Raw genomic sequence first — 57,671 nt, 5'->3', positions numbered from 1 at the left:
ACGAGCGTCTACTTCGCATGAGAAAGCTACTCGAAGCATATCGTCACAATCACAAAAAAATACGAATATGCCTTCACCTGTCCCACCACGAGGACAAGAATCATATCGTCCAAATTCGTATTCTTTTGAATCAAACAAAAGCAGCCGTAATTCGAGATTCGAACGTTCTCGCGCAGCAACACGCAGAAGGCGTCGTAGAACTTGGCGAGGCAGACATCCTATTATTTTTTGGGCACTTATCGTTATTTTTGTGCCAATTTTGTTAGGCGCAATTGCTTTTGCTTATCTGTATGCAACTACAGACATACCGGCACCAGACAAAGTTGCTATGGCAGATAAGACGAAAGTATATTATTCAGATGGCAAAACTGAATTAGGTTCTTTTGCTGAGCAAAATCGCGAAATTATCAATTGTTCAGTACTTCCTAAATATGTTGGTAAAGCAATAGTTGCTTCAGAAAATCGTTCCTTCTACCACGATGGCGGAATAGATTTTAAAGGAATTGGACGCGCACTACTTCATAACGTCACAAAGCACGGGCGTTGGGGCGGCTCAACTATTACGCAACAATATGCGGAAAGATATTATCTCGGTGAAACAAAAACTTATTTTGGAAAGCTAAAAGAAGCTATTTTAGCTTTGAAAATTGCGCAAACTCAAGATAAAGATACAGTACTTTGCAATTATATGAATACTATTTACTTGGGTAGAGGAGCATACGGAATTCAAGCCGCAGCTAAAGCATATTTCGGTATAGAAGCAAAAGATTTGTCACTTTCGCAAGCTGCACTTTTAGCAGGTATTATTCCAGCACCAAGTAGCTGGGATCCTGCAATTGGTCCAAAAGAAGCAGGCATTCGTTTTAAGCGCGTGTTACGCATTATGAAAGAAGATGGCTACATTACAGCTTCTCAAGCAGCGCAAGCAAAAATGCCTAAAACTATTACTCAGACGACTCAAAACATTTACGCAGGTCAACAAGGTTACTTATTGCATATGGTTCGCGATGAGTTAACTAGGAATGGTGCTTTTACGCAGGAAGATCTTGACAGCGGCGGATATCGCATTATTACTACTATCGATAAAGCTAAGCAAGATTTAATGTTCAAAGTTGCAAGTCCTTCTCAAGATGGACGAGGAATTGTGCCAGAAGGACTGCAAGTTGGCGGAATTTCAATAAACGCAAAAGATGGTTCAATCATTTCCGTTTACGCAGGAGACGATTATCTAAAGAAACAGCTTAATAACGCTACACAAGCGCTTTACGAGCCGGGCTCTACTATGAAGCCTTTTGCGCTTATGGGAGCAATTCAGGCTGGCACTAGCTTGGATACGATGTTCAATGGCAATTCTCCACGCAAGTTTGATGGTATCGATAAACCTGTTGGAAACTTTGCAAACATGAGCTACGGCACAATTAACTTATATAGTGCAACTGCAAATTCTGTGAACACAGTGTATATGGATTTGCAAAGTAAGCTTGGTGCTAAGAAAGTTGCTAATACTGCAGTTATGGCAGGTTTAAACCCTGAACGCGTCAATGGTGATAATCCGTTTACTGTTCTTGGAAATGATTCTGTTCATGTAAGCGAAATCGCGCGCGCATATGCAACATTTGCAAACCAAGGAAGACGCCCAGATTTGCATATTGTTGCCAGCGTAAAAAATCCTGACGGTAAAGAGTTCTACCGCGCACCAACAGCTGGAAAGCAAGTATTCTCACCAGCCGATGCCGCTCTAGCTACAAAAGCAATGATTGGCGTAGTGCAACATGGTACAGCAACCGAAGCTCGCTCTGTAGGTAGAGAAATCGCAGGAAAGTCTGGAACAGCAAACGACGAAACTGCTGGTAGCTTTGTAGGATTTACGCCAAATATTGTTACAGCATTTGCCATATGGAATCCAGATGCAAAAGGTAGCCCACAAGTAATTAAACCGTTCCACGGATATCTTGGAGGAAGCGACTACCCTGTGCACATGTTTACAAGATACATGCGCCAAGCGGTGATAGGAACCCCGAATACTAAATTCCCTGAAGCAAAAGACACAGGCAAAATTGGCGGACCTGATGGAAAATGGGGATTAGGCGAACAACGCGCATTCACACATGCAAAAACCGAGGATGAAGATAAAGATAAAAACAAGGACAAAGATAAGGACAAGGACAAAGGCAAAGACAAAGATAAAACTTTAGACCTTGATAGCCAGCTGTATGGTCATGACGATTCATCATCGGGCGGCGTTGGCAGCTACGACAATAATTCTGGCGGTCATAGTTACGACAATAACTATGACACAACTGGAGGAAACTAGTAAATTAACTGTAGCTATTTATAAACAAAACTGTAGCTAATTTACAAACAGATATGTGAATAGCTAGCTAAGTAAATAGCTAAATAGTTTGTTAATTAGTTTTGATAGCTTATTAATTAGTTTCGGCTCAAAACAATGTTCTCAAGCATTTTAGCAGTAATATTTTCATAACCGTTAAGTTCTGCATGATGCTTGCTTTCAGATATGTTTGCGCGCGAAAAACCTGTTTGCGCAATTACAGTTGCTCCGGAATTAATTGCAGCAGTAAGACCAGATAGAGAATCTTCTATGGCAATGCAATTAGCCATCTGCTTTGCAACTTCCTCATCCGTGCCCTCAATGCCAACCATTTTCCCTGCAGCAAGATAAGGCTCAGCACTAGGCTTCGGCTTAAATCCATCATCTCCACACACGTACCCAGCGAAAGCACCTTCTGGAGCATGATTCACAATATTTTCAACCAAACAACGCGGCGAATTGCTAACCAAAATTGAAGGAATGCCAGCATCCGTAAGACTTTTAAGCACGTCTAAAACTCCTGGGACCCAAGGCACGGATTCAGCTTCACGAGCAGCAACGTAATCAACCATGCCTTTGCCAATTTCTTCTACTGTAAGTTTTGTGCCACTTGGAATCATCTTATTGGCAACAGTGTCAAGAGATCCGCCAGAGCATTCCCAAGCTAAATCTTCATCCCAATATCCACCGTATTTTTTTACTAAATAAAATTCCGACTCATGCCAATACGGCTCTGAATCTATAAGAGTGCCATCCATATCCCAAAAAACTGCACGCAACACATGTTTTTCTTCACTAGAGTTAAGAGTATTTGCACACACATTCGTCGTCTGTTCAGCCATTCACAATCCTTCATATTGCATATATTTGCTTTAGCTTTTATAGTGCATATTTTTTCGCACTAATTCTGCATTACTTTTCGCACTATTAATTCTTCTCGCTAATTCTCGCTAACTAATTCTTCTCACTAATTCTCACTAACTAATTCTTCTCGCTAATTCTCGCTAATTCTCACTTAAGCACAATAAGTAGCCATGCCTACGTTACTATATGCTCCACGCTCTCCACAACACCACAGATTTTTCATCCGAAGACTTTTGATTTTTATAATTATTGTTATAACTTTCCGAAGAATACGACGAAGGTAGTGCTCGTCTCTCTGTAAGAATATCTCGCCTCCAGCGACGCGCATTGCGAGAACGCTGCATTTCCACAATGTCACCATCTGCATTTGCAGCAAAAATGTTACGCTCTGAAGACTCTGCAGAATCTAGCAAATGCCTCACTTGCCTTTTAAGCTGTCGATTTTCTTCTTGCAAATCAAGTATTTGCATGATGCCAGCAAGATTAATGCCTTCATTTTGGCTTAAATGCTGAGTTTGCACAATCCTGTCTATATCTCGCAAAGAATAGCGGCGAGCGCCACCTTCAGTTCTATGCGGCATTATTAAATGAAGCCGATCATACTGTCGTAAAGTTTGCGGATGCGTATTGGTTAGGCGTGCCACGTGGCTTACGGTAAATATTGGCAAATCAAGAACAAATCCTACTTCATCTGCCCCGTCAAGCGTTGCAGTACCACGCACTAAAGCAACTGCACACATTTCATACAGTGCTTTAGTTTCACGCGTTATTGGTGTCATAGCACGCCTTCCTTTGCCCTTTTAGTATGTTTAAAGCACTGTTACAAACAATTCAACAGTGTTTAACCTACTAAATTATTGTTAACTTAGTTTTGTCTTAATTTTTTAATTTCTTCAGCATAAGTTTCGCCAGCAGTTTTATCAAATTCTTTTGCAACGCGTCTAAGAGACATGCTTGAACGCTTTGGCAAATGAATTTGCACAACGCCAACAAAATCGCCATTCTTTCCTGGCACTCCAGCACCTTCTATACGAACTTCATCGCCGCTTGAAACACAAGCTGGAACTTTGAAAGTAACAGGATTACCGTCTACGTCGTTTACACTAACTTTTGCACCATGCACTGCTTCACTTAACGTTAGCGGCAATGTAGAAATCAAATCGTCGCCTCGCAAAGTAAATTTATCTGATGCTTCTACTTGAACATGCAAGTACAAGTCACCTGCAGCACCACCGAACTTGCCTGGCTTACCTTTTCCTTTCAAACGAATTTTCTGTCCGGTTTTTACACCAGCTGGAATATGCGTTTTAAAAGTTTTACCAGCCGCGCGTAACGATACTGTAGCGCCTTTAAAAGCTTGCTTAAATGTGAGCTTTATATCGGTTGTTATATCTTCGCCAACTTCAGGCACGTCAGCTTCCTGCGGTTGAGAATATCTCTCACCGCCAAAGCCACTAGTACCTTGGAATCCTGCTGAATCCTGAGAGCGCTGACCTCCACCAAACATTGAGAAAATGTCGCTCATATTTGGTCCAGCACCGTTGGATGTAAAGCGAATGCGCGAACCGTTTCCGCCCATACCACCCATGCCAGAGCCGCCGTTAAACATGGAGAAAATGTCCGAGAAGCTCGACGCATCGAAACCGCCAGCACCACCTGCTCCTCCAGCGAAACGAGCACCACCAGCACCAAATTGACGGATAGCATCGTAACGTTGGCGAGTTTGACTATCTTTTAATACGTCATAAGCTTCAGAAACATCCTTAAATTTTTCTTCAGCTTCTTTTGTTTTGTTTAAATCAGGGTGATATTTACGAGCAAGTTTGCGATACGCTTTGGTAATCGTTGCCTCATCTGCGTCTTTGGAGACACCGAGAACCTTATAAAAATCCTTAGCTAACCATTCATTTTCAGCCATTTGTGCCTCCTTTCTTCACAAGCACATTGGCTATTTCGCTTTTGACCAAATATAGGCTGCTCGTGCCAACTCTTATGAGTCAGCACGAGCAAGTTATGCAATAAAGTCACGAAAGAGTTTCTCGTTAGTCATTGCTGTGGTGAAGAAACGACCACACGAGCGGCGCGAATAACGCGATCTCCTATTCGATATCCTGCTTCAACTACAGCATCAACAGTTTCTTTTGTAGCGTCTGGATCTGGTCTGTGCAAAATTGCATCATGCTTGGTTGGGTCAAAATCTTCGCCCTTTTCACCAAACTTTTCCACACCAAACTTTTCAAAAGCCTTATCTATCTTAGTTGCAACAGCCTTGAATGAATCATCCATTTCGCTATGCTCGCGAATGCGGTCAATATCATCCAATGCTGGAAGCAATGCTGTCAGCACGTCAATAATTCCATGCTGTCTGAAACGATCCTGCTCTTTGGCAGAACGATTTCTGAAGTTTATAAACTCAGCACGCTCTCGCTGTAACGCTTCCAAGTACTCTGCGGCTTCTTTCTTAGCTTTACCTAAGGGAGTTAAACTGCCACTATCTGCGTCTTGGCTGTCTTTCGATTCTGAAGATTCAGTGGAATTCGCTGTATCCTCAGAATTTGCGGAATCCGCAGAAACGTTAGCATCAGCTTTCGCGTCAGCTTTCGTTTCTGCAGTATTTGCATCTTCAGTAGCTTTCGATGAAGATTGCGCAGACGATTTCGCAGAATCACCTGTAGCTTTTACATCCAGCGAGTCAGCATCTTCCATATCTTGCAAATATTCGTTGGCGTTAAAGTCGGACATTACTTGTTGTCCTTATCGTCCTTGTCGTCGTCCACCACTTCGGCGTCAACTACATCATCATCCTTAGCTGCAGAGCCAGCCTGAGCGCCAGCCTCGGCACCAGCAGCACCCTGAGCACCAGCAGCGCCCTGCTGAGCGTAAAGCTGCTGACCGATCTTCTGAGCAGAAGTCATCAACTCGCTTTGAGCAGACTTAATCTTCTCAATGTCATCGCCCTTCAAAGCTTCCTTCAAAGCATTAACCTTTTCGGTAACTTCCTTGGAGATTTCGTCGGAAAGCTTGTCTTTATTGTCGTTCACGAGCTTTTCAGTCTGATAAGCAAAAGCTTCTGCTTGGTTGCGAACTTCAGCTTCTTCCTTACGCTTCTTATCTTCAGCTTCGTGAGCTTCAGCTTCCTTAACCATGCGGTCGATTTCGTCCTTTGGCAAACCAGAACCACCGGTAATAGTCATTGACTGTTCCTTGCCAGTGCCCTTATCCTTAGCGGAAACGTGCACAATGCCGTTAGCATCAATATCGAAAGTGACTTCAATCTGAGGAACGCCACGAGGAGCTGGAGCAATACCAGTCAACTCAAAAGTACCAAGAGGCTTGTTATCGCGAGCAAACTCACGTTCACCCTGGTAAACCTGAATCAACACGGATGGCTGATTATCTTCAGCAGTGGAGAATACTTCCGAGCGCTTCGTTGGAATTGCAGTGTTGCGATCGATAAGCTTTGTCATAATTCCACCCTTGGTTTCAATACCCAAGGAAAGTGGAGTTACATCAATAAGCAGAACGTCTTTGCGGTCTCCCTTAATAACGCCCGACTGCACGGCTGCACCAACGGCAACAACTTCATCTGGGTTCACGGACTGGTTAGCTTCCTTACCGCCTGTAAGTTCCTTTACCAAATCCTTCACAGCTGGCATACGAGTAGAGCCACCAACAAGAACCACGTGATCGATCTGGCTTACGGAAATTCCAGCGTCAGAAAGCACGTTGTTAAATGGTGTACGGCAGCGACCGAGCAAGTCGGAAGTCATTTCCTCAAAGTGAGCACGAGTCAAAGTCTCATCCAAATGCACTGGAGTGCCGTCAGGAGTCATTGCCAAGTACTGCATAGAAATTGAGGTGGAAGTAGAAGAGCTAAGTTCCTTCTTTGCCTGCTCAGCAGCTTCCTTCAAGCGCTGCAAAGCAATCTTATCCTTGCTCAAATCAACGCCATACTTGTTCTTAACTTCGCCAACGAGCCAGTCGATAATCTTCTGATCCCAATCGTCGCCACCCAAGTGGTTATCGCCGTTAGTTGCTTGCACCTGAATTGTGGAGAATCCGTCGTCATCCTTACCAATTTCAAGCAAGGACACATCGAAAGTACCGCCACCCAAGTCGAATACCAAAATGCGCTCGTCTTCCTTGCCTTTTTCGAGGCCGTAAGCCAAAGCTGCAGCAGTTGGCTCGTTAATAATACGAAGCACGTTCAAGCCTGCAATCTTGCCAGCATCCTTAGTTGCCTGACGCTGAGCATCGTTGAAGTAAGCTGGGCATGTAATAACGGCATCGGTTACCGGCTCGCCCAAGTAAGCTTCAGCATCGCGCTTCAACTTCATCAAAACCTGTGCAGAAATCTCTTGTGGAGTCCACTTCTTGCCGTCGATATCAACAGTCCAATCAGTGCCCATATGACGCTTTACTGAGCTAATCGTGCGATCAACGTTTGTTACAGCCTGACGCTTAGCAACTTCACCAACCAAGATTTCACCAGACTTGCTGAATGCCACAACGGATGGTGTGGTACGTGCGCCTTCAGCGTTCACAATAACGGTTGGGCTACCACCTTCAAGAGTAGCGATGCAAGAATTAGTTGTTCCCAAATCAATACCTACTGCGCGTCCCATAATTTCTCCTTAACTAGGTATTGCACCTTTTGTGCAATTACGCTTTCCTTCAAGTTTTGTAGTTACGTGAGCTGAGCTTTATTTAGATTCCTTGTTGGAAACTAACTAAAGCATCAGCTTTTTTTACTTTCCAAAACTTGAGCCTACTACACTCAACTTGTAAAAGTCAACTTTTATTCCCAAAAATTACAAAAAACTTTATACAACCAGACTCAAGTTTTAAATAAAAGCATAGTTTTATTTACTGTTTTTGTTTGATGTGGCGCGAGTTTTGGGGGATTTCTCTCCTCGCGGGCGCGACGATCTGCTTTCGCGCAGCATTGCGCGCGCGAAAGCAACTCGGAGCGTGAGCTTGCTCAAGTTGAAAGCACGGTGTGCTTTCAACGCAAGCTCAGTAGCGAACGCGCTTTGCGCGTGAGCGTTCCTTCGTCGCTTTATTCTTAAACTTTTTTAACGATAAGCTCGCGTTTTATTACGCTCGCTTACGAAACTCGCGTTGGAAGTCCACTGGACTTCCAACTTTAGCGAGTTTCCGCATTGAAGTGCCTTCGCGCGCTACGCTTTAAGCGCTCCGGCAAGTCAATGCGCAGTCCTCTTTTATTGCTCGTAAAGAAATCCCCCAAACTCTGCGTGATAATTCGTTAATAACCGTGTCTATCGCAGAGATTTTTCGATTTTTCTTCTTCGCTTGGCGAATCAGCAGCCTGCGGCTCTGACGTTCGCCGCGCTCAGTGCAAAAAATCTCAAATCTCTACCACACGAATATCCATGCGACCGAATAACGCGCAATCAAGATGTAAATAAGGAGAAATTACGCAAGTTTCACGCGCTAAATTTAAAGTGGCGAAGTGAATTATTAAGCGCGTTGTAACGCGCCAAAACACCAATAAGCGGCGTACCAATACCGGTTATAAGTTTGATTGCTTCAGTTGCCATCATTGCGCCAACAATAGCTGCAGTCGCACCCAACACGGCCGATTTTGGCACTTTTTCTTTAGGAGGCGGGCAAGTATATAAGTCACGCAAACCAGGACCTTTTCCTGGCACGAAAACACTTACTTGACCCTCATAATAAAGCACCGAGCCATAAACTTCCGGCGTACCAGCACTCCAAGCAGCATCCGCAATCAAAAAGCGAGTAGCAAAATTATCACAACCGTCAATTATCAAGTCGTGACTTTCTACAAGCTGCTTTGCATTATCTTCATTAAATCTATCTACAAGGTTAATTTTTAAACCCGGAGATAACGCTTGCAGACGCTTAGCTGCAAGTTGCGCTTTAGATTTGCCACACTGATCGACAGTATATAAAGTCTGCCTTTGCAAATTAGAAAGCTCAACAACGTCGTCGTCACAAATCGTGATTTCGCCAACTCCTGCAGCAGCAAGTGAAAGCAAGCACGGTGAGCCAAGTCCGCCCGCGCCAACCATGCAGATTTTCGCATCGCGAAGTAACTGCTGATGCTCATTAGTAAAGCCCGGCAGGAGCAAGTGGCGGCTAGTGCGTTCCGCCTCAAGCTCCTGCAGGTTGTCGTAAATTTTATTAATCGTCATGTTGAATAATATGCCGAAAAATTACAGTACAAAATTTACAGTACAGAATCAGCCCAAGCGCGACCTTCAACAGGCGAAGAAGCGAGAGCATGTTCACGCTTAGGAATACGACCAGCATCGTGAGCAAGCTTTCCAGCGATTACAGCAGCAGCCATTGCACGACCCATCTTCACTGGGTCTGGGCAGCGAGTTACAGCGCTTGCAAGAAGCACACCAGAGCAGCCGATTTCGAAAGCTTTAACAACGTCGGAAGCAGTGCCAACACCAGCATCCAAAATCACAGGAACGCCAGCTTCCTTGCATTCTTGAACAATCAGTTCAATGTTTCGAGGATTCAAAATGCCAAGACCAGTTCCAATTGGAGCACCACCAGGCATAACAGCCTTCACACCAAGAGAAACCAAGCGACGAGCCACAATCGGGTCGTCATTCGTGTAGCAAAGAACGCTAAAGCCTTCTTCAATAAGCTTTTCTGCAGCAAGCAAAACTTCGCGAGTATCTGGAAGCAAAGTATCGTCGTCTGCAATCACTTCGAGCTTAATCCAGTCGGTTCCAAGAGATTCGCGAGCCATTTTTGCTGTAAGCACGGCGTCATGCGCAGTTTTGCAGCCTGCAGTATTTGGCAAAACGTTAATATTGTGACGCTGCAACATGCCGTAAATATCCACGCCAGTTTTTGCGTGACGACGCAAAGCAACCGTTGCTACTTCCGCACCAGAAGCCACAAGTGACTTCTCCATAATGTCAATGCTTGTCATGCCACCAGTGCCAAGCAAAAGCCTTGAATGCAAAGTCTTACCGCAAAGCTGCCAAGTATCGGCACTTTCTTCTGTATTATTTTCTGTCATTTTAAGCCTTTTATTTAAATTTTTTTTGAAACTATACTCAAATTATTTGAAATCAGCCGCCTTGAACTGCACTAAGAATCTCGATTTGATTCCCATCACATATGACGGCTGATTCCCATTGCGTGCGAGAAAGCACATCGTCGCCAATTGCGACCGCTATGCCGGGTCCTGCATCCGATCCATAACGTTGCGCAATAAGCTGAGCAACAGTCAATCCGTCTTGCACTTCAACAGTTTCACCATTGACTACGATTTGCATAATCTAACCTTTACTAACTAAAAGCTGAATTACTAAAAGTACTTTCTGCATCACATTTACGTCTATATTTGAACGCTTCACACAATTCACAGCGGAATCTAGCGAATTCACTGGAATTAGCAATTAGAAGCGAGCAGGATTGCAGCTCTCCAAGAAGCCCTTTTCCTTCTCAGTCAACTCTTGCTCAAGCACAAGCTTTGTAGTCAAAGAAGAACCCAAAGCGGTGAGCAAAATGCCGTGACGGAAGTAACCAGTGGAAATCGTGGTGTGCGTCTTAGGATCAATGCCAATGAACGGCAAATCGTCTGGAGTTCCTGGGCGGCCGCCAGCGGTAACCTCAGTAATCGAGCATTCCTGAATGCCAGGAAGCACGCTTGCAGCATCGCGAAGTAAGTCGAGTACGCCGCCAACCTTTGGAATATCGCGGTCGTCTTCACGAGAAGTAGCGCCGAGCACAAGCTCGCCTGTTTCCTTAGCGCGAGGCACCAAATAAACTGGGCGGTCATGCACAAATCCACGAACCACAGAGCTCAAAATTGGGCGCAAAGGCTCTGGAATAGTCATACGAATCATATCGCCCCACACAGCGCGAAGCTTAAGCTGCGGAAGCATATCCTTAGCACCCAAACCGGATGCCAAAACTGTGTCTGGACCCAAATCATCCGGAGTGCTTGCGCGACGCTCAATAACAACACCGCGCTTTTCGAGCGCATCAATCATTGCTGCAGTGAAAAGACGAGGATTGATTTGATGGTCGTCCGGCACGCTTACAGCGCCAGCAATAGTTGGCGAAAGAGCAGGCTCAATCTCACGAAGCTTACTCACAGAAATATGCTCAGCTCTACGGCCGTAACGATGCTGCAAGTTTAGCAACTCGTTTACGTGCTCGTTATCTGCAGCGTCACCACCGATTACATAAGAGCCGCACTCTAAGTAGCCGGTTGGCTTATCGGTGTACTTTGCAACCGAATCAACCAATTCCTTATACATAGTTGCAGACTCAAACATAAGAGGATACAACGCTTCTTGCTGATATTGCATTTCTGCGGTAGGAGCTAACATGCCGGCAGCATGGTGAGAAGCACCAGAGACTGGATCTGGATCAATTATGCTAACTTTTACGCCAGCTTCCGTAAGTCTCCACGCTGTTGCTAAACCAATAATACCTGCACCAATAATACGAATATTTCGCATATATACTCCTTCCCTACGGCGGCATTACCCGCATCAGGTTTACGGTCGGCTTTCGCCCTCTCAGCCTGTATAGAACAGGCTCCCGCGGATGTAATTCTTGACCTTCAAGAATTACAAATGCAGAACGTTGCAATATTGCTAACTTAGCAATACCCAAATGCTGCAGGTAGATGTAACGAAATTATGTGAATTTCATCACACTACCGTGCAGCATTCTAGCACTTCTGGCAAAAATTTGTTAACTGAACCGGTATGTCAAATCGCAAAACTAAGCATTTTCGTTACTGACGCAGTACGGTTTCTGCGTTAGTAACGCTCACTACCGTTTTTTCGTTTCTCCTGCAGTACGCGTTCTGCACTAGTAACGCACTTTGCCGATTTTTCGTTTCTCCTGCAGTGTGCATTCTGCACTAATAACGATGCGCGTAGTTACTGAGTTATTTTTGGTGTGGCGCGAGTGTGAAATTGAGATGGGTGTGAGGAGTGGGTGTTGATTGTCTCGCAGCGCTACGCTCCTATACCTTACTTGGACTTAGCGGTTGCGTAGTTGAGTTTAGTTTTTTAGTTACTTTCTTTCAAAAACAGTATTCGTCAACAAGATTATTACTATCGTTCCGCTTTTATATTGCTCGACCAAGCAATTCCTATCTCCCACTATTAGTAAAACCGCTAGTGTTTTTGGTGTGGTGGGTGCGTCTGGTGTGGCGCGTGCAGCAGCACGGACGCTAGTGTTCACTAAGCGACAAATACTCAGCGTCTGCAGAGCAATAATGCTAAAGTTCACTAATCAATAAGTAATCATTGTTAGCAGAAGCATAACTGCAAAGCTACAAAACCACTTTTCGCAGAAGCGCAACCGCAAAGCTTCATGAGCAGCGTTCGCAAAGCAATGATGCAAAGCTTCAGGAGGTTTGGGGAAATACTATCGTTAATTTACGCGACTGTAAAGTTTCTGCCGGATTAAAGCGCGCAAACGACCTTTTCTGTACACGACTGTAAAGTTTCTGCCGGATTAAAGCGCGCAAACGACCTTTTCTGTACACGACTGTAAAGTTTCTGCCGGATTAAAGCGCGCAAACGACCTTTTCTGTACACGACTGTAAAGTTTCTGCCGCTTTTTGGTGCGTAGGCGGCATAAACTGCGCACGACTGTAAAATTTCTGCCGCTAGCTGTTACTAGCGCAGTCAGCGCTCGCGCGGCAGCAAGAAAAAAAAATCCCTCGCGGATTATCGGAAGATAACCTGCGAGGGATTTTAGTTATGAGCGAGGCTACTCGTTGGAATGCTTGCGGCGGCGAGAAGCAACGCCAGCAGCACCAAGTCCGGAGAATACTGCAGCAAGACTTGCAAACAAGCCAGTTGCAGCACCCGTCTTAGCAAGAGCGCTAGCATTACCGGAAGCGCCAGAGGCATTACGCCACGCAGCCTTAGCAGCCTGAAGCTTCCTCAAAGCCTCATCAACCTGAGCCTGAGTTGCATTCTTATCAGCAAGCACACGCTTAGCCTCAGCCAAAGCCTGCCTGTAAGCTCTAGCTGCCGCAGTGTTTGCATTAGTGTCTACAGAATTATTAACTTCGACTTGCAAAGCAGACTTATCAACCAAAGCACTCTGAGAATCACTAGTATCAAAACCATCCCCAGCATCAGCATCGGTATCATAGCCGCTACCGCTACCAACACCACTGCCAGCGCCAAACGGGTGATTAAGCTTATACTTAGCAGCCTGAAGCTTCCTCAAAGCCTCATCAACCTGAGCCTGAGTTGCATTAGGATCGTTAAGCACGCTGTCAGCCTCAGCCAAAGCCTTCTTATAAGCCTCAATATCGTCGCGTTTGCCAATAATGAAGTACAAAGACTTACGGAACTTAGCATCATCATCAGCCTCAGTCTGAAGCTTAGACTTATCCGTCTTATTAGAATCAGTAAGCTTCTTCTTAGCATCCTGAAGCTTCTTCAAAGCCTCGTCAACCTGAGCCTGAGTTGCATCCTTGTCGCCAAGAATCTTGTTAGCCTCGTCGAGAGCCTTCTTGTAATCGTCAATAGCCTTCTTAGACTCGTCATCACCCTTAGCTTGAGCATTCTGATACTCAGGAGACTTAGTGAAGTCACCATCATTATCAGCTTCCTTACGCAAGTCATACTTGATTGTGCTGTAATCGTCTTCAATCTTCTTCTTAGCAGCTTGCAATGCATCTAGAGCATCGTAAAGCTCTTTCTGGGTTGGGACGTCAGTTGCACCATCCTTTGGCTTGCCAGTAGTGCGGTCGAACTTCTCAAGAAGCTTCTTAGCAGCCTTAAGCTTTTCGTTGTATTCTTCGAGCGCCTGCTTAGACGCATCATCACCCTTAGCAGTCGCGTTCTTGAACGCAGGAGTGTTCTCGAACACGTCATCACGCTTGTCTTTATCTCCGTCCTTAGACTTATCAACTTCTTGCTGAAGCTCAGTAGAACTGGTCTTGTAGTCAGCAGTAATCTTATCTTTTATGTCCTTCAGCTTCTTAAGAGCCTCGTCAACTTCTTGCTGGGTTGGGATTTCCTTTTCACCAGACTTTGGCGTACCGTTCTCATCGAACTTTCCAAGCAAAGTCCTAGCTTTACTCAACGCTTCCTTATAAGCGGTGACGTCAGCATTATCCTTGCAGTCTTTACCCTTCTTAGATTCAGCGTTCTTGAACTCTGTAGTATTCTCAAAGTCATCTTTACCAACGGTAGTTACACCGTCAGCAGTAGACTTCGCAGACTCATCCTTCAAATCCTTAGCATTAGTCGTAAAGGCGTCATTGATAGCTTTCTTTGCCTTTTGCAAGGCTTCCAAAGCTGTCTTAACATCAGCATTAGTTGGCTTTTTATCTGGATCAGCATTCGGATCTGGGTTCTTCACCTGATCGATAATCTTCTTCGCTGCTTCAAACTTATCGTTATAATCTTGAAGCTTCTTGGTGGCAGAAGTATCAGTCGTTGCAGCATCGCCAGTTTCAGACTGCTTCTTATACAGAGCATTCTTGTATGGAATCGACTCCTCGAATGGAGGTGTTACAAGCTTGCCGTCTTGAGTTTTGTCGCCAACCTCCTTTTCAAGAGGCTTTGCGTCGGTCTTGTACTCATCTTCCACTGCCTTGCGAGCGTCACTGAGCTTCTTAAGCGCAGCATCAACCTTAGCCTGAGTTGGAATATCAGTTGCGTTAGCCTTCGGCTTGCCATCTTTACCAAACTTGTTGAGCATAGTCGTAACTTCAGCTAGAGCATCCTTGTATGCCTTAAGCTTAGCATTGTCACTGCCGCCTTCAGCTTTCTTAGCTTCGGCGTTCTTGTACTCTGGGCTATTAGTAAATGCTCCACCGTCCTCTCCGAGCGTTGCTTCGTCTTGGAGAGCCGTTGCATCGGTCTTGTAGCCATCGGTAATAGCTTGCTTTGCCTTCTTCAACGTTTCGAGAGCATCATCAATCTGCTTCTGAGTTGGACGCTCACTGAGATTAGTAGCGTCTTTCTTAGCGAGTAAATCACGTGCAGCCTTCAAAGCCTTCTTATAGGCATCGACTTCGTCATTGTCTACCTTATTGCCGCTATCGTCATCCTTCTTCTTGGCGTCGGCATTCTTGAACTCTGGCGAGTCCTCAAACTGACCAGCCGTTGGAGCGGTTGCGCCATCTGCTTGAGACTTCTGGGCTTCCTCATCAAGCTTAGTGGTAACTGTCTTATAGTTATCCTCAAGCTTCTTGCGAGCTTCGTCAAGAGTCTTCAAAGCTTCATCAATCTGCTTCTGAGTTGGCTTAGCGTCGAGAGGCGTATCCTTGCCATCGTGCTTTGAGAGCAACTCCTGAGCCTCGGCCAATGCCTTGTCGTATGCTTTCTTAGCTTCGGCTGCCTTGTTGTTCTTGTCCGTATCAGGAACAAGCTTGCCGTCCTGCTCCTTCATGAAGTGAGGATCAGAAGCATTGCGATACGCATCAGAAGTAACAGTACCTTCGGTAGCAGCAGTCTCGCCTTGCTTCTCTGTACCATGCTTTCCAACACTCTTCTTCAGCGCTTCAACGTTAGTATCTTGAGCCTTAAGAGCGTCACGCTTCTCATCAAGCTTCTTAAGAGCCGCATCCACCTGCGCCTGGGTAGCGGTTGGATCCGTCAAGAGCTTCTTAGCCTCAGTAAGCGCCTCGTCGTAAGCCGTAGCTTTCTTCTTGACATCCTCGTATCCAGAAGTATCTTCCTGGCCGTTATCACCCAGCTTGTGTGGATCCTTGGTGTTCTTGTACGCCGGATCCTTCTGAGTATCAGTATCCTTATTAATGGATTCCTGCAGCTTATCGGTCTTAGTGGCGAACTTATTCAAATCTGCCACAGCTTTGTTAAGATCTGCAAGTAGCTTTGGCACATCCCTATTCAAAGGCTGACCCTTAGCGTGGGACTGGATGCCGTCAAGGTAGCTCGCACTATTTGTGTCTCCATCCTTGTCAGGCACTTTGTCAGTCGAGATTACTTGACTACCAGGCTTGCCATCGACCGTATCTTGAGGCATCTCATCATTGAAGGCTTTTTGCAAAGCATCAAGCGCATCATCGTATGCTTTCTTTGCCTTAGCTTCGTCAGAATTTGGATCAGTATTTGCAGACGCGTTTTGATACGCTGGGCTTGCCTTAATAGCCAAGCTGTGAAGCAGCGCCGCCGAAATCTTGCTGGTGTCAGTTGCGTACTTATCGATTGCCTTACGAGCTTCAATAAGCTGCTTCTTAACCTTATCAGCCTGATCTTGCGTTACCGTGCTATTTGGCTTCCTAATCTCCGTAATCAAGTCTTTTGCAGCGTGATAAGCGTCGTTGTAGGCTTTGAAGTCTTTTGCGGCTTGAGAATCTTTGCCCTTAGCTTGCGCTTCATCAAAGGCGTTGAAGTACGCAGGCATCAGGTAACCGCTTACATTATCTGCAATAGCTTCAGCTAAATCAGTTACTTTTGTCTGATACTTATCAGCATGAAGTGCTGCTTCAGCGTCTTCAAGATCTTTCTTAGCCTTTTCTACATCGGCCTTTGTAGCGTTCTTGTCACCAAGAACATCCTTGGCTTTCTGCAAAGCTTTATCGTAGTCCTCAACAGCCTTTTTAGCATCAGGGTCGGTGTCTTTCTTCGCGGCGGCGTTCTTATAGAACACGCTCTGCTTCGACTTATCGTCCGGCTTCGGATTATCGAAGCTCTTCTGCACCGCAGCATCAAGAGGAGCCTTGTCGGTTGCGTTCTTGTCGAGCGCTTCCTTAGCTTTCTTAAGATCCTCAATAGCTTTGTTTACATCTTTTTGAGAAGCGTTTGGATCCTTAGAAAGATCGTTTGCCTTCTTAACAGCGTCGTCATACGCCTTGCGCTCTGTATCGTTAGAGTTCTGGTAAGTTGGGTCAGCTTTAGTCACATCCTGTGTGCCCTGATCGTTCTTGCCAGTATTCACCTGACCATGCTCAGCAATAGCAGCGTTAAGCTTATCCTTGTTAGTGCTGTACTTATCAAGCTCCTTACGCGCAGCGTCGAGTTTCGCCTTGGCTTCGTCAACAGCCTTTTGCGTAGCGTTGGCATCCTTGTTTACTTTCTCAGCTTCTTCGAGAGCTTTATCGTAGGCTTCTTTAGCTTTCTTAGCATCCTCATTCTTGGTGGTATCTGCATTACCATTATCATCCTTGAAGTCAGGCTCAGTAACATTCTTATACTTATCAGTAGTTACCGTACCAGGAGTTGCAGCAGTATCACCTTCGGCAGCCTTACCATTGGCTTTAATCGACTTATTCAGCTCTTCCTTCTTGGTAGCATCACCATCAAGAGCTTCACGCGCCTTTTTAAGGTTAATTGTTGCGTTATCAACCTCAGCCTTAAGGTCTTCACTTAAATCAGCATCAGCTTTAGTTCCAACTTTTTTAAGAGTTTCTTTTGCAGCATCAAGCGCCTTATCATATGCATCTTTCTTATCAGCAGACGCGTTGTAATATGCTGGCTGCGTTGGAACATCCTTGCCTCCAACAGTTTCAGTCTTGTGCTCGCCAATCGAATTAGAAAGATCCTTCGTCTTATTCTTCGTTTGCGGCACAAATATAACGTTAATTGCCTTAGGCGTGTTGTTCAGATTCTTGTTATCTGGGAGCGAATATAAGTGCTGGTAGTATTCCATGCCATATGGAGCAACAAACAGACGCGCCCTATAAATCTTGCCACCCTTAGAAGCAAGTTTTACAGGCTGAGCTTCGTCATCCCACTTATATGTGTCAGTCTTTGCGAGCACATCACCCATATCCACATCGGTGCCTGTGATCTTAATGTCGCCTTTCCAATAGCCGCTGCTAATAACGCCAAGCGTAAGCGCGCCAGTTGGTTCGTCACCTTGCAACGCATAGTGCATGTGCGACTTGCGCGGCTTACCATCTGAGCCTTCATAGGCAAGCTTCTCACTGCCCTTAATCGTGCGCAAGCCAACGTTTGAATCTGTTGGCGTAGCTGTAAGCAGCTTTGTAACGTCGTCGGAATTGAACGCAATAGCCTTAGTTGGGTCGTAACGGTAGATAATAGTCTTCTTATCTTCACTCCAGGAGAGGCCTTCGTCGGAAGTGCGATTTTCAATCTTATTCTTAGATGCATCCCACGAAACGGTGTAATCCTTACGAATATTTGGAAGCTTTGTAAGCTTGCTTTCCTTTACATTAGAGGTAAACTCAGCAAATGCCTTATCAGTCTTAATCTTAACTGTAATCGTATTTTCCGCCATACCATTCGATATGCCCTGATTTACATGACCAACGGTAGTATCGCCCGTAATATATTCAAGCGAAATCTGACTCTTGTAATCTTTTTCACTCAGGCCAAGCTTTTCATTGTCTTTATTAGCTTCATAAATAGCTGTCTTGATTCGGTCAAGTTCGGCGCTTGAATATCCAAGCGGATTAGCCACAAAGACTGCATTGTCGCCAGTCGGAACAACAACATCACCTACATCAACTCTTGTAAGCACTAAGTCACTCAAAGGAATCTTTGGATCATCTTGCGTACTCAAGCCATCGAAGTCGATTGTTGCAGTGCCATTGTTATCAAACGTAACTTTGTCGGTAGATACGCCGTTAAGTTTTGCAAGATTCTTTTTGATTTGAGTCTTTTGATCCTCTGTCAACTTGCTAAAATCAACTGTATCCACAACCGGCTTCTCAATGCGAGTGCTATAGCGCACTACAGTAAGAGGTATTTCCGGAGACTTCATTCCCAAATCTGTTACCAGATACGTTTTAAGCTTTCGCTCGCCAAATGAGTAATCATCGTTACTATCCTTCTTATTGATTGCTTCAAACATACCTTCGTCATAAGAACCCATGCTTTGCGGAATTTTTGCGTCTACAGTATCTGGAGTGTTATTAACAGTGTTTTCATCAACGCGTAAACCAACACCTGTTGACTTACTTTGAGCAACAAGCTGCTCAGCTACACTGCTACCAGACTTATGTTCAGTAGGAAGATTTACTGCTTTGTGAAGTACTTCTCGTACTTTATCTGCCGACAATCTCTCGTCATACTTTAAGACGATTGATCCTGCTGTTTTTGGCGGAACAAGCGTTGCAACACGGAAGTTATTAGATGTTTGGTCATGCTGCAAATTAGTCTTATCGTAATACAAGAAGATTGAGCGGTTTGCGCAATAGCCTTGACCTGAAGATATGCGACCATCCCTGAATGGCTGCTTCATAATCAAGTCCACACTACCGTCAGGATTCGTCTTTAACTCGTAAATTCCAGAATAGCTTTGGTGCATGTCATCTACACGCTCAGAATCAAATTCAATGATTTTCTTGTAAGCTTCAGGATCATCAGTATTAATACTATCTTTTGAATCTGGAAGAATTACTACGCGTACAACCGGCTTACCATCCACACTCTTTGGCAAATGATACACAACTGTCTGCTTTTCAAGATTCTCGTCAAACGTGTTGCTTGGAGTTGCCCAACCATAAATGTTTGGCAGGTTTTTGGAAAAAGCTATCTCATTAGGACTGTGCTCTGCGCCAGCGCGATCTTGTCCCTGAGGTACTGTGCTTGCAGGAGTTTCTGCAGGTGCGCTACTAGTAGTGAAAGTAGTGTTATTAGCTACAGGAGCGCTATCCGTACTAGTCTTATCAGCTACAGAAACATTATCCGCAGTCTTATCAGATACAACCTTAGTATTCACAGCTTTCTGTTCAGTCTTAGTACCCTCAGTCTTAGTAGCACCAGTCTTAGTAGCATCAGTCTTAGCTACAGACAGAGTAGAAGCATTCGTTTTGTTAGCCAGTTTCTTTTCGAGATTAGTTTTGCCAGACTTATCCAATGTATTATTATCAGTCTGCTTCTTTGCTTCAGTCTTCTGCTCAGAATCTTTATTAGTGGAAATCTGCTCCTTATTCTCTTCCTTATCCTCAGCCTCAACACCAGTCTTCTTATTAGCTTCCACAGGAACTAGAGCCGAATTAGTCGCAGCACCATTCTCCGCAGCCATTGCAGGAGTTGCACCAAAAGCAAATGCCGCACCAGCCAACACACCAGCAGCTCCAACCGTAAATGCCGCCACCTTGCGAGCATCCACAGCCTTCGCAATCGCATTACTTACTGCAGCATCAAGCGTTACCTTACGTGCGTGCTTTCTAGATTTTGCTACCATGTTGTCCTTCTTCCACTTAGTTATCTAATAAAAAACAAATCCACATGCCCGCCGATGGACACGCAAAATGCAAATTCTTAATAACAATCATCTAAAATTTTCATAGCTCACATTTATAAAATCCAAGCTATCTTTGTTAGGTTATTATAACAATTTAAAATTTTTTTTAAAGATGAATAACACATGTTTAAATCAAAATGCTTAGAACACCCCCCCCCCCCAAGCCTTATTTTTCAGCGGTTTTAAGAATTAAAATTTATTTGTGAATATTTTGAATTAAGGCGTTTTTACAACCTTTCACTAATCTGTCTAAACATTTGTTACCATATAAATTCTAATTTTTGATAATACGAATTTACAGAAATAAAAATGCAAAAATACAGATTTGCAAAATCGCAACTCGCTCAAAAAACAAATCTGCTGAGAAAAGTACACAACTTCACCCAGCAGATTACAACTAGCTCAACAGAGCTAAAATCTATTGAGAAAAACATTACTCACTCAACCGAGCGCAGCAAAATCTCCTCAAGCGCGTGCTTTACCGAAACAGGCAGCGTGCAACGCCATTGCGCCCACTTAACTACAGATGGCTGATCAGTTGCGTAAGCGTTAAGCATATCAACATTGTTGCGATACTTTTCTGCTTCCGATTCGTTTTCGTATTCAAGAGTTGAGATTGCAGCAATAGCGCTTGCACTTCCGCCAGCCTCGCGCACTGCATCAAAAGCCATTTCCTTACCGCGGTACGGCACTTGCGCTTGAAGCAGGAATCTGTAAGCGTCGCCGACTTTAGGGTCGACAGCGATTTGCAATCCGCCGTCAACAATTACGCGAACTTCCGAACGAGCCGGCACGTCTTTTACAAAAACAGTTAAGCTCAAAGTCAACTCTTCGCCTTCGTAAGAAATTGCAAAATCGCTTGCGTTAAGCTCTCGGCTTCCTACAAAAACGCGCACTTTCGCAAAATCTGCGCAAGCAACTCCTCTAAATACAACGTTCCAGTTGCGTTTTTGCGGCACAGATTCTACGGCAGTTTCCGCACCTTCTACACCAGAAATAATGAATTGCGAAGAGCCATTTCCGTCTCGCCACACAAAATTCATACGTGTGTCGGCAGTGTTTCCAGCAGACGCTGCAGCAAAGTCACCGTTATCTTCTCGCATTACGAACTCGCCGTCAGCTCCAGGGAAGGCGAGCACGCGCAAACTACGAGGATTTTCAATGCTATTAACAGATTCCGCAGCCTCAGCACTACGCTCGCAATCTGCAACTTCCGGCAAAACTTGCAGAGGCACAATTGCTCCAGCACGCGCAAAAGCAGGCACGCGGTCAAGCGAGCGCCACGCTTCAAATCTGCGACCATTCCATCCGCGAGACACGTACCTGCGCCCGTCAAACAAATCGTACCAATCACCTTCCGGCAACCAAACTCCAGCACATCCGCGCAAAGCAGCAGCATCGTTAGGCGAAACAATCGGCGCTATTATAAGCTCACTTCCAAAACGGTATTCGTTAGGAATTTCGTAAGCCATGCCAACTTCCGGCGACTGCCAGTACATTGGCTCAATAATCGGTCTGCCATCAAAAGCCGCTCGATAATTCATCGTATAAACGTATGGCAAAAGTTCTGCACGCAAACGAAGCATTTTCACCATTGCTTCACGAGTTTCCTTAGGGAAATTCCACGGCTCTTTTCCAGCAAACGGCGAGCAAGTCGAGTGAAGACGATTAATAGGACTAAACGCACCGAAAGCATACCATCGCGCTTCCAACTCGTTATTGCGAACGCCAAGCATGTGTCCGCCAATATCGTGACTCCACCATCCGTAACCAATATTTGAAGCCGTAGAAGTGAAGTAAGTTTGGAACGCAAGCGAATCCCAAGTAGTGACGGTATCTCCCGAGAATCCAACTGGGTAGCGATGCGAACCAGGGCCAGCATAACGAGAGAATGTAAGCGGCCAGCGGCCGTCGCGCGCAGCATCTTCATAATGCATGTGGTTCAGCATCCAAAGCGGATCCAAGCCAGGCTCGCGCGTCACACCTCCCTGCTGCCAGTCAATCCACCAAAATCGCACGCCTTCATCTTCCATGCGATGGTGCATATTGAAGTAAGCTTCAACAAATTGCGGATTTGTTAAATCAAATTCCACAGCTTTACCGCTTGCAGGATCAATTCCCATATCTCGCGCAACTTGCGGATAATCTTTTTCAAACGCACGCACGCCGTCACGCGGATGCAAGTTCAAAGTTGGAGCCAAGCCAGAAGCGTTAAGTTTACGCAAAAAAGCGCGATGATCCGGGAAAAGCTCCTCATTCCACGTGTAACCAGTCCAACCGGAACCATATTTTGCATCAACATCCGTAACATGCCAATCCATGTCAATAACAGCTGCACTGAAAGGTATGCCTTCGCGCTTAAAACGATTATGCAATTGCAAATATTCGTCTTGATTGTAACTGTAGTATCTGCTCCACCAATTGCTTAGCGCAAAACGTGGAAGCAGCGGCTGAGCACCTGTGAGCTTATAAAAGTCTTGAATTGCTTGAATGTAGTGGTGTCCATAGCCGAAGAAATACAAGTCTTTATATCTGCCGTTTTGTTCGCTAACTTTTTGCGCACGCGACTTAACCCAAGCCCCATACGGGTTTGGTTTTCCATTTATTTCCTCATCCGGCGCAATTTCGCAAGTTACAGAATCGTCTAAAATAGACCATCCGTCGCGCGAAAGTATTCCTTTACCAAGTTTTACAGGTCCGTTCGCCTGATCCAAAGTTCTAAAAGTTCCAAGAAGATTTCCCGGGCAGTCGTCACCATAATGCCACGTATTAAATTGAGTACATGGCACTCCGCGCACAACAATACTTAAGCCTTCTTTGCTAAAAGCTTCGCAATTATAAGTAAGGTGGAGCTTTTCAGTTTCTACTTCCAGCCATCCGTTTGCGTTTTTATGCGCACTAAATTGCGGCTGAGCATCCGCGCTATTCTGAGCAAAATTGCGACAAATCACAGTTTGCGTAGGATTGTCAACAAACTCTCCATCGTCACTCCACTCAAGGCGCAACAGCGAATCTGTAATAACTGTAATTCGCCACTTTTCGCCTTTAATTACCTGACTATCCTGCGCCTTTGCATTTGAATCAGTTGCGTACTTATAAAAAATTCCCAACTTGGAAGAGTCCATACTATTGCACACCTCTGTTGTTACCTGCGACTTTGCTTATTAACAATTTTACGTATTATTTTATGTATTATTTTGTTTGCTTACAACTTATAACTTTAATGAATGTATACTGCAAACGCTGACGCAATGATCAACATTAGCGGATACCACGCATACATAACACAACGGAATGTCGTCGAGTTTTTAGGACCATCACCATAAGCGCTACGATAATGCAACACAGCCACACCAATACCAGGTGCAAGCATCGACATAGCACCGAACATTCCTGCAGTCATCTCCATAGTAATTTCGCGCTTTTTTAATAATTCAAAAAGAAGTACGAAAATAAGCAAAGTTACACCGCCGAAGAAAATTCCATGCTGCACAAAAACTTTTCCGATCAAATTCCAAAGAAGACCCGCAATAATAAGCACGGTAATAGCAAAACCTTTACTAAATCCGCTTAAACGCTCCCTAATTGTATCTATACCCGAAAGTACGAATAGTGCGATAACCATTGCAAATACAGGATTTTGCGAACGCATGTCGAACAAACATTTTGAATTCACCAAATCGTATGGAACTTCGCAAATTACTGCCAAAATCAGCAATCTTAACATGTAAAGATTCAAATTATGAGTGTTATGGTATCCGCGCACTAGTATCCACGCATACCATGGCACTGCAGTCCAGCTTATAAATTCGCAAACTAATATGATTGTCAATGCAAACATATTATTGGTTACTGCTCCGCCAAACATTCGCGCAATTACTGTGTTGCTAAATGCACCTAGCATAAGCATAAAAGCGCCGAGCATTTTGAGTTTATTGAGCGTGATTCCAGTTTTTATGTTACGGTCAGCACGAATTGGTTTGCCGTTTGCGTCAAGCATTTCCTTATTTGTGTTATCACTATCACGCATTATTGCTTTACCGCTATTAATACTCATTACACGTCCTTGTTTATTTGCGCATACCTAGTTTATATAAACTTTATCCGCAGTTGCGTATCTACTTGACTTGTACACTACAATTTACATTCCAAACACTGCAAAACTTTGAGTACCAAGTGTTAAGCAATCACCATTAACTGATATTTCTCCGATTTTAAGTAATGGATTGTAAGCAGATTCTTGCGTAAGATTCGCTAATGCTTCTAATGAAACTGTTTCGCTATTTACGCCTGGGTTCATAACAACAATGCTTCGTTCTACAGCTGATTCTCCTGCGTCACCTTTTGCGCAACGTTCGTAAGCAAAGCCGCGGCCGTCAACCGGAGCATACAAAACTCTCCAAGACGCGTCAGCTTGCAAAGATTTGCGATTATGACGAAGCTCAATAAGCGAGCGCACCCATGAAAGGAAGGAATTTTCGCAATTAATTTGCGCAGAAACAGTTGGAATTTCACCACTTTCTACCGCTTGTTTGCGAGAGTTTGCGCAAGTTCTTCCATCTGCTCGAACTTCAACAGGCAAGTATAATTTAGATTTTGCAGCCGTTGAGAAGCCAAAATTCTTTGCATCATCCCATTGCATTGGCGTACGCGTGCCAGTACGGGCGTAACCGCCTTCTTTTGTTGGAATATCGCGATATTTCATGCCAATTTCGTCGCCGTAATATACGAATGGCACGCCTGGCATAGTGAGTATCATGCCGAAAGCAACGCGACGCTCACGATCGTCAAGACGCGGAGCAAGACGCGGCGTATCGTGATTGCAAGTGATGAAACTAAAGTAGCCTTGCGAGCAGGTTGACTCATATTGTGGGCAATAATCGTCTAAAAATGGGCAAATACTGCCGCCGCCGCGCGCATTAAAGTAGCTGTGATCATGCTCAGGATTGCTATCTAAAGCGTTATCAACATCACGAGCTAAACGTGCGTATCCATTAGGATTTCCATCCCAGCGCCAATTCAAATAGAAGTCCATGTCAAATCCGGCAGCAAGAGCCTGACGCGGCCTACCCCATTCAGAAACAAAAGCAGCCTGCGGATACTCTTCTTTTACAGCACCCAGCATTTCCTGCCATGCGCGAATCGTATTGTCTTTGCCAATAGTTCCTTCGCCATTGTTCTCATCGTTTTTTACAAGCGAATCAGCCATATCAACTCGGAATCCATCTGCACCGAGCGAAAGCCAAAAGCGCATAATATCAACCATTGCAGCGCGAGTTTCTGCCGCTTCTTTGGAATCAGGAGCGGATTGCCAAGCTCGATCCCTATGCGCAAAACCGTAGTTTAAAGCCGGTTGGCATTTGAAGAAGTTTAGAATATAAGTGGCATCACGCTCAGTTTCACCGCCAATAAACGGCATAGAATAGCCGCTAAACGCACTGTCTGTCCAAATGTATCGCTTGCTAAACTCGTTTTCTTCCGCTTTCGAGCTTTTCTTAAACCACTCGTGTTCTTCACTCGTGTGACCCGGCACTAAGTCAAGCAATATGCGGATTCCTCGATTATGAGCTTCATTAAAAAGTTGCTTTAAATCTTCGTTTGTTCCATAACGCGCAGCTACTTTTTTGTAGTCGCGCACGTCATAGCCCGCATCTTTAAAAGGCGAGTCATAGCAAGGATTAAGCCAGATTGCGTTGCAGCCAAGCGATTTTACATAGTCTAACTTTTCAATAATCCCCTGAATATCGCCTATTCCATCGCCATTGGAATCACAAAAACTTTGCGGATAGATTTCGTAAAAAACCGCGTCTTTAAGCCATTGTGCGTGATTATATAATCCCATTATTTCACCCTTCTCGCGTTGTGCTACTTAGTTTACACGCATCCACTTGAAAAATTTATAAAGCAAAATATGCAAACTAGCCCGCCACTCATTTGCAAACGACGTGATATCCGTGTATACTACACAGTGCTTACGAACGGATTTGTGAGACTTGTGACGCTGCTCTACGCAGCAATCGCGATGTTGCGCCACAACGGAATCCGTTACTACGCCACCAAATGATATGCCAGTTTTTGGCATGATATAGGAGGTCAAGGATGACGAATATTAAGAAGATGCTGGGTGCAGGTCTTGCAGTTGCTACTTTGTTTGGATTTGCAGCTTGCGGTTCAAGCACTAACAATAATTCTGATGGCAAGGCAGCTCCAGTAAAGCTTACTGTATGGTCTGCTTCTGAAGATCAGAAAGCCGGCGGCTGGATTGACACCATGGAGAAGGAATTCAAGAAGGATCACCCAGAAGTTAGCTTCAAGAATTCTGTAGTTGCTCCTCCAGATGCTGCAACAACTGTAAAGCAGGATCCTAAAGCAGCTGCTGATGTTTATCTCTTCCCTAACGATCAGATTGGTGAGTTAGTAAAAGCTGGTGCTATTGGCGAATTAGGCGATGACGCTGTGAAGCAGGTCAAGGAGCAGAATGAGGACGCTTTGGTTAAGTCCGTCACTGCTCAGGATGGCAAGATGTACGGCGTTCCTTATACCAGCAACACTTGGTTCATGTACTACAACAAGTCCAAGTTCTCTGCTGATGACGTTAAGTCCCTCGACAAGATGCTTGAGAAGGGCAAGGTTGCATTCGATATTGGCGGCGGCTGGTACCTCGCCGGTTTCTACCTCGATGGCAACCTGAAGTTCTTCGGTGATAATGGTCGCGATGCAAAGGCTGGTATTAAGCTCGGCGATAAGGCAGCTGCTGTTACCAAGTACATTGCAAAGTTCATTCAGAATAAGAACTTTGTCATGGATGGCAATGGTGCAGGCTTAGCTGGCATCAAGGATGGCACTGTCGATGCTTACTTCTCCGGTTCTTGGGATGAAGCAGACGTAAAGAAGGCTTTAGGCGATAATTACGCTGCCGCAGCTCTTCCTAAGTTCAAGACTGAAGCTGGCGAATTGCAAATGAAGTCCTTCGTTGGTTCTAAGGCCGTTGGCTATAACCCGAATTCCAAGGCTCCAGAAATGGCTGCTAAGTTTGCTGCCTTCCTTGGATCTAAGGAATCCCAGAAGAAAGCTTATGAGCTTCAGAGCGTAATTCCTTCCGACAAGACTCTTGCAGATACCGTTAAAGATGATGCAGGTGCTACTGCTCAGATGGAAACCATTGCTAAGACTTCTGTCGTGCAGCCAAATATTCCTGAAATGAGTGCATACTGGGATCCGTCTAAGAACTTCGGCTCCGCTCTTGCAAACAAGGAAATTAATGAAAGCAATGCTGCAGCAAAGACTGCAGACTTCCAGAAGAGCTTCGATGAAGCTCTTAAGAAGTAAGCTTCCTTACAGTATCGATTATCTGAAAAACGTAAGTAGTGCTACACAACTTACGTAAAAATAAAACGCCCCGCTCCCCACACTATTGTGAATAGGGGCGGGGCGTTTTATTTCTCCTCAAAACGCACTCATTGTTTATAGGAAAGGCATGTCATGATTGGCACAGCATCCATGAAACGATTAAAGCGTCGGAATACACCGAATTCTGAGCGCTTTGCACCGTCACCATACTCATTGCAGAAAGCAGCAAAAGGTGCTGACATTTACTCTTGGTTCTCTATTATCATTTTCGGCTTCGGTAATTTAGCACGCCGACAGTTCACTAAAGGCGTTATTTTCTTAGTAACTGAAATAGCTGTAATCTACTTCTTAGCTACTACTGGCGTCGAATATTTACCAAAGATCACGACTTTAGGCACTCTTAAAGCAACAAAGATTAAAATCAGAGGTTTTTGGCATTATACAGAGGGTGACAGCTCTGTGGAGATTCTTCTTTACTGCGTTATGTCTCTTGCTGCTATTTGCTTACTAATTTTCTTAGCTACTCTGTCTTTACGTAGTGCTTATAAAGCGCAAGATACTGTCGCAAAAGGTAAGAAGCCTGCTAATTTCTACGAAGATTTAAAGTCTTTACTTGATCAGAATGCTCATGTTGGTTTTATGACCATACCAACCATTGGAATTGTTCTCTTTACAATTTTGCCATTAATCTTCATGATCTCTATGGCATTCACAAATTACGATAGCAAGCATGTTCCACTGTTTAGCTGGGTAGGATTACAGAATTTCTTCGATATTGGCAATTCGAATAGCTTAATTAATGCTAAAGTTTTCATAGACGTGTTAGTTTGGACTTTAGTGTGGGCTTTCTTTGCAACATTCTTGAACTTCTTCTTCGGAATGTTCATGGCTATGATTATCAATAGACGCACCACCCGCTTCAAGGGCTTATGGCGCACTTGCTTCTCCCTAACTGTTGCAGTTCCACAGTTTGTTTCATTACTCGTTATGCATAGTATGCTTCAACGTGAAGGCGCTATTAATCGTTTACTCTTAGCTTCGGGATGGATTCATTCTCCATTACCATTCTTCCAAGATGCAACCTGGGCGCGAGTAACGGTGATTCTCATCAATCTTTGGGTTGGTATCCCGTATACTATCATGCAGATTACAGGCATTTTGCAAAACGTTCCTGCAGAACTTTACGAAGCAGCAGAGCTCGATGGTGCAAGTTGGTGGCAGCGTTTCATGAACGTCACAATGCCATATATCTTCTTCGTAATGACACCTTACTTAATTACAACTTTCACAGGCAACGTAAACAACTTCAACGTTATTTACCTCTTGTCAGGAGGCGATCCGTCATCACTCACATCTTCAGCAGGTAAGACTGATTTGCTTATTACATGGCTCTACAAGCTGACTGTAGACAAGAGCGACTACAGCATGGGCGCTGTGATTGGCATTATGACATTCATTGTTCTTGCTGTCGTAGCACTGATTACGTATCGCAACTCTGGATCTTACAAGAATGAGGAGGGATTCCGGTGAGTAATAAAGATAAAGTTACGAAATCTGCGCCTGAACAAAAAGATCAGTCAGTGCATAGCACGCGTAGCGTTCCAATGTGGCGCGATCAACGAGTTCGTCGTCGCGTCGGAGATTTTGCAGCGCACTTGTTCCTGATTCTCATGTCTATTGTTTGGCTCACGCCAATCGCTTGGATATTCTTAGAAAGTTTCAACAAGAACACTGCTCCATATCAGACTACGTTCTTCCCTACCGAGTACTCGTTTAATAACTATATTCAGTTGTTCACTCAGCGCGAAACATTTGATTTCCCACGCATGTTCTTAAACACTTTGATTGTGTCTATCTTCGTGTGCATTATCTCACTGTTCTTCGTACTCGTAGTGGCATTCTGCATGTCTCGTCTGCGCTTCCGCGGACGTAAGACATTCATGAATATTGCTTTGATTTTGGGTATGTTCCCATCCATCATGGCTGTTATCGCTATTTACTTCATTTTGAAAGCATTTGGCTTAACAAACGGTAGCGTAATACTCATCTCCTTAATTATCGTGTACTCTGCTGGTAGCGGTATGGGCTTCTACGTTATGAAGGGCTATATGGATACTATTCCAAAGTCTTTGGATGAAGCTGCATACTTGGACGGCTGCACAACTTGGCAGGTTTTCTATAAGATTATTCTTCCAATCTGCAAGCCTATGATTGTGTTCCAGGCTATTACTAGCTTCTTGGGACCATGGGTTGACTTCGTTTTGGTTAAGACTATTGCTCGAACTGCAGATAACTACACTGTTGCTGTGGGCTTGTGGCAAATGCTTCAGAAAGAGTATATTAATCACTGGTTCGCACGATTCTCCGCAGGTGCTGTGTGCGTCTCCATACCAATCTCAATCCTGTTTATCGTTATGCAACGCTTCTACGAAGAGTCCATGTCTGGCTCCGTTAAGGGCTGATAATTTACAGGATATAAATCTACTGAAGGCTGAGACGCTTTCGAGCGTTTCAGCCTTCTTTTTCATCTAAACAATGCGAATATACAACTTAAAATAAAAATAACTTAACACACTCGCCGTTTGACTTAATACGATAATGGCTATCACATAAACCCTACCGTGTTTAGCCAAATAGTGCCGCAAAACATAAAAACTTGATAACAGAATAATAAGTAAATAATAAAATTTAAAAAACTGTATAATTACTAATACGATTAGATAATTTAGAAAATTTAGACGATTCGCAAAATAGCGAAAGAAGAAGGATACCATATATGACGACTCCATCTTCGGCAACATGGCCTGTATACGAAGGACCTCTTGGATTTACTCTAAACGCCAAATCTACAACATTTACTGTGTGGGCACCAACTGCGCAGAATGTAACGCTAAGACTTTTTGAAACTGGAAATAACAGTGAGCCAACTCAAACACATGAGTTGAAACCACTACATGATGGAGCTTGGCGAATTAATTTCCGCAAGCGTTTAGACGGCATATACTACGATTATCTCGTTACTTTCCAAGATGGCACAGTAAATCGTACAAGCGACCCTTGGGGCGTAGCAAGCGGCGTAAATGGAGAGCGCAGCCTTGTAATAGACGATGAGCGAGTATCTCCTGCCAATTGGCATAAAGATAAGTCTCCTAAATTTGTGCGCCATGCAATGGTTGTGTGGGAAACACATGTTGCAGATTTCAGCAGCAATCCTAATGGCGGTTTTAAGCCAGAACATAGAGGACAGTATCTCGCTTTTACTGATGAACATACATCTTTGCAAAATCCAGATTCTTCTGAATGCAACTTCCCTACTGGCTTGGATTATTTAAAGCAGCTTGGCATCACTCACGTACAGCTCGAACCTATTTACGATTTTGCAACAGTTGATGAATCTGCAATTGACAATGCTAGAAAAAATGGTACTTCTGCAGAAGAGCTAGATTCTTTGTATAACTGGGGTTATGATCCTCACGCTTACAACGTTCCTGAAGGCGCTTATTCTAGCAATCCTTACGATGGCACTGCGCGAATTCGCGAATGCAAGGCAATGATTGCGGCATTACATGCTAATGGACAACGTGTAATTATGGATGTTGTTTATAATCACATGTACAAGTCCGCAGAAAATGCTTTCGAATGCATGGCTCCTGGGTATTTCTGCAGACGAGACTCTGACGGATCTTTTGCTAACGGTTCTGGCTGTGGAAATGAAATGGCTTCTGAACATCCTATGTTCCGCAGGTTTATTATTGAATCTTTGCTGCATTGGGCACGCTGCTATCACATTGATGGCTTCCGTTTTGATCTTATGGGCTTGACTGATACTGAAACCTTAAATCAGGCACGAGCTGCATTAGATGAGCTTCCTGGCGGTAAAGATATTGTTATGTATGGAGAACCGTGGGGTGCTTCGGATCCTGCTGTTGATGAAAAAGTTCCAATGGGAGATAAAGACGGCAGAGGCACTCTTAACGAGCGCATAGGCTGGTTTAGTGATGAGTCTCGCGATTCTCTCAAAGGCAACGTCATGAACCATTTCGACCGTGGGTATGTAAATGGCAATGAGTTCTGGTGCTCGGATGCGGCTCGTCAAACTCTTAATGCATGGCGTGATACTCCTTCTGCAGGCAAAGAAGTTGGACAGATTGTTCAATATACTTCTGCTCACGACGATTTGACTTTGTGGGATAAGCTCTGCATTTCTATGCACGAGAATGCCAGCGATTTTGAGTTTGACGCTCAAGATGCAAAACAAGTTGCGGATATTTTGAACGCTAATATGTTTGCAGCTGGAATTGTTTTGTGCTCTGCAGGCACGCCGTTTATGCTTAGCGGAGAAGAGTTTGGACGTACTAAGCACGGTTGCGATAATTCTTATAATCGCGGTATACTAATGAACCAGCTTGACTGGGCGCGCGCTGAACGTTTCAATCCGCTTGTTCAATGGTATCGTGCACTTATAAAGCTTCGCGCTGAATATAGCTCATTGTATGACGGCAAACGCAAGCAACTTGAAACGTCTAACCATACTGTTTTGGCTACGCGCATTGGCAATAATTTAATTGTTTGCGCAAATCCTATGTATCATGAAGATGCAATTATTCAACTACCTGCTATTCATAGTGCAAAGGCTCAAGAGTGGCATTGCATACTTAATTCAAGTGATTATTTTGCTAAGTGGACTGGAGAACAGCCTGATACCGAAGTAAATATTACAACAGAAAAAAGCGCTGCTACCCTACACTTGCCTACCAGAACTTTTGTTGTGCTTAGCAACAAGTAATTGCGTTTTAGTAAGTAAAAAGAAATAACAAACTATCAGACAATTGCAACTAAACGTGAGTAATAACAACACTTGCGTTTAGTTGCAATTACTTATAAAACTAGCAAATATGTCGCAACGCTAATTTGCAAACGATGTCAGGTATTTATATAATTGACAGGCAGGGTGTATTCCAATCCAGAGATGTATTGATTTACACGCTATCGCCATAGTTGCACATTTGGCACGCTTACGACGATGTTAGAAATGTGCCAAATCACAAAGTAGAAGGAGAACCATGACAACAACAGCTACTGGCAAAGCTGATGCTGATAAGCCTATGGAAGAAAGCGCGGAACGTCTTGCACGTCCACTTATTAAGCTTGCTAAGGCGTGCGGCGTTGCCACTTTTTATATTGATCAGCAAGGAAGCTACACAGAAATTACAGATGAAGCATTAGTTGGAGTACTTGATGCATTAGGCATGCCTGCCGATACTCAAGACAATATTGCAATTTCATACGAGAAGGTTCAGCGCAAACGCTCTAGCGAATTATTGCCACCAACTGTCGTTTCGTTTAATGGCGCAAAAACTTGCGTACCAATTCACGCAGGAGATGCCCAAAAAGAGCAAATTCATATTTCTCTTACACTCGAAGATGGAACAGATTATGAAGGCTCGTTAGGCGATATTCAATCTGAAGACAATGGAGATTTGTTCATTGAACTTCCGGATGATTTGCCAATGGGCTATCACACTTTGCATGCTAAAGTAATCAGCGCGAATGGCGAGACGGCTCAACACGCTGATGTCACATTGATTGCCGCACCTGCGCGTATTCCATTGCCTGAAAGCGTTAAGCAAAAGCACCGTTGGGGATTCATGACGCAAATGTATTCTGTGCGTTCAAAAGATTCTTGGGGAATTGGCGATTATGGCGATTTGCGTCGCCTACTTAAGGATGCTGGAGAAATCGGCAAGGCTGATTTTATGCTGATTAATCCAATTCATGCGTGCGCTCCAGTAACACCTCTTGAGCCTTCACCGTACTTGCCTGAGTCTCGTAGGTTCTTGAATGTTACTTATATTCGTCCGCAAGATATTCCGGAATATGCTGAATTAAGTGGAGAGGATCTCGCTAAAGTAGAGCAATTGCATGAGTCTATTGCACCTCAAAACAACAATCCAAATCCTATAGATATCAACGCTGCATGGGATGCCAAGCTTCCTGCGTTGCGTATTATTTTCAAGCAGCCTCGTTCTGCAGAACGCGAGCGCGAGTTTAGTGAGTTTAAGCATCGTTCTGGTGAAGATCTTGATGCTTTTGCAACTTGGTGTGTTGCGTTTGAGGTTTGGGGCGCTCCTTGGGGCGAGAATTTGTGGTTTGATACTACCGGTAAAGGCACTCCGCAAATTGAACGACTTAAGCGCGAACACGCTGACTTGTTTGAGTTCCATCGTTGGCTTCAGTGGATTGCTGATGAGCAAGTTGCTGCAGCTCACGCTGAAGCTAAAGCTGCTGGTATGGCAATTGGTCTTATGCAAGACATGGCAGTTGGCGTACACGGTTACGGTGCTGACGTTTGGTGGAGTCCGGAACGATTTGCTAATGGCGTAAGCGTTGGCGCTCCTCCTGATTTCTACAACCAGCAAGGTCAGGATTGGGGTCAACCTCCATTCGATCCAAATTACTTGGATGAAACTGGCTATATTGCTTACCGAGACATGGTTCATAACGTGTTCTTGCACGCAGGAGCCGCTCGTATTGATCACGTTCTTGGTCTCTTCCGCTTGTGGTGGATTCCACAAGGGCAGGGTGCTAGAAACGGCGCCTATGTGTACTACAACGTAGACGCAATGCTCGCAGTTCTCACTATTGAAGCAACTCGCGCAGGCGGTGTTGTTATTGGCGAAGATTTGGGCACTGTGCCGAAGTATGTTTCTAAGGTTCTTGCATCTCATGGCGTGCTTGGCACTGTTGTTGAGTGGTTCACTCACGACGACGAAGCTGAAGCCGCTACTAAGAAGGCTGGAAAGAAGCAAATTATTTTCGCTAATCCGTCTACATATCGAGAGTATGCTCTTGCTTCCGTTACTACGCACGATATGCCACCTACAGCTGGTTATCTTGCCTTTGAGCATGTAAAGCTTCGCGAGCAGCTTCACCTGCTTACAGACTCCGTAGAAACGTTCCAGGAGGCTGCTCAAGCTGAACGCGATGCAATGATGAAGATGCTTCTTGAGAACGGCTGGATTAGCAAAGACGCTGCTGAGGATGTTGAAGGTCACGTACAAGAGATTGTGGAAGCTATGCATGCAATTATGCTCACTTCCCCATCTTTGCTTTTGCAAGTGGCTTTGGTTGATGCTGTCGGCGAGAAGCGTTCACAGAATCAGCCTGGAACTAGCACAGAGTATCCAAACTGGCGTATTCCACTTGCTGACACTGATGGTCGTGTAGTTCACACCGATGAAGTATTTAAGTCGCCAAGAGTGCTATCTATGACGGCAGTTATGCACGGCGAAAATACACGGAAGCATATATAATTTAATAGTTGGTTTACTGATGAACTGACTCTATTCCCCCTCGTAAGGAATATGATTTGCATAGCTGCAGATCAAAATATTCCTTGCAATGATGTCCTATGTGAGGCGAGCATTGTCACAGATGCTCGCCTCATTAATTATTTGCAGAAATTACTTCTTAATATATTTTGCAAAAACACGCTCCAACAAAGGCGTGTGAAGCATAATAAGCGATCCCCAACCAATAAATACCAACAAAGGTAAACCCTGCGGCAAATATACGATTGATGCAAATATTAACACAATAAACACTACGTCTAACAGTGCCATTAAAAGAGTTTCTTTCCAATAGGAAATACCAAAAATAAGAGAATTAACCACTGTTTTATCGATTGAATTTTTAAAACGCGCTTGTAACGCAAACACCCATTCGGCAACAATAATCCACAATATGCTCAGAATAAATTTAATAATTAAAAGTGGAGTAGACCACACGCAAAGCCATAGCCAAATAATAGCAAAAAGAATCGGGCCCATTACAGCCCAAATAATAGTAGATTCCAAAAAGTTGCTAGCAAACGCGCGAAAATAAGCTGTAGTAATATGTCCTTCACCTTGCTCTGTACGTCTTGCAGCATCATGACCAGCACAAAGAGAAGCACCGATAGTAATTAAAGGAATGCTTGTTAAAATCATCAATATTGTAAGCCACACGGCATCAGCAAATGTTTCCATGCTTTGCGCAAACTTTGAATCTGGGCTTCCAAACGAGAAAATCATTCTATACTATCTCCTGGTTTTATGACGCAATTCCTATGCTTTACTATCTACAGATACTCTAATAACGAACTCTACCACCTAATTACAAACTAGCGTAACTTAAAAAATAATGGCGGTGTGCACAAACGTAATAGTATGCGCACACCGCCGCTTTTACTGCCACTTGAATTTTGGAGGAGAATTAATTTATCCCTTTACTGCACCAGACATAACACCTTTAATAATGTACTTCTGGCAAATGAGATAGAAGATTATGATTGGAACAATTGCCATAACCAAGCAACCCATCATTGCGCCCATCTCAACAGATCCATAGCCGCCCTTCAAATACTGAACAGCTATAGAAATGGTCTTATACTTGTTGAGATCGAGCGTCAAGAATGGAAGCAGGAAGTCATTCCAAATCCACATTGCTTGCAAGATTGAAACCGAAATAATAGCAGGTCGCATAATCGGCACAATAATCTGGAAGAATATACGTGGCACAGAAGCACCATCAATCATTGCAGACTCTTCGAGTTCTTGTGGGATACCCTTAATCACACCAGTGAAAATAAACACTGCAAGTCCTGCGCCAAAGCCTAAGTAAATAATCCACAATCCCCATGGAGTATTCAACTTTAAAGTGTTCGTAATGTAAGCAAGGGTGTACATAACCATCTGGAATGGCACAATCATGTTGAACAGGAACAACACATAGAGCAGTTTCGCAAACCAATTGTTAACTCTAACAATCCACCATGCACACATTGACGTGCACAGAAGAATGAGGATCACAGAACCAACAGTTACAACAATAGTCCAGAGGAAACTCATTGGAAAATCAGTACGATTTGAACCTAATACGTAGTTAGACATTCCAACAAACGATTTTGAACTAAAAGTAAAAGGATTGCTTGCAATATCAACCTTAGACTTGAAAGAATTCAGTACCACTAAAACTATAGGGAAAATCCATAACAAGCTTATAAGAGTGAACAGCACAGTCCATAACGCAGGATGCTTTGTTTTCTCGTTCATGCCGCTACCTCCTTCGACCTAGTGAGCATATTCTGAACCATAGCAATAACAGCCACAACAATGAAGAACATGACTGCCTGAGCCTGACCAACGCCTTCACATCTTGGAGTAGTGAAAGTTCTATAAATGTTAAGAGCTAACATCTCTGTTTTCCTTGAAGGACCACCGTTAGTTAATGCGAAGTTCTGATCGAAAAGCTTGAAGCCGTTGGTAACTGTTAAGAATGTGCAAACAGTAATAGAAGGCATCATCAATGGAATAGTAATCTTGAATAAAGTCTGCCTTGGGTTTGCACCATCGACAGCAGCAGCTTCCATAACATCTCCAGGAAGAGCTTGCATTCCTGCGATATAAATAATCATCATATAGCCAATTTGCTGCCAGCAAACAACAATCACAAGACCCCAGAAACCGAATACTTCAGAGAACGTAATCGAACGATTGAAGTACCCAAGTATGCCATTTAACAAAAGCTGCCAAATATAGCTTAAAACAATGCCGCCAATAAGATTTGGCATGAAGAACACGGCTCTGAATATCGTCGTGCCCTTGAACTTCTTAGTAAGCATGTACGCAATTGCAAAAGCAATAACATTAATAATTATTGTTGTAATAACTGCAAAAAGCGTTGTGAACAAAAATGAATAAACAAGATGCGGATCTTTTAAAGCTCTATAGTAGTTACGAAAACCCACAAACTTGCCATCAGTTACAGTAGTGAATTTCCTAAAGCTCAAATACACACCCATAACAAATGGCACCAAGAAGCCAACAATAAACGCAGCAAACGTTGGCAGTGCAAATAACCACCACCACTTACGTATTGCTTTTCCGCTCATACTAATCATGACTCGTCACTTTCTCCTCCTTGAGTGGCGACATCCACGTAGACATCGCTGTCCCGAACCAATAATTTCATTCTACTACATGAATTATCTATGTCAAACGTTGTCATTTTGACATGTCGCTTCAAACAAATATCAAAATTTAGTTTTAAAAAAATTGCTTATTATCGTTGGCATTCCAGTAAAATTTGTTAAAATAGAAGTGTTTGCAAACGTTTGTTTGTTTCGAACTATAAAAGTTCGTACTAAGCAACTAAACACAAAGCTGTGCTACACGTTTGCTATACGCGAATAAAGGAGTTCACATGTCGGCAAATATTCAAGATGTAGCGAATAAAGCTCATGTGTCAGTTTCTACTGTGTCACGTTCATTTACACGACCAAACTTAGTATCTGCATCCACTCGCAATAAAGTATTGGCAATTGCCGAAAAAATGAATTTTTCTATTTCGAAATCTGCAGCAGCACTGAAATCAGGCAAAACCTTGCGCATCGCTTTACTTATTAGCGATCAAATTCGCCTATGGTTTTCTGCATCTATAATTCAAGGATTGAATCAAGTATTCCACACAGCTGGGTACGATTTGTCCATTTTCCAGATTTCCAGCAGCAAAGAACGTAGCGAATTTTTCACAATGCTCCCAACTAGACGTAATGCTGACGCTGTTATCGTGTGCTCCTTTGACGTAAATACAGACGAAATTGCACAACTTAAATCAACAGGAGTGCCAATTGTTGGCATAAACTGCTTATACCCTCAAAAATGCGACTTTGACGCGACTATCAATATTGACGACGACCAAGGTGCAAGACTTATGGCACGCCACTTAATCGGTTTAGGGCATCGCAATATTGCATATGTGCGCACAACTCGCGACGTTTCACTGCATTTCAGCGTATTGCAACGTTACCATTCTTTTATTGACGAATGTAAAAATAGCGGAATAACACCTACAGAAATTGTTGCACCTGCCAATTCTGACCGCATAAGCGCTATAGTTTCTATGCTTCTTGGAAGTTCAACTATGCCAACAGCAATTGCATGCCAAGAAGACGGGATTGCAATACCACTTATGTTTCAGCTTGCTCGCAGTGGGTATTCTACTCCAAAAGATGTGTCAATTATTGGTTTTGACGATAGTTTTTACGCGCACGAAACTGGCTTAACTACTATTAGACAGGACCCAGTCGATATTGCTTCTACTGCAGCAGACATAACGCTTTCTCTTATAAGTGCAGAGAAAGTTGAAGATCCACATCGCATTGTTCCAGCGCAACTTATTGTGCGCTCAAGTACAGCCGCATTATTAAACGACTAAGCCTTTTATAATTTTCTATAAGGTATCAAAATAACAAAGATACCAAAATAACAAAGATATCTAAATAACAAAATCCGCTAGGACTTAGCACTATCATGTGCCAGTATCCTAGCGGATTTGCTTACGTCACCTTTGCTTGCTTACGTCAGCAGGTGTAACGTCTATTTATTTATTAATGGATCAGTCGTCATCTTCGTGAGCCTGAGAATATTCCTTAGCCCAGCCGTCGACGAATGCGCTCTTAACCTTATCCCACTTGCCGGTGCCCTGAGCGTACTCAAGCAAAGCGGAGCCGAGGTCGTTCTTCCAGTTATCAGATGGCATTACGGTGAAGTTCCAGCTTACTGGAGTCTTACCGGACTTAGCATCTTCAACAGCTGCTTGAGTCAATGGGTTGTCGGACTTGATATCTGCGAAGCTCTTGAATGGAGTGGTGAAGCCCATCTTCTTGGACAAAGCATCCTTACCAGTATCGGAAGTAAGCAACCACTTCAAGAAGTCCTTAGTTGCCTTCTTGTTAGCGTCAGATGCCTTCTCGTTGATGCACCAATAGTTCTCAGAACCAGTTGCCAAACCTTGCTTCTCTTCGCCCTTAGCACCAATGTAAATTGGGAGCATGCCAAGGTCTTCAGCCTTCATACCAGCCTTGGAGAGGTCACCCCAAGCCCAAGTACCATTCTGATAGAACACAGCCTTGCCCTGCGAGAACTCAGCATTTGCATCTTCACCAGTCTTAGAACCAATCTTCGTTGCTGGTGTAGTGGAATCATTAATGTAAAGATCGAAAATCTTCTTGTAACCGTCAAGGAACGTACCCTTTACCTTTGCAGGCTGCTTGGTAACATGATCTTCCTTGAACTCATAGTACAAAGGAAGATTTGCAAGGTGGGTCTTGAAACGCCAATCAGAGCTGGAATCGAAACCTGCAGAAGTGAATGCGCCATCGACACCAAGATCTGACTTGTGCTTTTGAATATCATCTGCAACAGCCTTCAACTTATCGAAGGAGTTGATTTCTTCAGCAGACTTTACCTTAGCATCCTTAAGACCGGTGTACTTCTTGAGCAAAGCCTTGTTATAAATCAAGCCGTATGTTTCCATTGCATATGGAATACCAACAACCTTATCTCCATCCTTCAAAGCAATATCCTTGTTCTGAAGCTGGTTATAAAGCTCAGTATCCTTCAAATCAGCAGTGTAATCCTTCCAGCTTGCGTAACCAACTGGGCCGTTAATCTGGAAGAGTGTAGGAGCTTCGTCACCCTTGCTAATTTCGCTCTTCAAAGACTGCTCATAAGTTCCGGAAGCAGCAGTTTGAACCTTAACTTCAACACCAGTTTTCTTGGTGTATGCCTTAGCTACTTCTTTCCACTGATCTGCAGCTTCTGGCTTAAAGTTCAAGAAATAAACCTTACCTTTAGCAGAGCTGTCGCTTGAGGAGGATCCGCAAGCAGCAAGCGCGCCAAAAGCCATTGCTGAGCAAGCTACCAGTGCAATTGTTGATTTAATTGTACGATTCATCATCGAACCTTTCTCCTATGCCGACAATCCCATCATTGGACTGCCACACCTCTAGGTGTCCTTATCGACAATACTTATTATGCCTCAACTGTTGCAATATTGCAAACGATAGCATAAGTAAATTAACGCGTGTCGTCATAAAAAATATCACACACCAATATATCTAATAAAATTAGCACGTATTTTTGGCAATAATTAAAGGGATTACGCAACAATTTAGCAAACGATTGCGCAATCCCTTAAGGATTATAGTTTAAAACAAATTATTTAATTAGCAGCTAACTCTTACTGTGAGCAATCTTATATTCCTTAGCCCAGCCTTCAACGAACGCTTTCTTAAGAGTATCCCATGCTTGATTAGCGCCCATAGAAGTCATACCATCTTTTGTTGCCTGAGCGTATGTAAGCAGATCAGAGCCAACATCGTCTTTCCAACCGTTAGATGGCATGGTAACAAACACCCACTTAACAGGCTTCTTGCCTTCTTTATTTGCATATTCAACAGCAGCTTGATTAAGTGGATTATCTACTTTAATTTTAGAAAAGCCTTCGAACGGCGTAACAAATCCCATCTTCTCAGCTAAAGCCCTCTTACCATAGTCTGAAGTAAGCAGCCACTTCAGGAAGTCCTCAGTAGCCTTCTTGTTAGCGGGAGAAGCCTTCTCATTGATGCACCAATAGTTCTCAGAACCAGCAGCCAAACCATGATTTTTCTCATCAGGAACACCAATATAAATTGGTAGCATGCCAACGTCGTCAGGTTTTATACCATCCTTCGAAAGATCACCCCAAGCCCAAGTACCATTCTGATAGAACACAGCCTTGCCAAGAGCAAATTCATAAACAGCGTCCTCGCCAGTTTTAGTGCTTAACTGACTTACAGGAGTTGTGGAATCAGAAATATAAAGGTCAAAAATCTTCCTGAAATTATCAACATACTTGCCATTTATTGATTGTGGCTGACCTTCAACACCATCATCCTTGAATTGATAATACAAAGGCATATTTGCAAGGTGTGTCTTAAAACGCCAGTCTGAACTTAAATCAAATCCTGCGGATGCAAAAGCACCGTCAATCCCAAGCTCATCCTTGCGTTTTTGCAAATCGTCTGCAACTTCCTTCAACTTGTCAAAAGAGTTTATTTGTTCTTCAAAAGATCCGCCATCTTCTTCCGGCTTCAACTTTGAATTATGAAGATCCGCATATCTAGCAAGCAAAGCTTTGTTGTAAATCAAGCCATAATTTTCAGTAACATATGGCACGCCAACAACCTTATTGCCATCCTTAACAGCGTAATCCTTGTATTTGTCACTAAGATTCCTATAAAGAATGGAATTAGTTAGATCAGCAGTGTAATCCTTCCAGTTAGCGTAGCCAACAGGACCGTTAATCTGGAATAACGTAGGCATTGCATCTGGATTATTTTTATATTTCTCTACTTCAGTTTTAAGTCTAGCTTCGTACTGACCACCAGTTGGCGTAGTTATGCTTACCGTAACACCAGTCTCTCTTTTGTACTCTTCAATAACCTTTTCCCATTCGGCAGTAGCCTCAGGCTTGAAGTTGAAGAAAATAACCTTCCCACCAGCAGACCTATCGGTATTTGCGCCAAAAGACTTAGAAAAACCAAAAGCAGTAAACGCGCAAGCCGCCAAAACAGCGCAAACCACTAGCGCAATAATCGACTTAACTGAACGACTCATCATCGAACCTTTCCACATACTGCTAATCTCTTCCAAACTAACTAATTACCACTATTGAATACTGTTTAAACCACAGTAGTGAGCCAATATTACAGCAAACGCAAGACTCAAATATATAAATGTATCTGCAATAAAAATTGTGAAAATCACAATAAAATATCCGAAATTCTAATCCGTATTTCAGCAATTCCAATGCACAATTACATTGTCACCTTTGTAAACACCCAACACAGAATAATGCGCAGTATCGAGACGCAACAATCGCGCAAAATCTGGGCTTACTCCAAGCCAGCGCGCAGTTAATATACGTAATACGTGCGCATGCGCAACAACAAGCACATCCTTACCTAATTTCAATTTAGGCATTGCAATGTCAATAATCTTCTGAGTACGATCCGAAACCTCTTGCAAGCTTTCTCCAGAAGTCCTGTGCACATCCACTGCTTCTCCACTAGGAAGCACTTCTTTAGCGTCACTAACCATGTGAGAAGGGAGAACTTTAGGACCATGCTTCCACACATCCCACGCCTCAACGCCACTTAATGCCGCAATATCGCCTCTAGTGCGACCTTCAGCAGCACCATAATCCCACTCCAGCGCACTATCGCAAATTTCGTACGAAGCAAATCCAGCAAACTGAGCTGTTTGCTGCGCGCGACGAAGCGGACTTACAAGCACACAATCCTCATCAAAACCTTTTGTGAACGCACTCTGCAATCTAGCACCAGCCTCTTTTGCCTGCTCAACACCGACTTCAGTAAGAGGCAAATCCGTGCGCCCAGTATGCTGACCGGACACACTCCAAGCAGTTTGGCCGTGACGAAGTAACACCAAGCAACCCTGCTTCAAGCATTCTTTTTCGGATAATTCTTGAGTAGCGTTATTCTGCATAGCTTTCACATTCCTCTACAGCGCCACGTAACCCTTCCGTCGCGCCGGACGCCAAGCGGCACGAGTTTGTTTCACGTATATTTCTCAAAATGCATCTACACTGCTGCAAATCAAGATTACTGTTCTATGTTACCGCCAAAATTGGTATTTCGTTACCACTAACATAGAAAATATGACGCAATTATCATCGGCTAATACTAAAACTCAACGAAGCCATCGTGCGGCTCAAGCTACAGTGCAACGACTTAATGCAGCAAATCGTAAGATTGATGCACTTCGCGAGCGCCGATTAAAAAACCCAAATACTTTAGGAGATTCTTTACTAAAATCTGCACTTCCTTCTTTTGCAACGTTTATTGCAGGGCAAATTGCGCACTTAATATGGGAAAAACATGTTGATACTAGAACAATAAATTTAAGCTCCAATAATCGTTCTAACAATCTTTCTAAAGAAAAAATTGCGCAAAAGCAGAGTGTTAAGCAAGAAGAGTCGCTGATAATGTCTCTTGGATTTGCAGTATTTTCTGCGATTCTTACTACGATTGTTGGTCGCTTAGCAAGCCGCGGAACCTTGTCTTATATTGCACGAAGGCAAAGAAAACGGCAGTTTCGAAAAAATAAATTCTGATTTTGAACGAATTAACTAAAAATGCAGAAATAAGCGAAATAATCGAAATAATAAAAGTAAGCGAAATAATAAGAAGATAATAAGGAAATAGTAAGGGACAAAAGAAACGTGCAAAATTTACGTCATAACGAAACTATTGATACTTTACTGAACCACCGCTCAATTCGCGCTTTTAGCAGCGGAGCAATTGACGAAGATACAGTTGCCACTCTTGAAACCGTGGCTCAGCGCGCTGCTTGCAGCCAGTTTTTAAACGACTGGTCAGCAATTAAAATTACGGATAGCTCAATTAAGCAGAAGCTTTCCGAAATCGGTAATCAAACATATATTGCTACAGCTCCATTACTGTACGTTTTTATTATTGATCAGCACAGAAACGCTGCAATTGCGCGAAAAAATGGCATAGACGTAGATACCAGTAGCGATGAGTTTATGCTTAAAACCCGTTACCGCTTTACTCAAGCTCAAAATGACGTTATTTTGGCGCTTCATGCCATGGAAACTGCCGCGGAATCTTTAGGACTTGGTTGCGTAATTCTTGGTTCAATTTTGAACAGTAGAACTCAGCTTATTGATATTTTGAATTTGCCTGAATACACATACCCTGTGCTTGGTTTGGCAATTGGTAAGCCTGCGCAAAATCCGGAATTAAAGCCGCGAATGAGCGCTAACATGCAGATTTTTGAAAATACTTACCCTGCTGACGACGCTGAATTATTAGAAAATCTTGCTGATTTTGACGCTCGCGTGCATCAATATTACGATTTGCGAAACGCTAGCCGACCAGTTGACGCTTTTAGCGCGCAAATTGTTGCGTTGGCAACAGATAGTAGCGCAAAAAAGCATGAGACAGAAGATGTTGAGCAGGTTGCAAGACAAGGTTTTAATGTTGCGTAATTAGTTACGCCTTAACTTAGCGCCGCTTTAACTTAGCGCAGCATTAGTTTAGCGCCGTCTTGGCTTGTACCCGCGTTTTCTAGACCTAGGCTTTGTGCTTGCAGCCGGCGAGCGCATATCTGAATACATTCGATCCACCGGATTTTTATGCGTCAAATGCCAGCATCCGCAATATTCACAAGCGTAAACCCACAATTGCGCACCACGCTCTCTTAAACTCTGCTCCGCCGCCATAAGAGCCTGCCCTTTATTCTTGTACATGATTTTTTGGGTAGATTCGCAGCGCCTCGGAGTAAAGAAATACATAGCTTTTATGGTAGCAAACCGCTTAACACAGCTTCTGCGAGCTACGCGCAATGACGTAAATCACGCAATATTCCTAAACTTAAGCCACCAAACATATTCGCAAAAGTTCAATATAAATTCAAAATAATTTGTACCATTTGCAAAAATTCAAAATAAATTCAATTTTTACTTTGCAAAATGCAAATTTGCGCGTAAAATCATCACTAAAAATATAAATAGTTCAATTTAATACTTATATTTTGAACTTTATTATAAACTTGTTCAATTTATAAACGCTGATTTTACGAGAAAGACAGATTATGGCACAGAATTTTGCTGACGAGCTTAAGAAAGCTATGAAACGTAAGGGATACAAGCAGATTGACGTAATCGAGCTTGCAGCAAAAAACGGCCATAAACTTGGCAAAAGCCAGTTAAGTCAGTATTTAAGCGGCAAAACTGAGCCGCGCAAAGACGTGCGTAACATGCTTGCTGAAATTCTTGGAATCAGCGGCGACGGAATCAAAGGCGGTCATTCTTGCGCAAAAGTCGCGCAAAACTGCCAGTCTGAAGAAGAATCACAATTAAATCAGCCACAGCTTACGGAAGCTGAACTTTCCCAAACACTCAAACATAGAAACTTCAACAAATCCACCAAACTAGAACATGTGCTTTATGATGTTCGCGGCCCAGTTGTTGAAGAAGCAAACCGCATGGAAGCAAACGGAACGCATATTTTAAAGCTCAATATTGGAAATCCTGCGCCTTTTGGTTTCCGCGCTCCAGACGAAGTGATTTACGACATGCAGCAGCAGCTTATTGACTGCGAAGGCTACTCGGATAGTCGCGGACTTTTCTCTGCACGCAAAGCGATTATGCAATACGATCAGCTTAAGGGCATTCCAGGCGTGCAAATGGAAGATATTTACACTGGAAACGGCGTTTCCGAGCTGATTAACCTTTCTATGCAGGCACTGCTTGATTGCGGCGACGAGATTCTTATCCCAAGCCCGGACTATCCGTTGTGGACTGCGTGCGCTAGCCTGGCAGGAGGCACTCCTGTGCACTACATGTGTGACGAAAAGTCGCATTGGTACCCAGATATTGCCGATATTCGCTCTAAAATCACGCCTCGCACTAAAGCAATCGTGATTATTAACCCAAATAATCCTACGGGCGTGCTGTATAGTCGCGAAGTTTTGGAAGAGATTGTTAAGATTGCGCGCGAGTTTAATTTGATTATTTTTGCGGACGAGATTTACGACCGTCTTGTTATGGACGGCAAGAAGCATATTTCGATTGCTTCTCTTGCTCCAGACGTGTTCTGCGTAACTTTCAGCGGACTTTCTAAATCGCATATGATTGCCGGCTTCCGCATTGGTTGGATGAGTCTTTCTGGAGATAAATCCAAGGCTCGCGACTACATTATGGGACTTAACATGCTGTCTAATATGCGCTTGTGCTCGAATGTTCCTGCGCAGTCGATTATTCAAACTGCTTTGGGTGGATACCAAAGCGTTGAAAAGTATTTGGAGCCAGGCGGACGCGTGTATGAGCAGCGCGAGTATTGCTATAACGCGCTTCAGGAGATGGATGGCGTAAGCGTTGAGCGACCGGATGCCGCTTTCTACATGTTTGTAAAGCTCGATCCAAGTCGATACAACATTCACGATGACGAACAGTTTGCTCTTGATTTGCTACGCGATCAGAAGTTGCTGATTGTGCACGGCAAAGGCTTTAATTGGCAGACTCCAGGCTACTTCCGCGTAGTCTACTTGCCGCGCTTGCAAACGCTTCGCGACGCAATGAGCAAACTCTCCAGCTTCCTCTCCTACTATCGCCAGTAGCTGCAACTTCTACACTTTTTGCTGATTGTGCATAGTCTCAACCATATTGCATTAAGTTACTAAGCTTTAAGCGAACTTATTCGCTGCGGAGTAACTCCCGTAAGCTCTCAGCGACTACCTTTATAAGATTCCATTTGTAAAGGTTTTCCTAGACAAGATATTCCTTATACAAATTCAAGTATTATTATTACTTAAATAATGCTTTTATAAAGGAGCAGTATGGCAGCAAAGCATATTACTGTTGGCATTGTCGACGATGATTGTTTTTGTCTACACGGCCTAAAAACATATATTGAACAGGTTGTTCCGTCCTGCAATATTTGCTGGTTGTCAACATGTGCCGATCAAGCAATTCAGTTTTGTCAAAATCAATGCCCAGACGTGCTGCTAATTGACATGTATATGTCTGGGGTCTCGGGAATTAAAATATTATACGAATTGCGAAGAAGACATTCACTCCCAATAATAATTGCTATAACTTCATTTCCTATCAACGATTATGCATTAAAAGCATCGGCAGCAGGCGCACAAGGCATTGTTGGGAAAAACCACCCAGAAACTATTTGCGCCATGCTAAGCAGTATTATCCAGGGAGCGTTCAAGCCGCAAATAATAGGTGATCTTCATTTTGACGACACGATGACAGCATTTCAACGTTTGCAAAATAAACCAAAAAAGGGACGCCTTGCTTTAACGGATCATGAGACTGAAATTGTAAAGTTGTGCAGTAAAGGCATGACTAATGCGCAAATCGCTAAACGTTTATTTGTTGAAACTTGTACTGTGGAAACTATCCTTCGTCGCGTGTTCAAAAAGTTGAATGTGACGAATCGTTCACAACTTATTACCACATGGCTGCATGATGAATATTTAGGAAATGATACACAATGATTATTTTCTTAATGCGGCGTTTGCGAGAAAAGCTTATTGACAATAAAACATTTTTACTATTGGGATGTTTGTCGAGCGCAATGGATGCATATATTTACTCAAATAGCGACAATAGCACAATACAACTTGTCATAGTTTACATGATTCTTGCTGCTATGAATCTGTTCCTTTGCTTGCTCCCGCATTTTATGAGCATGTGCTATATTTTTGTGCACCTCAGCATTCTTGTTATTCCTAGTCTGAATCTTCCACCAGTAACTTTCGGGCTCATCATATCATTTGTTTTTATTTCATATTTATATCCGATTCAATTTACACTACCTTTATTCTTAGTACTAGATGCATTACACTACATTGCATACCGATACCTATCAACTTTGTCTTTCAAGTATCTTATTGCTTACCTTTTAATAAATATATTTTGCGTTTGCACTGGTATTATTTTGCGCATTTCTCACCAAAAAATGGTTCTTTATGAAAAAGACAAGCAAACAATTAATAATCTTAATTTGGCTGTGCGAATGCACGATAAATTAACTAATAAGATTGCAGATATTGCACTACAAAGTAAAATAGCATTACTTGACAAGTCTATTTCTAAAAAGCAACGAGAAGCTATTGAGGAAATAAATGATTTGGCAGATCAGGCTTTTGAAGAAGGTCATAATATTATCGACATTCTGCGTGGAAATACTGCTAAGCATGATGCTCGAAGCGAGTTCATTCAGCGCATTGAAAATACGCTACAAATGAACGACTCAATCAATAAATCATGTGGATTAAAAGGAAGATCCATATGCAATATATCTAGTAACGATATTCCTGAAGACATTAGCGATGAAATCATCTGTGAAGTTATTGAATTAATCGAAGAGCTATATTTGAACATGCGAAAATATGCTTCTTTAGTTTATTACATCAGAATTTCGATACGCGAAAAACAAATTGTTATAAAACAGTTTAATGTTCGATTTTTGGGCGAGAAAAGTAAAGATGCGATTCGCGCAGTATCTCAAAAAGGGCTTCTGCTTCATCGCGATACCCTAAAGCATTTAGGCGGTTCACTTTATTTTCGAGCCTTTGGTAAGTATTGGGAATGTAATGCAGTTATCCCTTTCAGAAATGAACATAACTGTATAGATAGTATGCTTTACTGATTCAGTTTAAAAGATTAATGAATCTTGAGTAGTTTTAATTAGTAATTATTTGTAAAGGTTTTCATATACAAGATATTGTTTACCTTTTAGCGCGCCATTAATTTATAAATCGTCAAGGTTTTATATACGCAATTATTTTCTTGTATTAGAAGGAGAAGAATATGAGTAATTTAGAAGATACAAAAGCACAAATTCCGTCCGTATTTTGGACAATAGCCAATGGCGTATTTCTTGCTAGCGGAATTGCGCTGATTGTAATGCGTAATGATTATCTATGGGGAGTGCCTCAAATTATCGCTGGATTATTTGGTCTTGCAACCATGTTCCTCATTAAAAAACCGTGGTGCGCGCAACTATATTTTATCGCATCTTCACTAGCTGTAATAGCAAATGGGCTTATGGAAATATTCGGCATAATCCACGGATCTGGATACGGTTATGTTCCGCTGATTATTGGTATAATTGTGCTCCTATTTATAGGTCTTGACAAGGATGAAAGTTCAAAAGCTCTTGGCATTGCCAAAAAATAAGTAAAAGCATTAGACTGCGAATTTTAACATAAAAACATATCACAGTTTTCAAAGGCCAAGCTGTAGCCACGCATCCTACGGCTTGGCTTTTGATTATTTATCTGTTAATGATTTATTTTGCATAGAGTTTATACGTTACTGAACAATTCATTTGCTTATAGCCTCAACTATATTGCATTAAGTTACTAAGCTTTAAGCGAACTTATTCGCTGCGGAGTAACTCCCGTAAGCTCTGCAACATCACGAACCGTCAATCCCTGATTCCTTAGTATGCGAACTGTTTCACGCATAAGCATAGATGCTTCTTCTTGAGTTTTTATAGCTGCAGATTTTGCATCTAGCATGCGCTGAAGCATAAGCTCATCTTGCTCACTAAGTTTCGGAGTTACTTTCACGCCATTGACTTTAATATTTAACGTTACAGCAGCATCTTTTACCATTGCTGCAATCTGATCAAGTCTACGTACTTGAGTAAATAATCCTGGTATTTCCGGCACTTCTATAGCCCACCAGCCATCGCATCTGCGAGCTATAGCTGTCACCATTTGCAAACAAGTCGTTGCATTATTATGCTCAGTGACACTCATTGATTAAGTCTTTTCTCCAACTCTTTTCGCTTCACACATATAAGTGTGTGACTATTTATCAATTCAGTAAATAGGCATTGCATATAAAATCAGCACAACAAAGCTATACAAATGCAATTACATCACAGGACAATTAGTTTGCACATCCTGTTGGAATCCTGATGGATCTCCCAGTTTTGCTTTGCGCATGTGCTCTTTGAAAAAGTTTCGCGTTGCATCATCACAACGGTCTGGACCCATAAACGGCATACTAGGCACTTTTTCAAGCTCATGCAAAGCTTTACTCGCCGCTTGCTCATCACTAGCATACGTGTCTAGCCATTGCCGTTCCCAAGCACACTGATAATAATTAGATGCTTGCGTATCGCCATATCCACTCTGGAACTGACTGTCTTTTTCTTCTCCAACCAAGTTTGCAGGAGCTTTATATTTTTCAGGCCAACTAAGCTTTGCCACAGATTCCTGATATTCCTTCTCTATATGAGCAAAATCAACAGTCTCTCTAGGCGAACTATTTTGCGAGCGCGAGCCATCCATACCACTCGCATTATTGTTGCCTACTCCTCCACAAGCATTGAACATAAGAATCGCACTAAGCACACCAATAATAAGAGTTGCTTTACCAATAGTATGATTATTCATTATTCCTTCTTTCTTATTTTTTGAAAATTAACGCAATGCTAATGCTGGCTGTAAACGCGATGCTTTTATTGCCGGCACTACACTTCCAGCAAGTGCCGTGATAAAAGCCGCAATAACAGCTCCAATAGCGGCTTCATATGGGTAAACTGGCGGACTAACTGGGTTTGATGCATCCCAAAAACTTGATGCTATAGACACAAGACCAAAAGAAACAGCGACGGCAGCAATCGAAACTATCAGCGCTAAAATAATCGCACTGCCTAACACGAGTGAAGCAATCGACCATCTAGTAGCACCCAAGGCTCTGCGTATAAGCAGTTCATGTGTGCGCTGCTCCAACGATGCTAAACCAATATTGATTAAACCTAACGCGGAAACAAAAAGCAATAATGCTGCTACGATAGCAAAACTTAATTGCAATACTGTTATAACATTCTCGTAATCATCACTATTATCATGTCTTCTAATTTCGTTTACTTGTCCACCGCAACAGTCATAAAGAGCGTCTGAAACATAAGATTTAATTGATTTTTGAGAACGATTTTCTTTATTTAACCAGTAGATTGAGCCTTGAGTTTCTTTTTCAGAATATTCCCAAAGAGTTGGAGCGTAACGTAACAAGCCTAGAATATTCACGTATGCTTTTGCTGAGTCTACGCCATCGTTCACAACTCCAACAATCCTTATAGGACTCATTTGTGTTGTTTTGCGAGAAGTAATAAATGCTACTTCACCAATCTTGTATCTTTTGCTAGCAGATTGGTTTACTACCATTTCTAATGCGTTGCTTTTAGCGCTATTACTAAACCATCTTCCACTTACAATAGGTAAGTTATAAACTTTGTTGTATCCTGCCGTAGTGTAAACAGCGTCAACATATTGAAGATTGCTAGTTTTATATTCTTCGCTTATTTTTACGCTCTTCAAAGCTGGCATAGAAGCGCTAAACAGTAGTCCAGTGTTTGGTTGTAGCATAACGTTAGCGTTACGATTTGCGGATTCAATGCGATTTAAGAATTTGTTAAATACTGAATATTTGTCAAAATTTTGTGCTGAAAAAGTAATCTCGTATGTTGGTCTACGACCGTTTAGCTGTTCGTTAGTTGCAATAAGATAGTCTTTACCAACCGTGCCAATAAGCACTGACGCAATAACGGCAATGATGCCGATAAACATTGAAAAACCTGTAAGGAAGGATCTCATAGGAGAAAGTCGCAAATCTTTAAGCAGCATGATCATAAAGAACACCGCCTTCCATAGTAAAAATGTGAGAGCAAGAACGAGCCACTTTCATATCATGAGTGACTAATAGTAATGTTGTTCCAGATTCTTGAACACGATCATGCAACACTTGAAGCACTTTTTCTCCCGTACTACTATCGAGCGCACCAGTTGGCTCATCGCAAATAAGTAATTCGGGATTAGTAACGAGCGCACGCGCTATCGCGACTCTCTGCTGTTCACCGCCTGATAGCTTTCCAGGGTATTCGTTTAGTTTATCTTGCAATCCAACAGCACATAATGCTTCTTCTATCGTTTTTCTTCTTGTCTGCTTGCTTTGTTGTAGTCCTGCGTACAAAAGCGGCAACTCAACATTTTCTCTAATGCTTAAATGCTTAATAAGCGAATAGTTTTGGAAAACAAAACCAATATTTCTAGCGCGCATATGCGATACTGTAGCATCACTACACTTTTGGATTGACTTGCCAGAATAATAGTATTTTCCAGTAAAATTTTTATTCAAAAATCCAATAATAGAAATAAGACTTGTTTTTCCAGATCCAGACCTGCCAACTACCGCGTATGTTTCACCTTGGTTAAGTAACATAGAAGCAGAATTAACAGTGGTAAGCCATTCTCCATTGCCTAGTTTTACACGCGCTGACACGTCTTGTAGTTCAACCAGTGGAACAGGATTGTTCTCCATAATCATTGCACTCCTGGAATGAGATCAGGAGAAACACCTGCTACAACATCACCCTCATGCAAGCCAGACGTAATTTCAATATTAGCGCCGTCACTGATTCCAAGACCAACTTCTTTACGCTCCCAATTATCGCCTTTCTTGTATGAGACTAGGCCTTTTTGGACTCTTCCAGCAACCGCACTAACAGGCAGAGTTAAAACCGATTGTTTATGCTTGCCATTAAAAACAAGCGTCGCATTTTGGCCTGATTCTACTTCTGTGCTTTTATCTATTAAACACGTTAAAACTTTTGACGATACACTAGGTGTACTTTGCGCACTCGACTCATCTGTTTGAGTTGAATCAGCATTATCATTCTTGCTACTACCCGAGGCTGCAACATCGGTAGAAGTTCCACCGCTTTGTACTATTTGCAAACAATTGGTTGGTCCAACACCATCTTCAACTTGGAAGCGACCTTTAACATCTGCAATATCCGCAGAACGAAGTAAAGCTTTTGCGTTAAGGCTTATTGAAAAACCTTCATATTTAAGAGTGAATAGCGGGAAAGATTTAGGCACGTCCGCAGATGATTCAGCTACTGACACAACTTTAGCATCTACGGGAGCAATAATTTTGTTACCAGAATTGTAGCCTAAAATACTTCCAGCTTTTACAGCACTTCCTGCCTTTACCGATGGAGAAAAATTCCCTCTACTTACAGCAGTGATAACAAAGGTAGACGATTGTTCTATTGTTGCTTTACCCGACACAACTTGTGTTAAAGGCTGTTTTTTGACTGAAATAAGTGGAACTGAATCCTGCGATACCTGCTGTTGGCTATCATCAACTGCTCTACCAGCGCATGCAGTAAGCAAACACGCTGGCAGAGCAGCTAACAAGAGTACTTTTGTAAACTTACGCATAACACAAAGCTCCTTACTCACCAAACTCGTAAAACACATAGGATGCGTCGAAACGAGCCTCTCAAACTAATCCAAAATAAATAAAGGGCTCGGTAATGCTGCAATTAACGCTTTTATGATTACCACTTTATTTAGAATTTCAGCTTTTGGTTAATAGCTTATGATCGCAGTAAAGAGTTTGCATCACACTAAATGATGATTTTATTTATGATTCTTGGAGCTTGCATAATACCAGAGAATGATTTATTTTACATAGAGTTTATACGTTACTGAGTGATTGACTTGCTCAGAGGTTTAATATCGCTCCATTAAATCACCGCTTAAGGCTATCCTCGTTAAGCAAAAAATCAAATAGGTCCACGGTAATTACTCCACGATTATCTCTTGTAGCATGCAACCCATTTTTCGTAACTACTATCTTTTTGAAAGAATTATCAATATAGTAAAGCGAGCGCTTTTCTTGCAATGATTTTTCTTCCGTCGTCATAGCGAGCGCAGATTGTATATAATATTTTTCGCTTCCCAAAGTAGCGATAAAATCTATTTCCAAAGATTTTTGCGCATAAATATCATGGTTATTTTTATCTTTTCGACCAGTATTTTCAGCAATATTCATTTCGCCAATATCTACGTTATATCCGCGATACCTTAACTCGTTGTATATAACATTTTCCATAATATGCGACTCTTCGATTTGCCTAAAATTAAGTAAAGCGTTGCGTACTCCAATGTCTTCAAAGTAAATTTTGAACAAGGAATCAATGTATTTTTTGCCCTTAATGTTGTACTTTTGAGCTTTGCTTACAAGAAAAGCATCGCTGTAGTAGTCTATGAAACGACTAACAGTTTCTGAAGTAATTTCTCCATATCCGTGGCTAATAAACGTGTTAGAAAGTTTCCTTGGATTAACAGGAGCACCTATTGACGAAGCTATTACTTGCAACGTTTCAGAAAGAGCCTGCTCTTTTCGCACGCCGTTTCGCTGAACTACATCTCTCAAATAAGTTTCTTTAACAAGATTTTCAAGGTATTTTATTTGTTCCTCAACATTTTGCATTCTAGCTACAAGCGGTATTCCGCCAGTAACAATGTAATCTGCCCAAGATTCTGAAACCGTTTTGCTAGAACTTTCCATGTATTCGGCAAAAGTAAGTGGTTGAACGTGAACTTCTGTGCTTCTCCCCTTAAATTCAGTAACAATGTCTGATGAAAGAAAACGGGAGTTAGATCCAGTAACATATATGTCTAAATTTGCGTGCCTTAAGTAACTGTTAAGTGTGCCAACAAAATTGTCAAGCAATTGCACTTCGTCGAGGAAAATGTAAAACTTGTCGCTATGATTTATTTGCGACGCAATGTAGCGACGGAACACTTTAGCATTGATAATGTAACCAAGTTTTTTATCTGCGATTTTTACTGGTTCGCCATTTGCGAATGGCTCAAGACGATCAATATCTTCGTCTGCATCAAATGCGAACCGAATAATATTATTCTGCAAAACACCTTGAGAAATAAGAGAATTATAGAACAGCTCGTTAAGAATGAACGACTTTCCCGCGCGGCGCACACCAGTAATGATTTTAACCAGACCATTCCAACTAAGCTGGTTAAGTTTCTTTATGTACCTTTGACGATTGAAAATCATTCGCATTCCCTTTCTTTCCACTTCTATCTTCAATTTATCAAAGTACTTTGGGTTTTGCAAGATAGAATTAGCGGAAATAGGGCATATTTGGCACTTCTATCTGATATTTTCCAAAGTACTTTGGGTTTTGCAAGATAGATTGGTTTGTGCGAAGTTACTTTTCGTGCGCAAGTTCAATTGGAGGATGCTCCGCGCGGAAAGCATTTACGTGCGCCTCAGACGCATACCCTAGCGCAAAACCAGTAATCAGCGCATACTCCGGCGGAATATCGAATACTTCGTCAAGCGGTGAACGCCATGTGGCAAGAACGCCAAGCGGGCATGAATCTACGCCTTGCTCTTTGGCAGCCAACAGTAACGTTTGCAGCATAATTCCAGCATCCAGCGCAGCAAAGGGCAGAAAATCGCGACGAACAAGCACAAATCCCATAACTGGCGCACCAAATGCCTGGAAGTTGCGCAAAGTGTGAGCATTTCGAGCAGGAAAATCTTTGCGATCAATATTTAAATGTTTATACAACGCCAACCCTAAACGCGCACTGCGCTCTTTAAGCGATTGCGGATAAGGAGCCATTACAGAAAAATCTCCATCCGGCTGGCTCATTTTCTGGGCTATCATGCGCTCTTCTTCGCTAAGAGTTGCGTCTTTAGTACGGAACATTGCTTTGCATTTTTGCGTATAAGCATCAATAAGCTGCTGCTTGCGTTCTCCTTGAGCAATAGCGAGCATGTAGCCACGAGTGTTAGACCAGCTCGGCGATTGTGCAGCTGTTTGCAAAATAGTTTCAAGGATTTTAGAATCGACTGGTTTATTTAGAAAATCACGTGCAGAAAATCGCGACTTTGCGAGTGCTTCAAAAGTTTGTGTAGTCATGTCTTTTAGTATATCGCACCAAATACGCACGTAGTACTTTCCGGCATTTGCGTGACGACCTGCTTTCGCGCTTATTCCCCACGGCATAGCCGTTCGGCTGATTTGGCATGTGAAGCACACTGTGCTTCACAACTGAGCCAAATCACGCTTTGAAGGAGCTTGAAATCCCGTTGATTTCAAGCTCGGTCAAAGCGCGCGAAAGCAATTCGGAGCGCCGAGCTTGCTTAGAGTTGAAAGCACAGTGTGCTTTCAACGCAAGCGAGGTCTGCCTTCGTCAAAAAATACGAAGGCAGGAGCGATTTGTAAGTTTTACATTTTTCTAATATGTGAACGCATAACTAGATTTGAACTAAAACCATTACTTTTTAGTAATCATCGCTTCCTACTGTGTCAACATCTATAGAATTTTCCGGCCTGACATTTGCGGTATTTATTACAAAATCTTTTGATGTTCCATATTTGTCATATGCTGTTATCTTATAAATTCCTGGTAATGCAAAAATAACATCAAAAGCAGAAGTGCCATTATCGTAACAGCCATAGAGTTCCACTTCTTTACCATTTATTTTTATTTTTTGTTTATTACTAGGAACCTTTACCGATATAGAAGTAGCGGTACCGATAGAATCTATCTTATATTTTTTAAACATAAACAGTTGTGTTGAATCATATCTTAAATATAATGTTCTGTTAACGTTTTTATCTCCGACGTTATAGTTAACTTTAACTTTATAACAAGTAGATTTTTTTGCCTTCCCCATATTTACATATTTGTAATATTTTCCAGCAATACATTCGTAAGGAGTTGACGACAAGACTTTAGCATTTGAAATACGAGAGTTTGCGTCGCCTGCAAATTTGTCTGTAAACAGTGATTCATGCGGATTTACGTAAGTAAAACCACGAGGACTAGCATCAGTATATTCACTCGTTGCTTGAGTATACTTACCTTGAGAAACAAGATTTAAATAATTTTTAACCGTTGCTTCAGGAGAATATACTAGGTTTTGCAGCGTGAAATAAGTTACAATTGCTCCAACTACAAGTATCAAAAAAATTATTGATGCAATTACTGCTTTTCTCCTAGTTTTAAGCTTTTTATCTTTAACAGCAGATTCTTGCGAATTGACATAGTTTTCAGAGCTATAGAAATATTGCTGATTTCTAGGATAGTAAGCTTGCTGAAGTGACACATTATTTGCGTTATAAGGCTGCGGTTCTGATTGACCTGTATGAAGTGAACACTCAGTTAAAGTTGCCCCGCATAAGTTGCAAAAACTTGAATTATCATCATTAGCAGCACCACACGAATTACAGTAAACCATATACTTCTTCTCCTCTATAAAGCGTATTCGTGCACGAAATACATTTTATATTGTAGTACTTATTTTATTAAATAATTTTCAACATTCTCGATGTTTATTGCACAAAGGCAACAATTAAAGATAGAAAACTACTTATACTACGCATAATGTGGCGTGAGTTTTTGGAGTGTGTGCGCTGACGGCCTGCTTTTGTGCTGCGGTTTAGAGCGTAGGCGGCATAAACTTTACACGTTTGTAAAGTTTTGGCCGGAATCTAGCTGGGAAACGGCATAAACTTTACACGTCTGCACAGTTTCGGTCGTTTTCCGTTACTGGCGCAGATAGCGTACTGCGCAAGTAACGCTAAATCGCGATTATTCGTTATTAACGTAGATTACATACTGCGCGAGTAACATATGACCGTTACTTTCTCAGATACTCGACTGAATTT

At 42.7% G+C, this 57,671-nt stretch carries 41 protein-coding genes and 1 riboswitch (1 of these 42 running past the window's edge); of the genes, 13 read left to right on the top strand and 28 right to left on the bottom strand.

Translation table 11 applies throughout. The features are described 5' to 3' along the window. Positions 1-2,314 carry the 3' portion of a transglycosylase domain-containing protein gene (locus tag AC1EKT_RS05715; protein ID WP_481616193.1) on the top strand. 23 nt of this gene lie to the left of the window's left edge, so only the last 2,314 of its 2,337 coding nucleotides appear in the window; the start codon falls outside the window, past its left edge; the stop codon is at positions 2,312-2,314. A gap of 116 nt (positions 2,315-2,430) precedes the next feature. Here the strand turns inward: AC1EKT_RS05715 and AC1EKT_RS05710 are convergent, their stop codons facing one another. The 13 genes from AC1EKT_RS05710 to AC1EKT_RS05650 form a co-directional block, all read right to left on the bottom strand. Further along, positions 2,431-3,174 carry an HAD family hydrolase gene (locus tag AC1EKT_RS05710; RefSeq protein WP_391496052.1) on the bottom strand — a complete coding sequence of 248 codons (744 nt, stop codon included), beginning with the start codon at positions 3,172-3,174 and terminating at the stop codon, positions 2,431-2,433. Between the two features lie 204 nt (positions 3,175-3,378). Further along, complete coding sequence (locus AC1EKT_RS05705) at positions 3,379-3,975, bottom strand: heat shock protein transcriptional repressor HspR (RefSeq protein WP_421784937.1); 597 nt, start codon at positions 3,973-3,975, stop codon at positions 3,379-3,381. 86 nt (positions 3,976-4,061) lie between these two features. Beyond that, positions 4,062-5,114 carry a DnaJ C-terminal domain-containing protein gene (locus AC1EKT_RS05700; RefSeq protein ID WP_481616192.1) on the bottom strand — a complete coding sequence of 351 codons (1,053 nt, stop codon included), beginning with the start codon at positions 5,112-5,114 and terminating at the stop codon, positions 4,062-4,064. Between the two features lie 128 nt (positions 5,115-5,242). Beyond that, positions 5,243-5,938, bottom strand: coding sequence for a nucleotide exchange factor GrpE (gene grpE, locus AC1EKT_RS05695; protein WP_481616191.1), 696 nt, complete (start codon positions 5,936-5,938; stop codon positions 5,243-5,245). Next, complete coding sequence (dnaK, locus tag AC1EKT_RS05690) at positions 5,938-7,821, bottom strand: molecular chaperone DnaK (protein ID WP_481616190.1); 1,884 nt, start codon at positions 7,819-7,821, stop codon at positions 5,938-5,940. Before dnaK ends, grpE begins: the two co-directional genes overlap by 1 nt. Before the next feature lie 822 nt (positions 7,822-8,643). Further along, complete coding sequence (locus AC1EKT_RS05685; RefSeq protein WP_481616189.1) at positions 8,644-9,375, bottom strand: HesA/MoeB/ThiF family protein; 732 nt, start codon at positions 9,373-9,375, stop codon at positions 8,644-8,646. A gap of 35 nt (positions 9,376-9,410) precedes the next feature. Further along, complete coding sequence (locus tag AC1EKT_RS05680) at positions 9,411-10,223, bottom strand: thiazole synthase (protein WP_415687658.1); 813 nt, start codon at positions 10,221-10,223, stop codon at positions 9,411-9,413. Positions 10,224-10,275: 52 nt separating this feature from the next. Continuing rightward, complete coding sequence (gene thiS, locus AC1EKT_RS05675; RefSeq protein ID WP_415687656.1) at positions 10,276-10,482, bottom strand: sulfur carrier protein ThiS; 207 nt, start codon at positions 10,480-10,482, stop codon at positions 10,276-10,278. Positions 10,483-10,605: 123 nt separating this feature from the next. Then, positions 10,606-11,676, bottom strand: a complete 1,071-nt coding sequence (gene thiO, locus AC1EKT_RS05670; protein WP_004104781.1) for a glycine oxidase ThiO — start codon at positions 11,674-11,676, stop codon at positions 10,606-10,608. Continuing rightward, positions 11,670-11,772, bottom strand: a riboswitch (TPP riboswitch). Its footprint overlaps the gene before it by 7 nt. 1,174 nt (positions 11,773-12,946) lie before the next feature. Continuing rightward, the gene (locus AC1EKT_RS05665; protein ID WP_421784924.1) at positions 12,947-20,320 is read right to left on the bottom strand and encodes a peptidase; all 7,374 of its coding nucleotides are present in this window, start codon (positions 20,318-20,320) and stop codon (positions 12,947-12,949) included. A 497-nt stretch (positions 20,321-20,817) separates the two neighbouring features. Continuing rightward, positions 20,818-23,505 (bottom strand): glycoside hydrolase family 31 protein, encoded by a 2,688-nt coding sequence (locus AC1EKT_RS05660; protein ID WP_481616188.1) that lies wholly within the window; start codon positions 23,503-23,505, stop codon positions 20,818-20,820. Between the two features lie 95 nt (positions 23,506-23,600). After that, positions 23,601-24,437: a TraX family protein gene (locus AC1EKT_RS05655; protein ID WP_415683067.1), complete on the bottom strand. Its 837-nt coding sequence runs from the start codon at positions 24,435-24,437 to the stop codon at positions 23,601-23,603. An 84-nt stretch (positions 24,438-24,521) separates the two neighbouring features. Continuing rightward, positions 24,522-26,222 (bottom strand): alpha-amylase family glycosyl hydrolase, encoded by a 1,701-nt coding sequence (locus AC1EKT_RS05650; RefSeq protein WP_481616187.1) that lies wholly within the window; start codon positions 26,220-26,222, stop codon positions 24,522-24,524. Positions 26,223-26,479: 257 nt separating this feature from the next. Between AC1EKT_RS05650 and AC1EKT_RS05645 the strand changes: the two genes are divergently transcribed. From AC1EKT_RS05645 to malQ, 5 genes are all read left to right on the top strand, one after another. Continuing rightward, positions 26,480-27,709 carry an extracellular solute-binding protein gene (locus AC1EKT_RS05645; RefSeq protein ID WP_391496061.1) on the top strand — a complete coding sequence of 410 codons (1,230 nt, stop codon included), beginning with the start codon at positions 26,480-26,482 and terminating at the stop codon, positions 27,707-27,709. 153 nt (positions 27,710-27,862) lie between these two features. After that, positions 27,863-29,260, top strand: coding sequence for a carbohydrate ABC transporter permease (locus AC1EKT_RS05640; protein WP_391496062.1), 1,398 nt, complete (start codon positions 27,863-27,865; stop codon positions 29,258-29,260). A 74-nt stretch (positions 29,261-29,334) separates the two neighbouring features. After that, entirely contained in the window at positions 29,335-30,192 is an 858-nt protein-coding gene (locus AC1EKT_RS05635) for a sugar ABC transporter permease (RefSeq protein ID WP_391496493.1), read from the top strand. 314 nt (positions 30,193-30,506) lie between these two features. Next, positions 30,507-32,516, top strand: a complete 2,010-nt coding sequence (pulA, locus tag AC1EKT_RS05630; RefSeq protein WP_481616186.1) for a type I pullulanase — start codon at positions 30,507-30,509, stop codon at positions 32,514-32,516. 277 nt (positions 32,517-32,793) lie between these two features. Then, positions 32,794-35,043: a 4-alpha-glucanotransferase gene (gene malQ / locus AC1EKT_RS05625; RefSeq protein WP_481616185.1), complete on the top strand. Its 2,250-nt coding sequence runs from the start codon at positions 32,794-32,796 to the stop codon at positions 35,041-35,043. 150 nt (positions 35,044-35,193) lie between these two features. On the opposite strand, the gene AC1EKT_RS05620 is transcribed toward malQ, so the two are convergent. The 3 genes from AC1EKT_RS05620 to AC1EKT_RS05610 all read right to left on the bottom strand — a co-directional run bounded on the left by AC1EKT_RS05620 (position 35,194) and on the right by AC1EKT_RS05610 (position 37,670). Then, positions 35,194-35,802 carry a DUF624 domain-containing protein gene (locus tag AC1EKT_RS05620; RefSeq protein ID WP_481616184.1) on the bottom strand — a complete coding sequence of 203 codons (609 nt, stop codon included), beginning with the start codon at positions 35,800-35,802 and terminating at the stop codon, positions 35,194-35,196. A gap of 186 nt (positions 35,803-35,988) precedes the next feature. After that, positions 35,989-36,822 (bottom strand): carbohydrate ABC transporter permease, encoded by an 834-nt coding sequence (locus tag AC1EKT_RS05615; RefSeq protein WP_391496066.1) that lies wholly within the window; start codon positions 36,820-36,822, stop codon positions 35,989-35,991. Next, on the bottom strand, positions 36,819-37,670 hold the full coding sequence (locus tag AC1EKT_RS05610) for a carbohydrate ABC transporter permease (RefSeq protein ID WP_415683072.1): 852 nt from the start codon (positions 37,668-37,670) through the stop codon (positions 36,819-36,821). The genes AC1EKT_RS05615 and AC1EKT_RS05610 overlap by 4 nt, the downstream gene beginning before the upstream one ends. A 302-nt stretch (positions 37,671-37,972) precedes the next feature. On the opposite strand from AC1EKT_RS05610, the gene AC1EKT_RS05605 reads away from it, so the two are divergent. Continuing rightward, the gene (locus AC1EKT_RS05605) at positions 37,973-38,986 is read left to right on the top strand and encodes a LacI family DNA-binding transcriptional regulator (RefSeq protein ID WP_415687721.1); all 1,014 of its coding nucleotides are present in this window, start codon (positions 37,973-37,975) and stop codon (positions 38,984-38,986) included. A gap of 180 nt (positions 38,987-39,166) precedes the next feature. Here AC1EKT_RS05605 and AC1EKT_RS05600 read toward each other — a convergent pair whose 3' ends face one another. The 3 genes from AC1EKT_RS05600 to AC1EKT_RS05590 form a co-directional block, all read right to left on the bottom strand. Then, complete coding sequence (locus AC1EKT_RS05600; RefSeq protein WP_275712703.1) at positions 39,167-40,510, bottom strand: ABC transporter substrate-binding protein; 1,344 nt, start codon at positions 40,508-40,510, stop codon at positions 39,167-39,169. Between the two features lie 275 nt (positions 40,511-40,785). Beyond that, positions 40,786-42,213, bottom strand: coding sequence for an ABC transporter substrate-binding protein (locus AC1EKT_RS05595; RefSeq protein WP_415689927.1), 1,428 nt, complete (start codon positions 42,211-42,213; stop codon positions 40,786-40,788). Positions 42,214-42,390: 177 nt separating this feature from the next. After that, positions 42,391-43,101: a histidine phosphatase family protein gene (locus tag AC1EKT_RS05590; protein WP_275712701.1), complete on the bottom strand. Its 711-nt coding sequence runs from the start codon at positions 43,099-43,101 to the stop codon at positions 42,391-42,393. Positions 43,102-43,273: 172 nt separating this feature from the next. Here AC1EKT_RS05590 and AC1EKT_RS05585 point away from each other — a divergent pair, with 172 nt between their 5' ends. Both AC1EKT_RS05585 and AC1EKT_RS05580 read left to right on the top strand, forming a co-directional pair. Then, complete coding sequence (locus tag AC1EKT_RS05585; RefSeq protein ID WP_481616183.1) at positions 43,274-43,729, top strand: DUF4235 domain-containing protein; 456 nt, start codon at positions 43,274-43,276, stop codon at positions 43,727-43,729. A gap of 108 nt (positions 43,730-43,837) precedes the next feature. After that, positions 43,838-44,626 (top strand): nitroreductase family protein, encoded by a 789-nt coding sequence (locus AC1EKT_RS05580; RefSeq protein WP_481616182.1) that lies wholly within the window; start codon positions 43,838-43,840, stop codon positions 44,624-44,626. A 48-nt stretch (positions 44,627-44,674) separates the two neighbouring features. On the opposite strand, the gene AC1EKT_RS05575 is transcribed toward AC1EKT_RS05580, so the two are convergent. Next, on the bottom strand, positions 44,675-44,932 hold the full coding sequence (locus AC1EKT_RS05575) for a hypothetical protein (protein WP_119487584.1): 258 nt from the start codon (positions 44,930-44,932) through the stop codon (positions 44,675-44,677). A gap of 299 nt (positions 44,933-45,231) precedes the next feature. On the opposite strand from AC1EKT_RS05575, the gene AC1EKT_RS05570 reads away from it, so the two are divergent. The 4 genes from AC1EKT_RS05570 (at position 45,232) to AC1EKT_RS05555 (ending at position 49,336) form a co-directional block, all read left to right on the top strand. Then, on the top strand, positions 45,232-46,758 hold the full coding sequence (locus AC1EKT_RS05570) for an aminotransferase class I/II-fold pyridoxal phosphate-dependent enzyme (RefSeq protein ID WP_481616181.1): 1,527 nt from the start codon (positions 45,232-45,234) through the stop codon (positions 46,756-46,758). Between the two features lie 219 nt (positions 46,759-46,977). After that, positions 46,978-47,649 carry a response regulator gene (locus AC1EKT_RS05565; protein ID WP_415689923.1) on the top strand — a complete coding sequence of 224 codons (672 nt, stop codon included), beginning with the start codon at positions 46,978-46,980 and terminating at the stop codon, positions 47,647-47,649. Then, on the top strand, positions 47,646-48,806 hold the full coding sequence (locus AC1EKT_RS05560; protein WP_481616180.1) for a histidine kinase: 1,161 nt from the start codon (positions 47,646-47,648) through the stop codon (positions 48,804-48,806). Before AC1EKT_RS05565 ends, AC1EKT_RS05560 begins: the two co-directional genes overlap by 4 nt. 161 nt (positions 48,807-48,967) lie before the next feature. Beyond that, positions 48,968-49,336, top strand: a complete 369-nt coding sequence (locus AC1EKT_RS05555) for a hypothetical protein (protein ID WP_415687738.1) — start codon at positions 48,968-48,970, stop codon at positions 49,334-49,336. A 185-nt stretch (positions 49,337-49,521) separates the two neighbouring features. Here AC1EKT_RS05555 and AC1EKT_RS05550 read toward each other — a convergent pair whose 3' ends face one another. The 8 genes from AC1EKT_RS05550 to AC1EKT_RS05515 all read right to left on the bottom strand — a co-directional run bounded on the left by AC1EKT_RS05550 (position 49,522) and on the right by AC1EKT_RS05515 (position 57,241). Then, positions 49,522-49,923, bottom strand: coding sequence for an XRE family transcriptional regulator (locus AC1EKT_RS05550; protein ID WP_421790482.1), 402 nt, complete (start codon positions 49,921-49,923; stop codon positions 49,522-49,524). Between the two features lie 117 nt (positions 49,924-50,040). Continuing rightward, positions 50,041-50,565: a hypothetical protein gene (locus AC1EKT_RS05545; protein ID WP_415687996.1), complete on the bottom strand. Its 525-nt coding sequence runs from the start codon at positions 50,563-50,565 to the stop codon at positions 50,041-50,043. Positions 50,566-50,592: 27 nt separating this feature from the next. Continuing rightward, the gene (locus AC1EKT_RS05540; protein ID WP_421790479.1) at positions 50,593-51,804 is read right to left on the bottom strand and encodes an ABC transporter permease; all 1,212 of its coding nucleotides are present in this window, start codon (positions 51,802-51,804) and stop codon (positions 50,593-50,595) included. Then, positions 51,788-52,498 (bottom strand): ABC transporter ATP-binding protein, encoded by a 711-nt coding sequence (locus tag AC1EKT_RS05535; protein ID WP_419399416.1) that lies wholly within the window; start codon positions 52,496-52,498, stop codon positions 51,788-51,790. Before AC1EKT_RS05535 ends, AC1EKT_RS05540 begins: the two co-directional genes overlap by 17 nt. Then, a complete protein-coding gene (locus AC1EKT_RS05530; RefSeq protein WP_421784899.1) occupies positions 52,495-53,397 on the bottom strand; it encodes an efflux RND transporter periplasmic adaptor subunit in 903 nt (300 codons plus the stop codon). The genes AC1EKT_RS05535 and AC1EKT_RS05530 overlap by 4 nt, the downstream gene beginning before the upstream one ends. A 313-nt stretch (positions 53,398-53,710) precedes the next feature. After that, positions 53,711-55,042 (bottom strand): ATP-binding protein, encoded by a 1,332-nt coding sequence (locus tag AC1EKT_RS05525; protein ID WP_481616179.1) that lies wholly within the window; start codon positions 55,040-55,042, stop codon positions 53,711-53,713. 154 nt (positions 55,043-55,196) lie between these two features. Beyond that, a complete protein-coding gene (locus AC1EKT_RS05520) occupies positions 55,197-55,916 on the bottom strand; it encodes a nitroreductase family protein (protein WP_481616202.1) in 720 nt (239 codons plus the stop codon). A 365-nt stretch (positions 55,917-56,281) separates the two neighbouring features. Then, on the bottom strand, positions 56,282-57,241 hold the full coding sequence (locus AC1EKT_RS05515; protein WP_415683090.1) for a zinc-ribbon domain-containing protein: 960 nt from the start codon (positions 57,239-57,241) through the stop codon (positions 56,282-56,284). Positions 57,242-57,671: the final 430 nt, after the last annotated feature.

The organism is Bifidobacterium sp. C0047B3, assembly GCF_056590535.1.
Note: the sequence above shows the minus strand (reverse complement) of the source record. Positions and strands in the feature narration are given on the sequence as shown.

Bases quoted from the DNA above. Each gene is read 5' to 3' on its own strand.
- AC1EKT_RS05710 (WP_391496052.1), bottom strand. From the start codon at position 3,174: ATGGCTGAACAGACGACGAATGTGTGTGCAAATACTCTTAACTCTAGT.
- AC1EKT_RS05705 (WP_421784937.1), bottom strand. From the start codon at position 3,975: ATGACACCAATAACGCGTGAAACTAAAGCACTGTATGAAATGTGTGCA.
- AC1EKT_RS05700 (WP_481616192.1), bottom strand. From the start codon at position 5,114: ATGGCTGAAAATGAATGGTTAGCTAAGGATTTTTATAAGGTTCTCGGT.
- grpE (WP_481616191.1), bottom strand. From the start codon at position 5,938: ATGTCCGACTTTAACGCCAACGAATATTTGCAAGATATGGAAGATGCT.
- dnaK (WP_481616190.1), bottom strand. From the start codon at position 7,821: ATGGGACGCGCAGTAGGTATTGATTTGGGAACAACTAATTCTTGCATC.
- AC1EKT_RS05685 (WP_481616189.1), bottom strand. From the start codon at position 9,375: ATGACGATTAATAAAATTTACGACAACCTGCAGGAGCTTGAGGCGGAA.
- AC1EKT_RS05680 (WP_415687658.1), bottom strand. From the start codon at position 10,223: ATGACAGAAAATAATACAGAAGAAAGTGCCGATACTTGGCAGCTTTGC.
- thiS (WP_415687656.1), bottom strand. From the start codon at position 10,482: ATGCAAATCGTAGTCAATGGTGAAACTGTTGAAGTGCAAGACGGATTG.
- thiO (WP_004104781.1), bottom strand. From the start codon at position 11,676: ATGCGAAATATTCGTATTATTGGTGCAGGTATTATTGGTTTAGCAACA.
- AC1EKT_RS05665 (WP_421784924.1), bottom strand. From the start codon at position 20,320: ATGGTAGCAAAATCTAGAAAGCACGCACGTAAGGTAACGCTTGATGCT.
- AC1EKT_RS05660 (WP_481616188.1), bottom strand. From the start codon at position 23,505: ATGGACTCTTCCAAGTTGGGAATTTTTTATAAGTACGCAACTGATTCA.
- AC1EKT_RS05655 (WP_415683067.1), bottom strand. From the start codon at position 24,437: ATGAGTATTAATAGCGGTAAAGCAATAATGCGTGATAGTGATAACACA.
- AC1EKT_RS05650 (WP_481616187.1), bottom strand. From the start codon at position 26,222: ATGGGATTATATAATCACGCACAATGGCTTAAAGACGCGGTTTTTTAC.
- AC1EKT_RS05645 (WP_391496061.1), top strand. From the start codon at position 26,480: ATGACGAATATTAAGAAGATGCTGGGTGCAGGTCTTGCAGTTGCTACT.
- AC1EKT_RS05640 (WP_391496062.1), top strand. From the start codon at position 27,863: ATGATTGGCACAGCATCCATGAAACGATTAAAGCGTCGGAATACACCG.
- AC1EKT_RS05635 (WP_391496493.1), top strand. From the start codon at position 29,335: ATGTGGCGCGATCAACGAGTTCGTCGTCGCGTCGGAGATTTTGCAGCG.
- pulA (WP_481616186.1), top strand. From the start codon at position 30,507: ATGACGACTCCATCTTCGGCAACATGGCCTGTATACGAAGGACCTCTT.
- malQ (WP_481616185.1), top strand. From the start codon at position 32,794: ATGACAACAACAGCTACTGGCAAAGCTGATGCTGATAAGCCTATGGAA.
- AC1EKT_RS05620 (WP_481616184.1), bottom strand. From the start codon at position 35,802: ATGATTTTCTCGTTTGGAAGCCCAGATTCAAAGTTTGCGCAAAGCATG.
- AC1EKT_RS05615 (WP_391496066.1), bottom strand. From the start codon at position 36,822: ATGAACGAGAAAACAAAGCATCCTGCGTTATGGACTGTGCTGTTCACT.
- AC1EKT_RS05610 (WP_415683072.1), bottom strand. From the start codon at position 37,670: ATGATTAGTATGAGCGGAAAAGCAATACGTAAGTGGTGGTGGTTATTT.
- AC1EKT_RS05605 (WP_415687721.1), top strand. From the start codon at position 37,973: ATGTCGGCAAATATTCAAGATGTAGCGAATAAAGCTCATGTGTCAGTT.
- AC1EKT_RS05600 (WP_275712703.1), bottom strand. From the start codon at position 40,510: ATGATGAATCGTACAATTAAATCAACAATTGCACTGGTAGCTTGCTCA.
- AC1EKT_RS05595 (WP_415689927.1), bottom strand. From the start codon at position 42,213: ATGATGAGTCGTTCAGTTAAGTCGATTATTGCGCTAGTGGTTTGCGCT.
- AC1EKT_RS05590 (WP_275712701.1), bottom strand. From the start codon at position 43,101: ATGCAGAATAACGCTACTCAAGAATTATCCGAAAAAGAATGCTTGAAG.
- AC1EKT_RS05585 (WP_481616183.1), top strand. From the start codon at position 43,274: ATGACGCAATTATCATCGGCTAATACTAAAACTCAACGAAGCCATCGT.
- AC1EKT_RS05575 (WP_119487584.1), bottom strand. From the start codon at position 44,932: ATGTATTTCTTTACTCCGAGGCGCTGCGAATCTACCCAAAAAATCATG.
- AC1EKT_RS05570 (WP_481616181.1), top strand. From the start codon at position 45,232: ATGGCACAGAATTTTGCTGACGAGCTTAAGAAAGCTATGAAACGTAAG.
- AC1EKT_RS05565 (WP_415689923.1), top strand. From the start codon at position 46,978: ATGGCAGCAAAGCATATTACTGTTGGCATTGTCGACGATGATTGTTTT.
- AC1EKT_RS05560 (WP_481616180.1), top strand. From the start codon at position 47,646: ATGATTATTTTCTTAATGCGGCGTTTGCGAGAAAAGCTTATTGACAAT.
- AC1EKT_RS05555 (WP_415687738.1), top strand. From the start codon at position 48,968: ATGAGTAATTTAGAAGATACAAAAGCACAAATTCCGTCCGTATTTTGG.
- AC1EKT_RS05550 (WP_421790482.1), bottom strand. From the start codon at position 49,923: ATGAGTGTCACTGAGCATAATAATGCAACGACTTGTTTGCAAATGGTG.
- AC1EKT_RS05545 (WP_415687996.1), bottom strand. From the start codon at position 50,565: ATGAATAATCATACTATTGGTAAAGCAACTCTTATTATTGGTGTGCTT.
- AC1EKT_RS05540 (WP_421790479.1), bottom strand. From the start codon at position 51,804: ATGATCATGCTGCTTAAAGATTTGCGACTTTCTCCTATGAGATCCTTC.
- AC1EKT_RS05535 (WP_419399416.1), bottom strand. From the start codon at position 52,498: ATGATTATGGAGAACAATCCTGTTCCACTGGTTGAACTACAAGACGTG.
- AC1EKT_RS05530 (WP_421784899.1), bottom strand. From the start codon at position 53,397: ATGCGTAAGTTTACAAAAGTACTCTTGTTAGCTGCTCTGCCAGCGTGT.
- AC1EKT_RS05525 (WP_481616179.1), bottom strand. From the start codon at position 55,042: ATGATTTTCAATCGTCAAAGGTACATAAAGAAACTTAACCAGCTTAGT.
- AC1EKT_RS05520 (WP_481616202.1), bottom strand. From the start codon at position 55,916: ATGACTACACAAACTTTTGAAGCACTCGCAAAGTCGCGATTTTCTGCA.
- AC1EKT_RS05515 (WP_415683090.1), bottom strand. From the start codon at position 57,241: ATGGTTTACTGTAATTCGTGTGGTGCTGCTAATGATGATAATTCAAGT.